Origin of the sequence: Rossellomorea sp. NPDC077527, assembly GCF_044542955.1 — a bacterium.
In the GTDB taxonomy this organism is placed as follows: domain Bacteria; phylum Bacillota; class Bacilli; order Bacillales; family Bacillaceae_B; genus Rossellomorea; species Rossellomorea aquimaris_E.
The window spans coordinates 229297-286341 of sequence record NZ_JBITVL010000004.1 but is presented as its reverse complement, the minus strand read 5'-3'; the positions used below and the strand labels follow the sequence as shown (position 1 = coordinate 286341).

The 57045-nt window shown below is 42.0% G+C and carries 66 protein-coding genes, 1 other RNA gene and 3 riboswitches (2 of these 70 cut by a window edge); of the genes, 59 read left to right on the top strand and 8 right to left on the bottom strand.

All coding sequences use genetic code 11. From position 1 onward, the window contains the following. Both ACIGG7_RS15870 and ACIGG7_RS15865 read left to right on the top strand, forming a co-directional pair. A protein-coding gene (locus ACIGG7_RS15870) for an MBL fold metallo-hydrolase (protein ID WP_224940667.1) crosses the window boundary here: on the top strand, positions 1-1108 show its 3' portion. The gene continues 20 nt to the left of window position 1, outside the view; 1108 of the gene's 1128 nt are visible here — the last part of the coding sequence; its start codon lies off the left edge, out of view; its stop codon occupies positions 1106-1108. A gap of 110 nt (positions 1109-1218) precedes the next feature. After that, on the top strand, positions 1219-1575 hold the full coding sequence (locus ACIGG7_RS15865) for a YidH family protein (protein ID WP_224940668.1): 357 nt from the start codon (positions 1219-1221) through the stop codon (positions 1573-1575). 46 nt (positions 1576-1621) lie between these two features. Here ACIGG7_RS15865 and ACIGG7_RS15860 read toward each other — a convergent pair whose 3' ends face one another. Beyond that, the gene (locus ACIGG7_RS15860; protein WP_224940669.1) at positions 1622-1882 is read right to left on the bottom strand and encodes a hypothetical protein; all 261 of its coding nucleotides are present in this window, start codon (positions 1880-1882) and stop codon (positions 1622-1624) included. A 165-nt stretch (positions 1883-2047) separates the two neighbouring features. On the opposite strand from ACIGG7_RS15860, the gene ACIGG7_RS15855 reads away from it, so the two are divergent. After that, a complete protein-coding gene (locus ACIGG7_RS15855) occupies positions 2048-2929 on the top strand; it encodes an NAD(P)-dependent oxidoreductase (RefSeq protein ID WP_397550240.1) in 882 nt (293 codons plus the stop codon). A 34-nt stretch (positions 2930-2963) separates the two neighbouring features. On the opposite strand, the gene ACIGG7_RS15850 is transcribed toward ACIGG7_RS15855, so the two are convergent. Further along, positions 2964-3569 carry a peroxiredoxin gene (locus tag ACIGG7_RS15850; RefSeq protein WP_397550239.1) on the bottom strand — a complete coding sequence of 202 codons (606 nt, stop codon included), beginning with the start codon at positions 3567-3569 and terminating at the stop codon, positions 2964-2966. Positions 3570-3719: 150 nt separating this feature from the next. Between ACIGG7_RS15850 and ACIGG7_RS15845 the strand changes: the two genes are divergently transcribed. Both ACIGG7_RS15845 and ACIGG7_RS15840 read left to right on the top strand, forming a co-directional pair. Further along, positions 3720-3860 carry a hypothetical protein gene (locus tag ACIGG7_RS15845; RefSeq protein WP_397550238.1) on the top strand — a complete coding sequence of 47 codons (141 nt, stop codon included), beginning with the start codon at positions 3720-3722 and terminating at the stop codon, positions 3858-3860. 64 nt (positions 3861-3924) lie between these two features. Beyond that, entirely contained in the window at positions 3925-4449 is a 525-nt protein-coding gene (locus ACIGG7_RS15840; protein ID WP_224940671.1) for a type 1 glutamine amidotransferase domain-containing protein, read from the top strand. Positions 4450-4511: 62 nt separating this feature from the next. Here the strand turns inward: ACIGG7_RS15840 and ACIGG7_RS15835 are convergent, their stop codons facing one another. Then, entirely contained in the window at positions 4512-4808 is a 297-nt protein-coding gene (locus ACIGG7_RS15835) for a phage holin family protein (RefSeq protein ID WP_224940672.1), read from the bottom strand. Positions 4809-5024: 216 nt separating this feature from the next. Here ACIGG7_RS15835 and ACIGG7_RS15830 point away from each other — a divergent pair, with 216 nt between their 5' ends. Together ACIGG7_RS15830 and ssrS are read left to right on the top strand one after the other, a co-directional pair. Further along, positions 5025-5462, top strand: coding sequence for a peptidylprolyl isomerase (locus ACIGG7_RS15830; protein WP_224940673.1), 438 nt, complete (start codon positions 5025-5027; stop codon positions 5460-5462). 95 nt (positions 5463-5557) lie between these two features. Then, a non-coding RNA gene (gene ssrS / locus ACIGG7_RS15825) (6S RNA) lies at positions 5558-5746 on the top strand. 193 nt (positions 5747-5939) lie between these two features. Here ssrS and ACIGG7_RS15820 read toward each other — a convergent pair. Further along, on the bottom strand, positions 5940-6590 hold the full coding sequence (locus ACIGG7_RS15820) for an MtnX-like HAD-IB family phosphatase (RefSeq protein ID WP_397550237.1): 651 nt from the start codon (positions 6588-6590) through the stop codon (positions 5940-5942). A gap of 137 nt (positions 6591-6727) precedes the next feature. Next, positions 6728-7024, bottom strand: a complete 297-nt coding sequence (locus tag ACIGG7_RS15815) for a DUF948 domain-containing protein (protein ID WP_224940675.1) — start codon at positions 7022-7024, stop codon at positions 6728-6730. A gap of 151 nt (positions 7025-7175) precedes the next feature. Between ACIGG7_RS15815 and ACIGG7_RS15810 the strand changes: the two genes are divergently transcribed. From ACIGG7_RS15810 to ACIGG7_RS15795, 4 genes are all read left to right on the top strand, one after another. After that, complete coding sequence (locus ACIGG7_RS15810) at positions 7176-7964, top strand: HAD family hydrolase (RefSeq protein WP_397550236.1); 789 nt, start codon at positions 7176-7178, stop codon at positions 7962-7964. 173 nt (positions 7965-8137) lie between these two features. Beyond that, positions 8138-8584 (top strand): SRPBCC family protein, encoded by a 447-nt coding sequence (locus ACIGG7_RS15805; RefSeq protein ID WP_397550235.1) that lies wholly within the window; start codon positions 8138-8140, stop codon positions 8582-8584. 159 nt (positions 8585-8743) lie between these two features. Continuing rightward, positions 8744-11326, top strand: coding sequence for a helicase-related protein (locus ACIGG7_RS15800; protein WP_397550234.1), 2583 nt, complete (start codon positions 8744-8746; stop codon positions 11324-11326). Positions 11327-11408: 82 nt separating this feature from the next. Further along, positions 11409-12128, top strand: a complete 720-nt coding sequence (locus ACIGG7_RS15795) for a DsbA family oxidoreductase (protein WP_397550233.1) — start codon at positions 11409-11411, stop codon at positions 12126-12128. A 57-nt stretch (positions 12129-12185) separates the two neighbouring features. Here ACIGG7_RS15795 and ACIGG7_RS15790 read toward each other — a convergent pair whose 3' ends face one another. Beyond that, positions 12186-13316, bottom strand: coding sequence for a CAP domain-containing protein (locus tag ACIGG7_RS15790; protein WP_397550232.1), 1131 nt, complete (start codon positions 13314-13316; stop codon positions 12186-12188). Between the two features lie 194 nt (positions 13317-13510). Between ACIGG7_RS15790 and speD the strand changes: the two genes are divergently transcribed. The 5 genes from speD (at position 13511) to ACIGG7_RS15765 (ending at position 17302) form a co-directional block, all read left to right on the top strand. Further along, entirely contained in the window at positions 13511-14323 is an 813-nt protein-coding gene (speD, locus tag ACIGG7_RS15785) for an adenosylmethionine decarboxylase (RefSeq protein ID WP_224940681.1), read from the top strand. A gap of 144 nt (positions 14324-14467) precedes the next feature. After that, positions 14468-15265 (top strand): TIGR00266 family protein, encoded by a 798-nt coding sequence (locus ACIGG7_RS15780; RefSeq protein ID WP_224940682.1) that lies wholly within the window; start codon positions 14468-14470, stop codon positions 15263-15265. A gap of 120 nt (positions 15266-15385) precedes the next feature. Beyond that, positions 15386-15685 carry a rhodanese-like domain-containing protein gene (locus tag ACIGG7_RS15775; protein WP_397550231.1) on the top strand — a complete coding sequence of 100 codons (300 nt, stop codon included), beginning with the start codon at positions 15386-15388 and terminating at the stop codon, positions 15683-15685. Positions 15686-15918: 233 nt separating this feature from the next. Beyond that, positions 15919-16671, top strand: a complete 753-nt coding sequence (locus tag ACIGG7_RS15770; RefSeq protein WP_397550366.1) for an exodeoxyribonuclease III — start codon at positions 15919-15921, stop codon at positions 16669-16671. Positions 16672-16714: 43 nt separating this feature from the next. After that, positions 16715-17302 (top strand): branched-chain amino acid aminotransferase, encoded by a 588-nt coding sequence (locus ACIGG7_RS15765; RefSeq protein WP_224940684.1) that lies wholly within the window; start codon positions 16715-16717, stop codon positions 17300-17302. Between the two features lie 426 nt (positions 17303-17728). Here the strand turns inward: ACIGG7_RS15765 and ACIGG7_RS15760 are convergent, their stop codons facing one another. Further along, positions 17729-18034, bottom strand: coding sequence for a hypothetical protein (locus ACIGG7_RS15760; protein ID WP_224940685.1), 306 nt, complete (start codon positions 18032-18034; stop codon positions 17729-17731). Between the two features lie 173 nt (positions 18035-18207). Between ACIGG7_RS15760 and ACIGG7_RS15755 the strand changes: the two genes are divergently transcribed. The 42 genes from ACIGG7_RS15755 (at position 18208) to ACIGG7_RS15550 (ending at position 55058) form a co-directional block, all read left to right on the top strand. Then, the gene (locus ACIGG7_RS15755; RefSeq protein ID WP_224940686.1) at positions 18208-18489 is read left to right on the top strand and encodes a DUF6509 family protein; all 282 of its coding nucleotides are present in this window, start codon (positions 18208-18210) and stop codon (positions 18487-18489) included. Positions 18490-18780: 291 nt separating this feature from the next. After that, a complete protein-coding gene (locus ACIGG7_RS15750; RefSeq protein ID WP_397550230.1) occupies positions 18781-18978 on the top strand; it encodes a hypothetical protein in 198 nt (65 codons plus the stop codon). Positions 18979-19116: 138 nt separating this feature from the next. Further along, positions 19117-20253, top strand: coding sequence for a sensor histidine kinase (locus tag ACIGG7_RS15745; protein ID WP_224941322.1), 1137 nt, complete (start codon positions 19117-19119; stop codon positions 20251-20253). Further along, complete coding sequence (locus tag ACIGG7_RS15740) at positions 20250-20849, top strand: response regulator transcription factor (RefSeq protein ID WP_224940688.1); 600 nt, start codon at positions 20250-20252, stop codon at positions 20847-20849. The genes ACIGG7_RS15745 and ACIGG7_RS15740 overlap by 4 nt, the downstream gene beginning before the upstream one ends. A 267-nt stretch (positions 20850-21116) precedes the next feature. After that, positions 21117-21224: riboswitch (TPP riboswitch) on the top strand. Between the two features lie 118 nt (positions 21225-21342). Next, positions 21343-22044 (top strand): thiaminase II, encoded by a 702-nt coding sequence (gene tenA, locus ACIGG7_RS15735; protein ID WP_224940689.1) that lies wholly within the window; start codon positions 21343-21345, stop codon positions 22042-22044. After that, the gene (locus ACIGG7_RS15730; RefSeq protein ID WP_397550229.1) at positions 22037-22615 is read left to right on the top strand and encodes an ECF transporter S component; all 579 of its coding nucleotides are present in this window, start codon (positions 22037-22039) and stop codon (positions 22613-22615) included. Before tenA ends, ACIGG7_RS15730 begins: the two co-directional genes overlap by 8 nt. A 12-nt stretch (positions 22616-22627) precedes the next feature. After that, a complete protein-coding gene (locus tag ACIGG7_RS15725) occupies positions 22628-24055 on the top strand; it encodes an ABC transporter ATP-binding protein (RefSeq protein WP_397550228.1) in 1428 nt (475 codons plus the stop codon). Next, positions 24052-24855 carry an energy-coupling factor transporter transmembrane component T family protein gene (locus ACIGG7_RS15720; RefSeq protein ID WP_397550227.1) on the top strand — a complete coding sequence of 268 codons (804 nt, stop codon included), beginning with the start codon at positions 24052-24054 and terminating at the stop codon, positions 24853-24855. Before ACIGG7_RS15725 ends, ACIGG7_RS15720 begins: the two co-directional genes overlap by 4 nt. Further along, positions 24845-25486 carry a thiamine phosphate synthase gene (locus ACIGG7_RS15715; protein ID WP_397550226.1) on the top strand — a complete coding sequence of 214 codons (642 nt, stop codon included), beginning with the start codon at positions 24845-24847 and terminating at the stop codon, positions 25484-25486. The genes ACIGG7_RS15720 and ACIGG7_RS15715 overlap by 11 nt, the downstream gene beginning before the upstream one ends. Continuing rightward, entirely contained in the window at positions 25470-26582 is a 1113-nt protein-coding gene (gene thiO / locus ACIGG7_RS15710; protein WP_397550225.1) for a glycine oxidase ThiO, read from the top strand. Before ACIGG7_RS15715 ends, thiO begins: the two co-directional genes overlap by 17 nt. Beyond that, entirely contained in the window at positions 26573-26776 is a 204-nt protein-coding gene (gene thiS, locus ACIGG7_RS15705; protein WP_397550224.1) for a sulfur carrier protein ThiS, read from the top strand. Before thiO ends, thiS begins: the two co-directional genes overlap by 10 nt. Before the next feature lies 1 nt (position 26777). Continuing rightward, positions 26778-27542, top strand: a complete 765-nt coding sequence (locus tag ACIGG7_RS15700) for a thiazole synthase (RefSeq protein ID WP_397550223.1) — start codon at positions 26778-26780, stop codon at positions 27540-27542. Positions 27543-27544: 2 nt separating this feature from the next. Further along, entirely contained in the window at positions 27545-28561 is a 1017-nt protein-coding gene (locus tag ACIGG7_RS15695) for a thiazole biosynthesis adenylyltransferase ThiF (protein ID WP_397550365.1), read from the top strand. Positions 28562-28579: 18 nt separating this feature from the next. Next, positions 28580-29383, top strand: coding sequence for a bifunctional hydroxymethylpyrimidine kinase/phosphomethylpyrimidine kinase (thiD, locus tag ACIGG7_RS15690; RefSeq protein ID WP_397550222.1), 804 nt, complete (start codon positions 28580-28582; stop codon positions 29381-29383). Continuing rightward, positions 29380-30021, top strand: a complete 642-nt coding sequence (gene thiE, locus ACIGG7_RS15685; RefSeq protein WP_397550221.1) for a thiamine phosphate synthase — start codon at positions 29380-29382, stop codon at positions 30019-30021. Before thiD ends, thiE begins: the two co-directional genes overlap by 4 nt. A 103-nt stretch (positions 30022-30124) precedes the next feature. After that, positions 30125-31510: an L-cystine transporter gene (locus tag ACIGG7_RS15680; protein WP_224940699.1), complete on the top strand. Its 1386-nt coding sequence runs from the start codon at positions 30125-30127 to the stop codon at positions 31508-31510. A gap of 176 nt (positions 31511-31686) precedes the next feature. Further along, on the top strand, positions 31687-32460 hold the full coding sequence (locus tag ACIGG7_RS15675) for an SDR family oxidoreductase (RefSeq protein WP_397550220.1): 774 nt from the start codon (positions 31687-31689) through the stop codon (positions 32458-32460). Positions 32461-32496: 36 nt separating this feature from the next. Next, the gene (locus ACIGG7_RS15670; RefSeq protein WP_397550219.1) at positions 32497-33726 is read left to right on the top strand and encodes an acyl-CoA dehydrogenase family protein; all 1230 of its coding nucleotides are present in this window, start codon (positions 32497-32499) and stop codon (positions 33724-33726) included. Positions 33727-33745: 19 nt separating this feature from the next. Next, positions 33746-34495, top strand: coding sequence for an SDR family NAD(P)-dependent oxidoreductase (locus ACIGG7_RS15665; RefSeq protein WP_224941324.1), 750 nt, complete (start codon positions 33746-33748; stop codon positions 34493-34495). 46 nt (positions 34496-34541) lie between these two features. Then, complete coding sequence (locus tag ACIGG7_RS15660) at positions 34542-36137, top strand: long-chain-fatty-acid--CoA ligase (RefSeq protein ID WP_397550218.1); 1596 nt, start codon at positions 34542-34544, stop codon at positions 36135-36137. Positions 36138-36171: 34 nt separating this feature from the next. Next, complete coding sequence (locus ACIGG7_RS15655) at positions 36172-36738, top strand: TetR/AcrR family transcriptional regulator (protein WP_397550217.1); 567 nt, start codon at positions 36172-36174, stop codon at positions 36736-36738. Between the two features lie 78 nt (positions 36739-36816). Next, positions 36817-37233: an acyl-CoA thioesterase gene (locus ACIGG7_RS15650; RefSeq protein ID WP_224940704.1), complete on the top strand. Its 417-nt coding sequence runs from the start codon at positions 36817-36819 to the stop codon at positions 37231-37233. Between the two features lie 17 nt (positions 37234-37250). After that, on the top strand, positions 37251-38327 hold the full coding sequence (locus ACIGG7_RS15645) for a phosphotransferase family protein (RefSeq protein ID WP_397550216.1): 1077 nt from the start codon (positions 37251-37253) through the stop codon (positions 38325-38327). Positions 38328-38338: 11 nt separating this feature from the next. Next, positions 38339-39118: an enoyl-CoA hydratase/isomerase family protein gene (locus ACIGG7_RS15640; RefSeq protein WP_397550364.1), complete on the top strand. Its 780-nt coding sequence runs from the start codon at positions 38339-38341 to the stop codon at positions 39116-39118. An 11-nt stretch (positions 39119-39129) separates the two neighbouring features. Next, positions 39130-40104 (top strand): quinone oxidoreductase family protein, encoded by a 975-nt coding sequence (locus ACIGG7_RS15635; protein ID WP_397550215.1) that lies wholly within the window; start codon positions 39130-39132, stop codon positions 40102-40104. A gap of 22 nt (positions 40105-40126) precedes the next feature. After that, entirely contained in the window at positions 40127-41302 is a 1176-nt protein-coding gene (locus tag ACIGG7_RS15630) for an acyl-CoA dehydrogenase family protein (protein WP_397550214.1), read from the top strand. Positions 41303-41323: 21 nt separating this feature from the next. Then, a complete protein-coding gene (gene fabG, locus ACIGG7_RS15625; protein WP_224940709.1) occupies positions 41324-42082 on the top strand; it encodes a 3-oxoacyl-ACP reductase FabG in 759 nt (252 codons plus the stop codon). 17 nt (positions 42083-42099) lie between these two features. Then, the gene (locus ACIGG7_RS15620) at positions 42100-42549 is read left to right on the top strand and encodes a MaoC family dehydratase N-terminal domain-containing protein (protein WP_397550213.1); all 450 of its coding nucleotides are present in this window, start codon (positions 42100-42102) and stop codon (positions 42547-42549) included. Next, the gene (locus ACIGG7_RS15615) at positions 42546-42953 is read left to right on the top strand and encodes a MaoC/PaaZ C-terminal domain-containing protein (RefSeq protein WP_224940711.1); all 408 of its coding nucleotides are present in this window, start codon (positions 42546-42548) and stop codon (positions 42951-42953) included. The genes ACIGG7_RS15620 and ACIGG7_RS15615 overlap by 4 nt, the downstream gene beginning before the upstream one ends. Before the next feature lie 191 nt (positions 42954-43144). Then, positions 43145-43250: riboswitch (SAM riboswitch) on the top strand. 122 nt (positions 43251-43372) lie between these two features. After that, complete coding sequence (locus ACIGG7_RS15610) at positions 43373-43492, top strand: YezD family protein (RefSeq protein ID WP_397550363.1); 120 nt, start codon at positions 43373-43375, stop codon at positions 43490-43492. Positions 43493-43594: 102 nt separating this feature from the next. Then, positions 43595-44293: a phosphoadenylyl-sulfate reductase gene (locus tag ACIGG7_RS15605; protein WP_224940713.1), complete on the top strand. Its 699-nt coding sequence runs from the start codon at positions 43595-43597 to the stop codon at positions 44291-44293. 57 nt (positions 44294-44350) lie between these two features. Next, a complete protein-coding gene (locus tag ACIGG7_RS15600) occupies positions 44351-45373 on the top strand; it encodes a sulfate permease (protein ID WP_224941325.1) in 1023 nt (340 codons plus the stop codon). Between the two features lie 43 nt (positions 45374-45416). Then, entirely contained in the window at positions 45417-46553 is a 1137-nt protein-coding gene (gene sat / locus ACIGG7_RS15595) for a sulfate adenylyltransferase (RefSeq protein WP_397550212.1), read from the top strand. Positions 46554-46575: 22 nt separating this feature from the next. Further along, complete coding sequence (gene cysC / locus ACIGG7_RS15590) at positions 46576-47178, top strand: adenylyl-sulfate kinase (protein ID WP_224940715.1); 603 nt, start codon at positions 46576-46578, stop codon at positions 47176-47178. Positions 47179-47190: 12 nt separating this feature from the next. Further along, a complete protein-coding gene (locus tag ACIGG7_RS15585; protein WP_397550211.1) occupies positions 47191-48801 on the top strand; it encodes a nitrite/sulfite reductase in 1611 nt (536 codons plus the stop codon). 11 nt (positions 48802-48812) lie between these two features. Continuing rightward, on the top strand, positions 48813-49037 hold the full coding sequence (locus ACIGG7_RS15580) for a DUF3906 family protein (RefSeq protein WP_224940717.1): 225 nt from the start codon (positions 48813-48815) through the stop codon (positions 49035-49037). Between the two features lie 11 nt (positions 49038-49048). Further along, on the top strand, positions 49049-49813 hold the full coding sequence (cobA, locus tag ACIGG7_RS15575; protein WP_224940718.1) for a uroporphyrinogen-III C-methyltransferase: 765 nt from the start codon (positions 49049-49051) through the stop codon (positions 49811-49813). Next, entirely contained in the window at positions 49814-50569 is a 756-nt protein-coding gene (locus ACIGG7_RS15570; protein ID WP_224940719.1) for a sirohydrochlorin chelatase, read from the top strand. Then, on the top strand, positions 50550-51101 hold the full coding sequence (locus ACIGG7_RS15565; RefSeq protein WP_224940720.1) for a precorrin-2 dehydrogenase/sirohydrochlorin ferrochelatase family protein: 552 nt from the start codon (positions 50550-50552) through the stop codon (positions 51099-51101). The genes ACIGG7_RS15570 and ACIGG7_RS15565 overlap by 20 nt, the downstream gene beginning before the upstream one ends. A 118-nt stretch (positions 51102-51219) precedes the next feature. Beyond that, a riboswitch (purine riboswitch) is annotated at positions 51220-51321 on the top strand. Between the two features lie 110 nt (positions 51322-51431). Continuing rightward, the gene (locus ACIGG7_RS15560; RefSeq protein ID WP_224940721.1) at positions 51432-52019 is read left to right on the top strand and encodes a xanthine phosphoribosyltransferase; all 588 of its coding nucleotides are present in this window, start codon (positions 51432-51434) and stop codon (positions 52017-52019) included. Continuing rightward, positions 52019-53323 carry a nucleobase:cation symporter-2 family protein gene (locus ACIGG7_RS15555; protein WP_397550210.1) on the top strand — a complete coding sequence of 435 codons (1305 nt, stop codon included), beginning with the start codon at positions 52019-52021 and terminating at the stop codon, positions 53321-53323. The genes ACIGG7_RS15560 and ACIGG7_RS15555 overlap by 1 nt, the downstream gene beginning before the upstream one ends. A gap of 172 nt (positions 53324-53495) precedes the next feature. Further along, entirely contained in the window at positions 53496-55058 is a 1563-nt protein-coding gene (locus tag ACIGG7_RS15550) for a fatty acid--CoA ligase (protein ID WP_397550209.1), read from the top strand. Positions 55059-55276: 218 nt separating this feature from the next. On the opposite strand, the gene ACIGG7_RS15545 is transcribed toward ACIGG7_RS15550, so the two are convergent. Continuing rightward, positions 55277-56065 carry a LysM peptidoglycan-binding domain-containing protein gene (locus tag ACIGG7_RS15545; protein WP_397550208.1) on the bottom strand — a complete coding sequence of 263 codons (789 nt, stop codon included), beginning with the start codon at positions 56063-56065 and terminating at the stop codon, positions 55277-55279. Positions 56066-56862: 797 nt separating this feature from the next. On the opposite strand from ACIGG7_RS15545, the gene ACIGG7_RS15540 reads away from it, so the two are divergent. Beyond that, on the top strand, positions 56863-57045 hold the 5' portion of the coding sequence (locus ACIGG7_RS15540) for a peptidoglycan D,D-transpeptidase FtsI family protein (protein WP_397550207.1). 1614 nt of this gene lie beyond the right edge of the window; the window shows 183 of its 1797 coding nt (coding positions 1-183); its start codon is at positions 56863-56865; its stop codon lies off the right edge, out of view.

Sequence of the window (57045 nt, the reverse complement as noted above, 5' to 3'; positions counted from 1 at the left end):
CTTAACAGCCAAGGAACTTACCAGAAAAATCATGGACGGGGAAAGGATGTTCATTCTTGACGTTCGTCCTAAAGAAGCCTTTGACGATTGGAAAGTGGAAGGTAAGAACGTCAAGATCCTGAACAAACCGTTTTCTGAGTTGAAAGACAATCTGGCATCTGTTCAATCCACTTTACCAAATGATGAAGCGATTTATGTCATTTGTGCAAAAGGGAATTCATCAGCAAAAACGGCCGAAATGCTTGCAGAGGCAGGAATGGAAAATATATATTCCGTCGAGGGCGGTATGCAGGCCTGGAGTGAGTACCTTGAACCCGTTAAGATCGGTGAACTGGCAGGTGGGGAAATATATCAGTTTGTACGAATCGGGAAAGGGTGTCTATCATACGCCATCGTCTCAAAAGGAGAGGTTGCATTCATCGATCCCAGCCGTTTAGTAGAGCCTTATAAAACATTCATGAAGGATCGAAATGTACAAGTGAAAGCTGTACTGGATTCCCACCTCCATGCAGATCACATTTCCGGTGGTCGTGCTCTAAGCAAGGAATATGATTCACCCTATTATTTACCTCCAAAAGATGCAGAAGAAGTTCAGTATACATTTAATGAACTGACTGATGATATGGAAATCGAGGTGGGTGATACGACGATTAAAGCTGTCTACTCGCCAGGTCATACGATCGGGAGCACGTCGTTCATCGTTGATCAGCATTATTTATTAACAGGGGACATTCTGTTTATTGATTCCATCGGAAGGCCGGATCTAGCGGGCAAAGCCGAGGACTGGGTAGGGGACTTAAGAGACACATTATATTCCAGGTACAAACATCTCGGGGATGATTTAATCGTTCTTCCTGCACATTTCATGACGATAGATGAAATGAATGAAGATGGCTCGATCTCCCACCGTTTAGGTGATCTCTATCAGAAGAATCACGGATTGAATATAGAAAATGAAGAGGAATTCAGACACACAGTCACTGAAAACCTTCCCCCACAACCAAATAGCTATGAGAAAATCCGTGAAACGAATATGGGTAAAATCAATCCTGAACAAGATGAAAAGCGTGAAATGGAAACAGGTCCCAACCGTTGTGCCGTACGTTAATGGGCTTTTAGACATTTTTTGACGAAGCATAAAAGGCAATGGGAAATGCAACATCCCAACATCGATTGGGATGTTTGCATGTACTGGAAGAATTAAGGATGTGTTCCGTTATGAAGGAAATAAATGAATCAAAATATATTCAGCAGCATCTGGCAAATGAGAGAACGTTCTTGGCGTGGATCCGTACAGCCATTGCCATCATCGGAATTGGATTTTTAACCACAAGCTTACACTTTAACTCCTTACAAGGGGACCCACTTCAAGATAAAATTGCCGCAGGAATAAGTGTAATTTCCATCTTCATTGGATTAGCCATCATTATTGGTTCCACCATTAATTACTACAGGACGAGGAGACATATCAATACACAAACATTTGTGTCTGCTGATGTGTTTATTAAAATGATGACAGTCGTGGCTACAATTGTACTCTTACTTGTGACTGTTTATTTTTTTTCGCTGAATTAAAAAAGCTGAACGCAATAGGAAAATAAATCCCTGCGTTCAGCTTTTATTAATTCTGTTTTTGTTCATTGTAGTATTGGACGGATGTCATGGCTCCTTCGCTCACCATGGAATTATCTTCTATATTGGAAGGGTCAGGATTCCCTCCTTTTTCGAGTGGGAGATCTTCTTTTTTCCTCTTTTTGAATTTTGTAACCAGTCCTTCCTTCATATTGTGAAGCTGGTTACGTTTTTCTTTCGATGATAATGCCCATCCTAGAGAGCCAGCGGTAACAGTTGCACCAACAAGTATTTTTTTGTTCAGTTTCATCTTCTTTTCCTCCAATCGAGTAGTTCGTTTTATCAGTATGTTCTCTATTTTCCCAACGCACATAAATTTAAACATTGGACATCATGAATGAATAATGAGTGGACAAGGACATCTTTCTAGTTGAAAATAAACATACATCAATATGTTTGAGAGAGGGATGATGAAATGAAGAATCTTACGAAACAAAATGTCATTGGATTTATCGGAACAGGGGTAATGGGGAAAAGTATGGCAGGTCATATTCTTGAAGCTGGTTTCCCATTAGTTGTCTATAATCGTACAAAAGAGAAGGCGTTAGATTTAATACATAATGGTGCAAAATGGGTTGACACACCCCAAGAGGTGGCAGAAGCTTCGGATGTGGTCATTACAATCGTAGGGTACCCTTCAGATGTAGAGGGATTATATCTTGGGGAAAATGGCATCCTGAAACACATGAAGCAGGGTTCCGTTGCTTTAGATATGACGACTTCTTCTCCAAAACTAGCAGCGGAGATTTTCAAAAAAGGAATGGATAAAGGAATTTCCATATTGGATGCTCCGGTTTCAGGCGGGGATATAGGGGCAAAAGAGGCAAGGCTTTCCATTATGGTGGGGGGAGAAGAGGAATCGTTCGAGTTAGCGAAACCACTCCTGGATCGTCTTGGTTCCAATGTGGTCTACCAAGGAAAAGCAGGTTCTGGTCAGCATACAAAGATGTGTAACCAGATTGCCATTGCATCGAATATGATGGGAGTTACTGAAGCCCTTCTTTATGCAAAAAAATCAGGTTTGAATCCAGAAAATGTCCTGAAGAGTATCACATCCGGGGCAGCAGGCAGCTGGTCCCTTAGTAATTTGGTTCCACGAATGATTGAAGAAGATTACGCCCCGGGCTTTTATATAAAGCATTTTATCAAGGATTTAAAGATCGCCCTTGATTCGGCAAAGGATATGGAACTTAGGACTCCAGGTCTTGAATTAGCTCTTTCATTATATGAGGAGTTGGCCATGAATGGAGAGGAAAATAGCGGCACTCAAGCTCTTATAAAATTATTAGAGCACTAATCTAAATAAACGTCCCTCATGCGGGGACGTTTATTTAGATCTTTCCGATAAATTGTGGATTTTTTTGTATTCCTGATTGGGTAGGAAGCCAATTGGCAGGTACTCCTGTGCCGGTCTTTCTGGCATATTGAATCCCTTCCAATACCCTTAAGATTTCAAATGCATTTCTACCGACTTCATTCGGGTAAAGCATTTTAGAAGATATGATTCCATCAGGATCAATGATGACGGTGGCACGAAACGTTGCGCCAGCCTGCTCATTCAATACACGATAGGCTTTACTTATTTGGTGGTTTCGGTCACTCACCAATGGAAATTGTACCTTTGATGCAGAAGGGGATACCTCCGTAAACACTTTGTGAGCGTAAACACTATCTGTACTTATCCCAAGCACCTCGGTCTGGAGCGCTTGAATTTTAGGGTAAATAGCAGCGACCGCTGCCAGTTCTGTCGGTCACACGAAAGTGAAATCACTGGAATAAAAAAATAAGATGACCCATTTTCCACGATATGTCTCCATGTTAACGGTCGTTATTTTCTTTTGTATATAATCGTATGCCTCAGCAATAAAGGGAGGGGCGGGGTCATTAGTTTGCGCACAAAATGGAAATGTCTGAGTTTCAGTACCCGGTTTATTCATTCACTCACCCCTTTTCGGAAAAGTACTATCAACATATGTCTTTGTACGATTAGATATGATTACGTGCATGGCCCCATTCAATTCATACTTCACGATAAAATGGGAATAATAGGGGGTGATTGTAAATTTTTCGAAGGAATGATGAGTCTCATGAAAAAAAAAATTATGAAGAATCTTTCCCAAGTGATATACACGTTTGGTTCAGCCATGACCTTAATTGCCTTCCTTGTAACTTATTTCCAAACGAAAACGATCATTAAAGCGATTAAGAAGTATAGCCCCTATAACTGAGTTTACTGTTTGCAATATCTTCTAGTAAGTTAGACAATGATAGTATTAGTGAGGAGGGATTCTGTTGAAATTAGTAGGTAAGAAAATCATTCAATTAGTCAGTACGGATTTCGAAGATCTGGAGTTATGGTACCCGGTCCTGCGATTAAGGGAAGAAGGAGCCACAGTACATATTGTCGGTGAGAATGCGAATGAGGAATATATCGGGAAATATGGGGTTCCGATTGTTTCTGAATATGCTTTTAAAGATATCGATCCGAAAGATTATGACGCCATACTGGTTCCGGGTGGCTGGTCTCCCGATAAACTTCGTCGTTATGAAGAAGTTATTGCTATGGTACAATCAATGGATGACAGAAAGAAACCGATCGGCCAAATCTGTCATGCCGGATGGGTATTGATATCAGCCAAGATCCTTCAAGGAGTAAAAGTCACCAGCACGCCTGGAATAAAGGATGATATGGAAAATGCAGGAGCTACCTGGATAAATGAGCCTGTCGTAACAGATGGCCACATCGTTTCCAGCCGCAGACCCCCAGATCTGCCCGACTATATGAGAGAATTCATTGAAGTGCTGACAAAAGAATGAACGATAAAAGGACTGGTCAAGGAAGCAGAGAGTAAGCCTTCCTTGACCAGTTTATCTTTTATCTATTTCTTTTTTTCTCTTTTATTCCGATCATTCACCCGGGCAAAAAACGTCTGTTTTACAGATTGATGTGTAGTAATGGCGGCACCGGTTGCGATGAAGCCGTTAGCGATTCCGTTAAAGTCAAACCCCAAGGTCCACCCGCTTGCAGCGACTCCCACCAATAATAAAATCCAAATAATCAACCAATCCTGAATATGTGGTGTTCTTTTCAATGCATAGCCGAGCACCCATAGTACAGGAACAAGTACTGTGACCTGTGGATCGATAGAAATCCCGCTTAATAAGTTTTCGATCATGTCATTCACTCCCTATAATGAAAAATGACTTCTATAAAGCTTATTCATGTATTGGGGGGATTCATGACAACCTGTACGGATAAGTTTTTTTAAAAGTGAAATGATGCTTGTAAAATCCGCAATGAAAATGAATGCAATTATACCCTTTAAAGTGACATACGAAAACTTCAATGATATTATATTGATTGACCTATAATAAAAAAGGAGCTGTTATAAATGGCGAAAAAAGGGTACATACAATTCCAGACAGGTGAGAAAATTGAATTCGATCTATTCCCAAATGAAGCACCTGGAACAGTAGCAAATTTTGAAAAATTAGCAAACGAAGGATTTTATAACGGTTTAAGCTTTCACCGTGTCATCCCTGGCTTCGTAAGTCAAGGCGGGTGCCCTAACGGAAATGGTATGGGTGGTCCAGGATACACCATCAAATGTGAAACAGAAGGGAATCCCCATAAGCATGAAGAAGGCTCATTATCCATGGCCCATGCAGGGAAAGATACAGGCGGCAGCCAATTCTTCATCGTACATGAACCACAACCTCACTTGAACGGAGTCCACACAGTCTTCGGAAAAGTGACTTCAGGCATCGATATCGCCAAATCAATGAAAAACGGCGACGTAATGGAGAAGGTAGAAGTACTCGACGCATAATGCAAGAGGGACGGACCTTTGACTGATAACAATTAATCGTCTAATTGAAGAAAAACAATAGTTGAAATAATGCATGTCATGTTGTATCATACTAATACAGGCTGCGTTGTACGTAATCATAACGAAGTTTTAACCTTTAAACTGTAATAGGGAGTTTTACATCGAAGTTGGAATGTCAAGCCTCCACGATTTGAGGACGACAGGAAACCTTCTGCAAACACCCACTTTGAGGAGTGGTGGTTTAAAACTTTCTTATATCATATTACGGCAATTGTGGCTCCTAACCTTAGTATCTCAAGTCAGTTCCCAATCGGGGGCTGGCTTTTTTATTTGCTGAAAAAATAAAAAACTGAATCCTAATAAAAGAATTCAGTCAGTATCATATGTAGCAAGGCCCCTCCCGTCCGTACATGGTTAAGTGTCCCGCAACAAGCGAATGTTCGGGAGAGGCAAATTAAGTTTATCATGCAAAACGATTTATTTCAATCTACCTTCCTCTGTCAGGTAACGGTCAATGCCATGAAAATCATCTACCCCAACAAATGGAGTTCCGCATTCCTTAAGAATACGTTGCAATGCTTTCATGGCAAATGTGACATCCGCCACTTTCGCAGCGTGACTATCGGGCTCGCTATCACCGGCAAAATAAATCGTCTCATACGTTTCCTTTAGTTCTGCAATGACTTTGGACTTGTCAATCCCATAACGCTCTGAATGATGAGGATGTTGTGGATCAATCGTCATATGTATATTTCTTTCTTTATAAAAACCTTCATTCGAAAACACTTTAACATTTCTGATTCCACGATGGTTCAGTATTTGGTGGATATAGTAATCCGTTCCCGCACTGAGAATATAGAAATCTCCTCCTTCTTCCTGGACTTTACGGATAAAGGAAGTAACATGATCATCTATTTCAATTGAAAGGATATCCTCGATGATTTGATGTTCATCTTGATGAATAGATGAAAAGACTGTCCGAAGGAAATCAATGTCCTTCATTTCACCGGCTTTCCACCTTTTAAACAACTTTTCTCCATCTTTAAAGTATTTTTCCAATACGAGATGATAAAAATCTTTCTTCGAGATGGTTCCATCAAAGTCTGAAACAAATGCCCATTTCTTCATTGCGTCTCCTCCACATTTCTAGTTTAGTCGATTGTAACATGATTGATGAAGAGGGAGAAACCGCATGGATTGTTCATAATATTATTATGTAAACAATAGGGATTTTTCTAACCCCTGTATTTAAACAGGGGGCTGTTTTACTTTTTTATACTCTTTACAAAATCTTTCAGTACTTCCGGTGTTCTTTTTACTTCCTGAATGGTGCCCGTGAACGTCGATTTTTTATAGTCAATATCCATTTGGATCTCAGACTGGGTTTCTTGAAGCTGAGTGGCTTCTGAAGAGATTTTATCCATTCTTGATTGAATGTTTATGACCGTTTGATTCATTTCATTCACGATGGGGCGGGTAGTTTTTATCGTTCTCCATAATGCTACTCCCAACATAACCAATCCGATGACAAATAATGCAATGCTTGCATACACAATCCACATCTAGAATTCACCTCATTATCATTTGTTTTAAGTTATATTCCCTAAATACTATAAAAATAACGCATCAAATATTTCTTCTATTGGTTTACTAATTCTATTATACCTAGTAATCTATATGATAAGTTTGATCACTGTTAAGGGAGAGATGAAATTGCTTAAAGCCATTATGTTTGATCTGGATGACACCCTATTATGGGACTCAAAAAGTATTTCAGAGGCGTTCAATGCAACCTGCCAATATGCTCAAGACAGAGTGGGAACAGACCCTCACAAATTAGAGTCAAGTGTGAGAGAAGCTGCTAGAGAGCTTTATGCAACATATGATACATATGAATTCACACAAAATATTGGTATCAATCCTTTTGAAGGGCTGTGGGGGGAATTCCTGGATGAACATGACGAACGTTTTCTTCAAATGAAGGAAATCGTTCCTACTTATCGTAAGATGGCTTGGACAAACGGATTGCAATCATTAGGCATTTCAGATCCTGAACTTGGTAAAGAGTTATCCGAGAAATTCCGCCTTGAAAGAAAACAAAGGCCATATGTATATGAAGATACCTTCCGTGTACTAAATGAAGTGAAAAAACATTATCAGCTTTTGTTATTAACCAACGGATCACCCCATCTACAGAATACAAAGCTTGATAAAACGCCGGAGCTTCTCCCTTACTTTGAGGAAATCATCATTTCAGGTGATGTTGGTAAAGGAAAACCGGATCCGGCGATGTTCCAGCATGCGTTGGATAGGCTTCAGCTTCAAAAAGAAGAGGTCGTCATGGTTGGGGATAATCTAAATACAGACATTCTGGGAGCATCCAAACTAGGTATCAAAACCGTCTGGATCAATCGTCGCGGGCAAATTCCTCAAACAGTTGTTCCAGATTATGAAATAAAAGAACTGTATGAAGTGATCGATATCGTTAAATACATAAGATAGTTGTCTAGGGGGCTTCGAACTGTCGAAGCCTCTTTATTTCTCGCTTTTAACAGTCATAATATCCTAACCCCATTCATACTATTCACGGAAGTATCCACTTTATCGTCTTCAGACAGGTGTTAAGGAGTTTGTGAATTACCGTAACCCCCTATGTGAATGAAGGAGGTACACTTATGGGAACAGGAATACATCAAGTACATGTCTGTGCTTCGCGATCAGATGTATGGTCGTTTATCCGAGATTTGAACGCTTGGGCTCCTTTGGTTCCAGGATACAAGGAGCATAGCATTATCTCTGACACTCAATCTACTTGGAAATTTATCGTTCATTACGGGATGCTGACCAAGAAGATTCATGTCCAGGTTCTAATTACAGAATGGACTGCTCCCTCTGAAGTGAAGTTCACGTTAGACGGGATCAATCAACGGTTTACGGGTAAAGGGTATTTTAATGCTGTAGAAGTGAATCCGGTCGTCACAGAAATGACGGGAAGCTTAACAATCCAATCAACAAGCCCGATGGCAAAACTCCTTCAATCCACATTCGATAAAATGGTAGTGGACCTTACGAGGGAATTAACGATAGCTGTTGGAGAGGCAATTGAAAGAGAAAGCTCATGAATGCAAGTCCTGTCGTTACATGAAGGGCTTGTATTCTTTTAAAGCCTGATTCTGTGATATAATGAATGCTTTATAAGTTGGATAATTGATAGTTAGAGAATAAATACATACACTAAAAAGAAAATAGAAGAAAACGTATAAACATAAAGGGGTCTTACCATGGAAAAGCTTCACCTTCTTCGAGAAGAGGCTATAGAAGAAACGAAACAAAAAATAAAGGAAGATATTACACATTTTTTGGAGGAACATGAGCATTGTCCTTCATTTCAAGACTACCTGGCAGAAAGAAGTGCATTTTTCCATCAAATTTGGCTGAATATTTGGCTGAATAAGGTAACGAATGATGTGCTTCGCAGCCATAAAAAAGCCTTTCTTCGAAAGAAAGGTTACGATATAGAAGGAACAGATAAAAAGTTGATCAATAAATTGTTCCGAAATGAAATTAGAGAGTATCTCCCTTTCCATATTTTAAATTGGTTAACGGAAACCCCACCAGTTGAAGAAGAGTGGAAGGAGCTTTATTTACGTGTACGTAACGAGTATCTTAAGAAAAACAAAGAAAAGAAGCAGGCAACTCTACAAAAAGAGACTCGAAAAGAGATCCTTTCTTACATAGATACTCAACTGAACAAGCTTGAACTTCATTGGTATGTCGAGCTGCGATATATTTTCGCTAAGAAATGTTTGAACGATCTTGAAACAAAGACGAAATATCAATCCATTGAACCGTATATGCTTGAGGAGAAATTGGAAGAAGAAGGCCAATTCACCTGTGATTCCTTCAAGACTGTCTCTGATTTTCTGAAAGAATTTACCGGTTCGATACACAAAAAGAATGAACACTGGGATGGTCATGGGTGGGAATATGAAACCTATTACTATCCATATGAGCGTTTTGTTTTCTACCATTCCGAGCTGGTAGTCTATCGATCTTTACTACAGCATATGCCTGAAGAATTAAGGATCAATTATGAGAATGTGTTCGGTCTGAAACTAACAGAAGAAAGGCTGAGCAGGATCAGCCATCATTTTCTCCTTACTTTAAAGTCGCGCTTTTTTAATATGATACAAGAGGAATATATTGAGGATTTGATACGGATATTGGAGTTTCCTTTTGATCCAGCGATTCATCTTTCATTGTTTGAAAAAGATCTCAAGAAGCAGGAGGAAAGGAAGGCTGCTGAATTAGCTGAATTAAAACGGCAGCAGGAAGAAGAAGAACGTGCATTGGAAGACATCTTTGGGAGGGAATACAGCCCCTCATTCAGGGGAGATATCAGATATATTCTTCATATTGGAGAAACGAATACAGGCAAGACCCACCATGCCATCAGCCGAATGAAAGAGGCAAAGAGCGGTATGTACCTCGCCCCACTTAGACTTCTTGCTTTAGAAGTGTTCGACACATTAAATTCAGCCGACGTCCCTTGTAATTTGAAAACAGGGGAAGAAGAAAAAGAAGTCCTTTATGCAAATCACGTTTCATCTACTGTAGAAATGTTTCATGAGAAAGATGAATATGATGTGATCGTGATTGACGAAGCACAAATGCTGGCTGATCAGGATAGAGGATTTGCGTGGTACCGGGCGATTACGAAATCTAGAGCGAAAGAGGTCCATATTATAGGAAGTGAAAACGTTCGGGAACTCCTAATGGAGCTGGTTGGTGATGGGAACGTGGAAATCCATACGTATAAGAGAGAGGTTCCGTTGCAGGTTGAATCGAAAGAGTTTCAATTGAAACATGCAAAAAAGGGAGACGCTGTAGTGTGTTTCTCGAGGAAAAAAGTACTGGATACGGCTTCAAGATTGCAAAATAACGGACATAAGGTCAGCATGATTTACGGCAGTATGCCTCCAGAAACAAGGAAGAGGCAGATGATGCAGTTCATTAAAGGTAAAACCAATATGATCGTTGCCACTGATGCAATTGGAATGGGGCTGAACTTACCGATACGCAGGATTGTATTCCTGGAAACAGATAAATTTGACGGAACGAGAAGGAGAAGGCTTACTTCTCAGGAAGTAAAGCAGATTGCCGGTCGAGCTGGTAGAAAAGGGATTTACAATGAAGGACGGGTTGCCTTTACTAAGGATATAAAAGTGATGAAACAGCTACTTGAACAACCTGATCAGTCTCTCAGAACGTTTGCCATTGCTCCTACGAGTGGTGTATTTGAACGCTTTCAGCGCTATTATCATGATATGGACACGTTCTTCTATTTATGGGACAAGTTCAGAAGTCCCTATGGAACGGAAAAGGCAACTCTATTTGAAGAAAGGGAGCTTTACGAATTAATCCGCGGAACAGACATCGAAGCAAAATTATTATTGAATGATTTATACGGATTTCTGCATTTGCCGTTCTCTAAGAAAGAGTCACAGTTAACGGAACAGTGGCTTGAATGTATGTTTGCGATAGTAAACGGAGAAGAATTACCAGAGCCACAGTTAAAGAATAAAAACCTGGAACAAAAAGAGGTCTCATATAAGGCTGTTGGTCTCCATCTCCTGTTTTTATATCGATTGGGCAGGCAGACAGAGGCATATTACTGGGAGAGGGTGAGGAGTGAAATTGCCGATGGTGTGCACGAGAGTCTCAGGACAGAGGTTACAAGTTTGACGCAAACGTGTAAACAATGCGGTAAGAAGCTTCCACCAAACTTCGGGTTCCCGATTTGTGATCGGTGTCATGCAGCCCGATTAAAGAGAAGGTCAAGGAGAAAACCACCAAAACATTAAATTTTGAGCAAATCTTAAGTAGAATGAAGGCTTATGTGGTAGTATCGATTGTGAATTGAAAATGATAATTGAGGTGGTCCGATTGAAGATTGAAGTATGGTCAGATTATGTGTGTCCATTTTGTTATATAGGGAAACGCCATTTAGAGGAAGCACTAGAGAAATTCCCTCAAAGGGATAAGGTGGAAATAGAGTTTAAAAGCTTTGAATTGGATCCGAGTGCTCCAGTTAACACAGAAAATAGTATACAGGAAATTCTTGCGAAAAAGTATGGAACGTCACTTGAACAAGCTCAAAATATGACGGATCGTATGAGTCAGCAAGCATTAACAGTAGGTCTCGACTTCCGTTTTGATACGAATATTCCAACCAATACCTTTGATGCTCATCGCTTGACGAAATATGCGAAAACAAAAGGGAAGGAAGCAGACTTGACTGAAATCCTGTTACATGCCCATTTTACCCTTTCCAAACATATTGGTGACAAGGGTACTCTTTCAGAATTAGCGAAACATGCAGGATTAGATGAAAAAGAAGCACTTGCGGTCCTGAACGGTGAAGATTTCTCACAAGAAGTTCGAATGGACGAGGATGAAGCAAGGCAAATTGGCGTACAAGGTGTTCCATTTTTTGTCATCAATCGTAAATATGCGATATCCGGTGCACAGCCAAGTGATGTTTTTCTAAATTCGATTCAAAAAGTGTGGGAAGAGGAAAACCAAACGTCCCCGCTCCAGCCTCTTGGAACGGAAGGTATGGCTTGTGATGAAAATGGATGTGAAGTTCCGAATTCCAAAGAGTAATTAATAAAACAATATGAAAACGATAAAAGCAAGCGGAGATGCTTCCGCTTGCTTTTTTTAATCACTGTAGAAGTTTTCTGTATAGTAAGGCTGTGATTTTTCGTTAAAGGCGACACCTATACCTAAGTGCTCGTAGTGTGGCTGAAGGATGTTCTCTCTATGCCCTTTGGAATTCATCAGTCCCTCGTGGGCAAAGATTGAACTTAATTGTCCGTATGCCAGGTTTTCTCCTGCAGTACGGAAAGCTACCTGATCTTCTTCCATACGGTCAAAAGGTGATTGTCCTTCTAGGTTCGTGTGACTGAAGTAATCCTGTTCCGCCATATCCAAGCTATGCTTCCGGGCGGTGTCTCTCACCTGACTATCCCATGATAGAACACTCAGCCCTTTTTCAACGCGACTGGCATTGGTAAGGTCGAATAACTGATATTCAAATCCTTCCTTTAATTTAGTACTTGCCTTTGTATAGAATTCTTTCTTATTTGCTTCCAACTTATCACTGATGATCTGAATGCCAGTGACCGTATCGTTTTCATGCTTGTCATAGAAAATGGTCACATAGTTTCCATCAACTTGGAATACTTCCTGTTCACCGTTATTTTGAAGCTGATACAATGTCAATCCTTTTCGGATATTCGTTAACGGTTTACCAAGTTCATTCTGTACCACTTCTTTGGAAACGCCCATTTTAATACCTGAATCGGAGGAGAGGAGATCCTGGTTTGTGAATAGGCCATTTACTTTATTGTTTTGGTCATATGAAACCATTAAGAAATTCCGGTAGTTTTCATGATAGGCATACCATGAAACACCGTATTCATTGATGGACTGTCTCTTTGCTTCACCGAGTTCTCCCTCGACACTTTCTTTGGAATCCCCGATTTCGATATTATAGATAGAGAACTTCTGCTCACTCGGCAATGTCAGGGTCGGCTTCTCGACAGGATCTTCATCTCTGGTGCCGGAAGGGCTCTCAAGATCCCGGAATGAATCATCAAGTTTTATAAGCAGAACGCTCACTTTATGATAAAGTTGATTAAAGGTTTCCTGCACCTGGGGATTGTTCTTCATTTCTTCAATTTTGGAGAGGACAGAATCAAATCCTGTCGCTTCCACTTTCTCTTCCCAAGCGGGTTTTGATATATAGGCAATCATGACGATCATGACTAAGATTAATAATCGTTTCAAATGCTAACACTCCATTCTACCTTCCATTGTATCCAAAATACTTAAGAAGTAAAAAGAGAAAGGCTTATTCACTTTGTTTTGTACCCATTCTATATCGTTTTCAATCCAAACTGCCTGTTTTAGTATGGTAGGGTCTGGGTAAGATAAGTGAATAGGGCATACTCACAAATTTTACATATAAGGGGAAATGCACAATGAAATTATCTCATGAAGAACGTATTCAACTCCATGAATTCAATAACTTAACAAAATCATTAAGTTTTAATATGTATGATATTTGCTATACAAAGACCCGGGAAGAACGGGAAGCATACATTGAATACATCGATGAACAGTATAACGCCGATCGATTGACGAAGATTCTCACACATGTATCGGATATTATCGGAGCTCATGTGTTGAATATTTCGAAGCAAGACTACGTTCCCCAAGGGGCAAGTGTGACAATCCTGGTATCGGAAGGACCGATCGTCGAAGTGCCGACGGAGCATTTTGATGAATCACCCGGTCCATTGCCTTCTACGGTGACGATGCATCTTGATAAAAGCCATATTACCGTGCATACCTACCCAGAGTATCATCCTCATGAAGGGATTTCTACATTCAGGGCCGATATTGATGTATCAACATGCGGAGAAATTTCCCCCTTAAAGGCGTTGAACTACTTGATCCACTCATTCGACACAGACATCATGACGATGGATTATCGGGTGAGGGGGTTTACAAGGGATATTAATGGAAAAAAACTATTCATTGATCACGATATCAACTCGATCCAGAATTACATTCCCGAAGAAATCAAGGATGAGTATGACATGATTGACGTGAATGTCTATCCTCAAAATATTTTTCACACAAAATGTAAGCTGAAGGAATTTGATTTAAACAACTATTTATTCGGTTATACAAAGGACAAACTTGAAGAAAATGAGGTCGACGAAATTACGGATAAAGTTAAGATGGAAATGGATGAAATCTTTTATGGTAAAAACATCCCCAGACCATAGGAAGGTCAAACCCCCTTTGTGCACCATTCTGCGAAGGGGTTTTTTGTTCGAAATCTTATTATTATGAAAATAGATGTTAAGAAGGAAATCTCCATCCTCTTGAAGAATAGGTAAATATACATGAGAATAGAGGAGGATTATGGAATGAATTCACATGAAATTGAATACAAATTGCACGGGGATGATATGCAGTTTGTCGAAATAGAATTAGATCCAGGTGAAAGTGCCGTAGCGGAAGCTGGTGGCATGATGATGATGGAAGATGGAATAGGAATGGAGACGATCTTTGGTGATGGATCTCAAGGCGGGGGTGCAGGAGGATTTCTTGGCAAGCTAGTTGGTGCCGGAAAGCGTATATTGACTGGCGAGAGTTTGTTCATGACCGTATTCACCAATGAGGGCATGGGTAAAAAGCATGTATCCTTTGCTGCTCCATATCCAGGAAAGATCATTCCGGTTGATTTAAGCGAATTAGGCGGTAAAGTGATTTGTCAAAAGGATGCTTTTCTTTGTGCGGCAAAGGGAGTATCTGTCGGAATTGACTTTCAAAAGAAATTAGGTACAGGCTTCTTTGGCGGGGAAGGCTTTATCATGCAGAAGCTAGAAGGAGACGGGTTGGCCTTTCTCCATGCAGGTGGAACCATCCACAGAAGAGAGCTTCAGCCAGGAGAAGTGTTACGAGTCGATACAGGTTGTTTAGTTGCCATGACGAAAGAAGTGGATTACAACATAGAATATGTCGGCAAAATTAAATCTGCTTTCTTAGGGGGAGAAGGATTGTTTTTTGCAACAGTCCGTGGTCCTGGTACAGTTTGGATCCAGTCACTTCCATTCAGTCGGTTAGCGGAAAGGATTTATGCCAACGCCCCAGGTGGAGGACGTTCCACGGGTGAAGGAAGTTTACTTGGTGGACTTGGTGACCTACTCAACGGTGACGATTGATAGATGTGTTAAAAGCACTTCCTGCAGCGGAAGTGCTTTTTTACATTGTGATTGACAAAATACCCTTATAGGTATATTATGTGTACATAAGCACTGAAAACAAATGAGGAGGTACAAGCTATGAAACACTTAACAGCTAAACAGGTTGAAGAATTATTGAATGACGAAAATCAATCTCTAAACATCATAGATGTACGTGAAGATGACGAAGTGGCAATGGGGATGATTCCTAGCGCGAAGCACATCTCATTAGGGCAAATAGAGAGTCGCATGAATGAATTAGAAAAGACAAAAGAGTATATCATGGTCTGCCGATCAGGGGGGAGAAGCGGAAAAGCCGCACAATTTCTTGAAGATCAAGGGTTTGATGTGATCAATATGACTGGTGGCATGATGTCTTGGGAAGGTCCGACAAACTAATCACTAAAGATCCTAAAAGGAAAAAATAATAGTAAATGGATTGATCATAATCCAATAAAAAACCATGCATCGCATGGTTTTTTATTGTGAGAAAACAACATTAAACAGATGATATTATATCGATATAATATAAGAAATCTCAGGTGTTATTTCAGTATAATAATAGACGGAAGTGGATTTTATGGTAGGATAATAAGAGGTGTTTTGAGAGTAAAGGAGATGAAAAAATGACTATGAAGCTGGTATCCTGGAATGTAAACGGAATTAGAGCATGTGTGAAAAAAGGGTTTTTAGATTATTTCCACCGTATGGATGCGGATATCTTTTGTCTTCAAGAAACGAAGCTTCAGGATGGTCAAATTTCACTGGACTTAAATGGGTATCATCAGTATTGGAACTATGCAATCCGAAAGGGATATTCAGGGACTGCGGTCTTCACGAAACGGGAGCCTCTGGCTGTCAGCTATGGTTTTAACGACGATGAAATAGAGGCTGAGGGAAGGATCATTACATGTGAATTTGAATCCTTTTATTTGGTGAATGTGTATACGCCCAATTCTAAAAGAGATCTTTCGAGGATCGAGGAACGCTTGGAGTGGGAGGATACTTTAAGAGCTTACCTCCTAGAATTGAATCTACATAAGCAGGTCATTCTATGCGGGGACCTAAACGTGGCGCATACTGAAATCGACCTGAAAAATGATAAGTCCAACCGAGGAAATTCGGGATTCACCGATGAAGAAAGGGGTAAAATGACATTGTTACTGCATGAAGGGTTCACCGACAGTTTTCGATATCTTTATCCCGACAAAGATGACGCCTTCAGTTGGTGGTCTTATATGAGTAATGTGCGTGAGCGAAATATCGGGTGGAGGATTGATTACTTTATTGTCTCCGAACAATTATCACGTTCTATAAAAAAAGCTGAAATTCACTCTGATATCCTCGGAAGCGACCATTGTCCTGTATACTTAGAGATAGAATAGTACAAACATGATAAAAAGAATGAATGTTTAAGGAGGGAAAAGAATGTTACAGAAAAGATTGAAACCATTCATTGAGGAAATAAAAGAATCTGAAGGTACTGTGCCTTTGTTTGATTTGGAGAAGGAATATGTGGTAAAGCAAGGGTTACTGGACGTTGATGAGATTACTTCTCCAGATAAAGATTCACGTTTTCAGGATGCGTATATCGAGCGTTGTGATAAAGAAACAGAAGAACTGATCAGTGAGGAAGCTGTTACATTTCTTGGACAACCCCTCAGCTACTTGAGAGAGCATAAAAAAGAATTCATTTACCTTGAATCCGAATGGTTCGAGGTGATTGGAGTGGAAGCCGTTTCGTTGGAAGTGGACGACGTATTCGGGACGTATGATGCAATGCTTGGATTAAGACTCCAAAAGAAGTATAGGAGTCAGATTGAGCGGTATTTGGAAGAGTCCCTTGAAGTTGAATCATCATTTGATTTGTTGTTTAATGGTGAAGATGGGTTGTGGGACTTGAATTTTACTTTGAATGAACTTCCGGAATTTAAAGAAGAGTATTCAATGCTGGAAGCTTATGAGCTTATCTATGAATTCCTGTTTAGGCTCATTCAAAACGTGGATGAGGCTTAATAAGGTAATCCTCCTGAATAATTGAATTCGAGGGGGATTTTATTTTTCCCTTGTTTGATTTGATCAGATCGTAGTCGAATAACTTTCCTTCATAGACCAAGTGGAAGAGGGGGTGTTTGATGATCTCATGTAACGAATCCCACAGAAGTATCCTATTTTACATATCCTTTTTAATCACAACTTGGTTTGAACATTTAGGGTACTATCAGGGCTAATCTTCAGCATCATTGGTTTTATAGGCAGCTGGACGATTTCGTATTAAAACAGGATCTTCAAATCGGTGATCAAGAAAAGATAGATACCTAAATCGTGTTGACAGCTTGGCCAATATCACCAACCTTAGTCCACATCATTCGTTACTACTTTGATTTTATATGGAGCGACAAAGAGGGACGGACCTTCAACAGGTCCGTCCCTCTTTGTTCTTCACCTTTTCTTTGTGCGCTTATTGATTTCTTCTGTCACGACATGAGCAAGGTCTTCGTTTCCGAAAAGGGAAAGGACGCCAAGTAATGTACTGTCTGGAATATCTTCTGATTCCTCTTTAGGTACGGTCAAGTCGATTCCGTGCTGCAGGGCAGGATTTTTTCCTTGCTGGGGATAGGCTCTTTGATAGAGCTCAGTAGGATCGAGATCATGATTCACACACCATTGTGCAAATACAAGGATCATCATATGCTCGTCCTTCTGATAATTTTGGATGATTTTTTCTTGCATTTCTTTAGAATTCACTAATATTCTCTCCTTAAACAATGATACTATCTGTATTATAACGAAGTTGGAGAAGGAAGCCTATTCATATCCTTTTTCACTGAGATAGAGTATACATTTTTAAATTGGGCGATTAAAGGTGTATAATAGAAAGATGAACGAAACATGTTTCAGATTGAAAGGAAGTTAGAACGATGAATATTACCAACCACCATGTTGAGGAATTAAAAGATCCAACTGGTATATTAAGTGGAGACCGTTATGAAGTGATGCTTGATGTCGAAGTGCCAGAGGATGATGACCTGTATTCAGAACAGGGTATTTACATAAAGGCCATTTTTGTTCGGGATGAGAATGGAGCGAGAATCGTACAATCCACGATCATTGAGAGAAACACTGAGACCATCATGGATTTTGAATTAGAAGAAGAAGAAGAAAGCCTCATTTTGCAATACTGCCAAGAACATATCGAATAAAATGATGCAGAGCATCCTCCCTTCCATTGGTTAATGAGTAGGGAGGATGCTTTTTTACCAGTTTCAATGATTCAGATCAATATGTTTGCATGGGTATTGGATGTAAAAAATGGAATGAGTAAATCGAAGAAAGAATGGTGTTAAAAGTATTTGGAGAAAGTGAAAAAACGATTCATCTATTTTAAAATTTATATGACATTTGTACTGTGTATCTCAATGATATCATTTGATATACTATTGATAATAATGTGCTAGCAGATGATATCATATTGATAGAAAGGAGTGCGAACCTTGTCAAATCAAGGAAGAATGCAACTTAATGTAAGGGTTGATAAAGAAACATCAGAGAAATTGGATGAAATTGTAGAATACTATCAGCAGAATACGAAAATTGGCAGAGTGTACAAAGGTGACGTCTTAACAGACATCATACACAAATCCTATGAGGTCATGGAGAAGCAAAAAAAAATTCAAAATCGGAAATACTAGCCATATATTTTGGTTGCTGCAAAGCAGCAAGAGTTAAACAGTTTATCATGAGCTATAAATGAAAATCCGGATTATTTATGTCATAATATAGGAGACATATTTAAAATATTGAAAGTAAAAGAGGTTTCCAGCATGCAAATGCCGAAGAAAATAATCAATATTCAAAGAGGTTCAGGGATCTCCCCCTACATATGGAGCATTATCAGCATCCTGCCCTTTTACTTTATTTTTCAATCTTCCTCTACGATTGAAATTGCGGTAGGGATTTTCTTGACCATTGCGTTTTTTATTTCATTACGTTTCGCCTTCATCTCTAAAGATTGGCCCGTTTATTTATGGACATCGATACTCATTGCGATCTCCATTACAATGACCATACAATTTAATTTTATATATTTTGCTTTTTACATAGCCTACTATAACGGAAATATTAAAAATCGCGTTGCTTTTTTGACACTTTACATTATCCATCTTGTGCTGACAACGGCTTCGATCAACTATAACTTTGTGTTGCAGGATGAATTGTTCCTATCTCAGTTTCCGTTCATTCTGATCATATGGATCAGCGTGATATTGCTGCCGTTCAATATTTATAACCGGAATAAACAAGTACAGCTTGAAGATCAGCTTGAAGATGCAAATAAGCGAATTTCGGATCTTGTCAAACAGGAAGAACGTCAAAGGATTGCCAGGGACCTCCACGATACGCTGGGTCAAAAACTTTCGTTGATTGGTTTGAAAAGTGACCTTGCGAGAAAATTGGTCTATAAAGATCCAGAACAGGCAAGAAATGAATTGCAAGATGTTCAACAAACGGCAAGAACCGCATTGAGTGAGGTCAGGACAATGGTCTCCCAGATGAGGGGAATCCGATTGAAGGATGAGATTGTCAGGATCAAACAGCTCTTAAAGGCAGCTGATATCGAATTCATCTTGTGTGAAGAAAGCAACCTTCCACAAGCATCTCTCTTTATGGAAAACATCTTAAGCATGTGCTTAAAAGAGGCAGTGACGAATGTAGTCAAACATAGTAAGGCTTCCTACTGTGAACTCCTTATTGAAGAATCGGATAAAGAGATGACCATCTTGGTGAAAGATGACGGTGTAGGGATCGGAAGTGATTACTCACAGTCAGGAGGAAGCGGTCTGATCGGAATGAGAGAGCGGTTGGAATTTGTGAATGGCAGTCTCGACATTGTTTCGGATGAAGGCACCACCTTGATTATGCGGGTGCCAAAAGTAATCAAGCAGACAGATAGGGAGGGAATGGAATGATTCGAATTGTGATTGCCGAAGATCAACGGATGCTGTTGGGCGCACTGGGTTCGCTTTTAAGTTTGGAAGATGATATGGAAGTGGTAGGAAAAGCGGGCAATGGAGAAGAAGCCATTGCCCTCGTCCACGAACTTAAACCTGATATATGCATTATGGATATTGAAATGCCCAAGAAGACCGGCCTTGAAGCAGCTGAGGAATTAAAGGGGGAAGATTGCAAGGTGATCATCCTTACTACTTTTGCAAGATCAGGTTATTTCCAGCGTGCGCTCAAAGGTGGAGTGAAAGGATATTTGTTGAAGGACAGTCCTAGTGAAGAACTGGCGAACTCGATCCGACTTGTGATGGATGGCAAGCGCATTTATGCACCTGAGCTAATGGATGATGTCTACAGTGAAGAGAACCCTCTTACAGACAGGGAAAAAGAAGTACTGGAGCTTGTTGCCGACGGGAAAAACACAAAGGAAATCGCCGATGAACTACAGCTTAAAACAGGAACTGTCAGGAATTATATCTCTACCATACTCGACAAGCTTGAAGTGAAAAATCGAATCGAAGCCATCACACAATCGAAAGAAAAAGGGTGGTTTAAATAATTCGAGGGACGGACCTTTTAACAAGGTTCGTCCCTTTATGGTCTAGCATGATATTGAATATTTATTCTATTCTAAAAAGAAGAGATAAAGGGACTGACGAATTTTTTTAGAAAAAAATATTTCATCAAAAATGAAAACTGCTAAATCTTTTGATGTCATTGCATCCAAGGGTCAATTTGTAACTGATAAAAAACTATGATTTGTGCTATTTGTGTTGACAACGAAATGAATCATGATACGATAACATCGAAAACAAAATTTCATAAGACGATCCACTAGGGGTGCCTTCTAAAAGGCTGAGATTAAAGTGTGACTTTAAGACCCTTTGAACCTGATCTGGTTGAGACCAGCGGAGGGAAGTGGTGTTTGAAGGTCACGGAGAATACGATTCTATCATTCTGATCTCAAGCCACTTTCTGTATGCGGTATGCATCATGGAAAGTGGCTTTTTTTGTTGCCCATTTCGGGTCGTCTGGAAAAGGAGTAGGAAATAATGTCATTTTCAACGGTGTTACGAAATGAAGTCAAGGAAATTTGGGACGCGAGCTTCCATCATCCCTTCGTCAAAGGGATCGGGGATGGAACGCTCCCCATCGAGAAGTTCAAGTACTACCTCTTGCAAGATGCCTATTATCTTTCACATTTCTCGAAGGTGCAGGCGCTCGGTGCGTCAAAAGCAATGGATCTACATACTACATCACGAATGGCATCGCACGCTGTAGGAACAAATGAAGCAGAGCTTTCACTTCATGAAAATTTCTCGAAACGATTAGGTATCACGGAGGAGGAAATACAGAATTTCAAACCGGCTCCCACAGCATATGCCTATACGTCGCATATGTATCGTTCTGCGAGATATGGAGGTCTTGCGGATATCTTGGCGGCGATTCTCCCATGCTACTGGCTCTATTACGAGATAGGGGAACGCTTGAAATCATGCACTCCGGAAGAGCCGGTTTATCAGGAATGGATTGAGGCATATGGAGGGGAATGGTTCAAAGAGTTAGTCGAAGAACAAATCAATCGTCTTGATGAATTGGCAGAAACAATGAGCGCATGTGATAAAGAAAGAATGAAAGAAAATTTCATTTTGAGCAGCATCTATGAGTTACAGTTTTGGGAAATGGCTTATACTCTTGAAAAATGGCCGTTTGCTCTGGATGCCGGAAAGAAAAGGGGTGAGCAGCATGTCTAAATTAAAACTGACGGATATTTTAGTAACAGTAGTCATTTCCATCATGTTTGGAGTTATTTATAAACTTTGGGGACCATTTTACAACTTAATGAAGCCAATCGGTTTACATGCGGATCAATTCATCTATGGAATGTGGTTCATGGCGGCCACAGTGGCATTCTTGATTATCCGAAAACCGGGAGTGGCCCTTTTAGCCGAAATCGCCGCTTCATCCGGGGAGTTTCTCATGGGTTCAGAATGGGGACTGGAGGTGCTTTTATTTGGAATCATTCAAGGGTTGATGGCAGAGTTGTTTTTCTTTATGACGAAATATAAACGCTATGATCTTTCGATTATATGTTTCGCGGCAGTTGGTTCTGCATGTGGTTCCATCTTTATGGACTACATGAAAGGATATATTGGAGATTTGGCCCTTTGGAATCTGTCCTTATTCATTGTTGCGAGATTACTTGGTTCGATTGTCATCGCCGGTGCAGGATCTTTTTATTTGGTTAGGGCCCTCGAGAAAACCGGAGTCACAAGTCTTGTAAGGCGTGCTGATCAAGAAGAGTACGATTCATTGCATCATTAAGAGGTGAACTTTATGCATGTTGAAAACCTTCGACTTAAAGTTCCCGGATCGGAAAAACGGATGTTTAATGATGTCAGTCTGTCAATCAATGAAGGGGAAAAAGTATTGCTATTGGGTCCATCAGGATGTGGTAAATCAACACTTCTTCATGTTTTATCCGGGGTGATCCCCCGGTCTGTGGATGTCCCTATGAGAGCTTCCAACATGGAGATAGCTGATTCATATGGATATGTATTTCAAGATCCCGACTCTCAATTTTGTATGCCCTTTGTAGATGAAGAATTGGCCTTTGTCTTGGAGAATTTACAAATCAAGAGAGAGGAGATGAAAGAGACCATTCGCAGGCTGTTATCGGAAGTGGGACTGGAGATGAAAGATCCCCATACGAAAATCTCAACATTATCAGGAGGTATGAAGCAAAAGTTGGCCATTGCCTCTGTTCTTGCTCTAGAACCCCATACTCTATTCCTGGATGAACCGACCTCACTGTTGGACGAGGAAAGCACAGCGTCTGTTTGGAAAACAATCAAAGAGATTTGTAAAGACAAAACCCTAGTGATTGTAGAGCATAAACTCGATCATGTTCTGGAAATTATAGATCGGATCATTCTATTCGATGCAGATGGAACCATTATGGCGGATGGAACGAAAGAATGGATCCTAAGCCGTTACAAAGAAACGTTGAGGTCTTTAGGTGTTTGGTATCCGGGCGCGTGGGAAGAATATCTGTCATCCCGATGCCAGAGGGAGATTCCTTCGTTTGGACCAGTGATTGCAAGTATGGAAAACTTTAAAGGCTATATTCAAAAAAAAGAGAAGATTCACCTGCCGCATGCTGCGATCCGGAAAGGAGAATGGATTGCCATTACAGGAAGGAATGGTGCAGGGAAATCAACATTACTTCACAGCTTAATGAAATTCATTCATACAAGCGGGACGTACGAACTAAATGGAATGCAGGTGAAGGGGAAAAAGGTTCCCAAAGATTGTGCGTTTGTTTTTCAAAATCCCGAATTACAGTTTGTCACACATTCCGTTTTTGACGAAGTAGCTTACAGTTTTCGGCTGAAGAAATTAGATGAAAAGTGTGTTGAGAAAGATGTGGAAAATTTACTCCAGCGATTCATGCTTGATCCATATAAGTTTCATCATCCATATACGCTATCCATGGGGCAAAAACGCAGATTAAGTGTTGCAGCTTCCATCGTTCCCAATAAGGAGATTCTATTATTGGATGAACCAACCTTCGGGCAGGACGCACAAAATACCTTCGCACTGATTGAAATGCTCCAAGAGTTACAGCGTGAAGGCGCAACCATTTTGATGGTGACTCATGATGATAAAATCATCCAACACTTTGCATCCAGGGTATGGACAATTGAAAAAGGACGATTGCTTCAAGATGTGGATGTAGAAGTAGCAAGGAGAAAAGCGCTGTGAATATGGAATTTGTTTATAAACATACCTGGCTCCATGACATAAACCCGAGCTTGAAATTGATCGTGATGATCGGACTTTTTGTATTTTTACTATTTGTTCATTACCTTAATTGTCTTATGTATTTGACATTGTTCGCTTTCCTCTTATTGTGGTCGTTCTCAGGATACTCAAGGAAATTAGTGCTGCTACTGGTCTTGCCATTTTTCCTTGTCTTTCTGTCTACTGCATCCTCAATGATTATGTTTGGGAAAGGAGAGACAACGTGGCTTACGTGGGGGTTGATCGAAGTGACGGAGGAAAGTTTTTACAGGGGGGTTCATATAGGATTGAGAGCATTTGTATTTGCTGTTTTAGGCCTCTTATTTGCTCTTACAACGAGACCTGTCCTGCTGTTTTATTCACTCATGCAACAATTACGCCTAAAGCCGAAGTATGCTTATAGTTTTATGGCCGGACTAAGGCTGATTCCCATCATGTTGGAAGAATTCAATACGATTGGAAATGCCTTGAAAGTCAGGGGGATTCGAGAACAAAAAGGAATGAAGCATCAAATTCATAAAATACAAGCTTACTCCATTCCCTTATTGGCGCAAAGTATCCGAAGGGCACACAGAATAGCGGTTGCAATGGAAACGAAAGGATTCGTTGGCGATGGGGAGAGGACCTATTTCTACAAAGTCGGCTTTTCGAAATTTGATGCGTATTTTATCGGGAGCATCATTCTCATGATTTTAGTAAGTTACTTCCTTTCTATTAGTCTACCAATTTTTCCGACGGGAGATGTTCGCTATGGAAATTGAAAAAAGAAGACGATTACATGTCATTTCCACTGGTCAGCAATCAAGGGAAGAATTGGTGAAAATCTCGAGAACCATTCACCCCTATATTGATATGCTTCATATTCGTGAAAGAAGCTGGACAGGAGCTGAGTTGATTGAAGCCGTTGTAGAATTAACGGCTGTGGGAGTGCCGTTAAGGAAACTGTGTATCAATGACCGTGCAGACATCGCTTGTATGAAACATGTAAGAGGGGTTCAACTTGGACATCATAGTGCTCCTGTTGGCTTAGTGAAGAAGGCTTTCCCATCTTTGAAAATCGGGTCATCGGTGCACAGTATGCAAGAAGCCCTTCTGGCATATGAACAAGGGGCAGATTTTCTCCTTTATGGAAATGTTTATGATACAACGTCGAAACCAGGGAAGAAAGGGAAAGGGATTGTAAATTTGGAAGAGATTGTTTTGAACATTCCCCTTCCCGTTATGGCCATCGGGGGTATTACACCCGGACGAGTAGATGACATTGTTAGAACCGGTGCAAAGGGTATCGCGGTCTTGTCAGGTATCTTCCTTTCTGAAGACCCTCTAGAAGCAGCCCGGGCTTACTATAAAGCAATCCATAAGGAGGTGAAACAGCTTGGCGAAACAATATGATGTGTTGATTGTAGGTGGAGGTGTGATCGGCTGCTCCATTGCGTATCAGCTTTCCAAAAGAGGAAAAAAAGTATTGGTGATGGAGAAGAATCGATTAGCATCCAAGGCCTCCAAAGCCGCAGCTGGAATGCTTGGAGTACATACTGAATTAACGGGGGGCAGTCCCCTCTATCGACTGGCGCAGAACAGCCGTAATTTGTACCCTGCCCTTGCACAGGAATTAAAAGAAGTAACCGGTATGGATATTGAGTATGTTGAAAATGGAATGATCAAACTTGCAAGGACAGAGGAAGAGGCACAGAATTTAGTAACTGTCGCCTCCCAAACGGAACAGGATGAACAGGTAGAATGGCTATCCCCTCTTAAGCTATCAGCCTTCGAGCCTCATCTTTCGAAGCAGGTGGCCGGTGGTTTATTCATTCCACGGGATGGAAACGTCTCGGCCCCGAAACTAACTGAAGCGTTGGGGATCGCTTCAGTCAGATTAGGGGCTGATGTCAAGGAGTATACGGATGTATATGATTTTATTGTTGAAGGAAGCAGGATAACGGGAGTTCAAACGTCTATCGGTTCCTATTCTGCATCTGAAATAATCGTTGCAGGCGGTGCTTGGAGTCAATCACTATTGGGGAAAATCGGTTTAACACTTCACTCTTTTCCAGTCAAAGGTGAATGCTTTTCGGTGAAATGTCCCCGGGAATTGGTGGAAAGGACCATTTTCACTGAGGGTTGCTACATTGTTCCGAAGGTGGGTGGACGATTACTAATAGGGGCTACAGAACACGCTAATACCTTTGATGAAAGCATTTCCGTTAGCGGAATGATGAGTTTAATGAAGAAAGCTACAGAAATTCTTCCAGACCTTATCCATACCGATTGGGAAAAAGCCTGGTCAGGGATACGGCCTCAAACACACGGAGGACTTCCAATGATCGGAAGGAGTGAAAGGTGGGAAGGGCTCTCCATTGCAACAGGCCACTACCGAAATGGCATTCTCCTTGCTCCCATCACCGGAGTCATGATGGCAGACCTATTGGAAGGCAAAGAGAATCCATTACTACATTCATACGTTGGGAGTTCTAGAAAATGGAATTAAGGATAAATGGACAGCAGGTGACAGTGCCTGACACAATCACTACGATAGAAGAACTTATACACCATTTCAAACTGAAGAATCGAACGATTATGGTTGAACAGAATCACACCATTTTAAGAAAAGAAGAACATGAAAAGGCAGCAGTTGAAAACGGAGATACTATTGAATTAGTCCAATTTGTAGGAGGCGGTTGACATGTTGAAAATCGGAAACTATACATTCCATTCCAGATTATTGTTAGGAACAGGGAAATATCCTGATTTTGATATTCAGAAGAAAGCGGTTGAGGTTTCTGGTGCAGAAATTCTTACGTTTACGGTCAGGAGAATGAATATATTCGAGCCCAGCCAACCCAACTTCTTAGAAAAACTCGACTTGGAGAGCTACTCATTATTACCGAATACGGCTGGCGCAAAAACAGCGGATGAAGCGGTGCGGCATGCACAGTTAGCCAGAGCGTCAGGACTTTGTGACATGATTAAGGTGGAAGTGATTGGGTGTGATAAAACATTGTTGCCCGATCCCGTGGAAACACTGAAGGCTACAGAAGAATTGATTAAAGAAGGATTCACGGTCCTCCCTTATACATCCGATGATGTGGTTCTTGCAAGGAAATTGGAAGAGTTGGGGGCGCATGCCATTATGCCCGGTGCATCACCAATCGGATCGGGACAGGGAATTGTTAACCCGGTAAATCTTCGCTTCATTATTGAGCAGGCAAATGTACCGGTCATCGTTGATGCCGGGATTGGATCACCTGCAGATGCTGCTTATGCTATGGAGCTGGGAGCAGATGCTGTGTTGTTGAACACGGCGGTGTCACAAGCGAAAGATCCAATTAAAATGGCCAATGCCATGAGACTTGCCATTGAGGGTGGCCGTTTTGGATATGAAGCCGGGAGAATTCCCCGAAAGCGCTATGCATCAGCAAGCAGTCCGATGGAGGGGATGAGTGTTTGAATGTGGAGAGATATTCCAGACAAATCTTGTTTTCGCCTATTGGAACAGAGGGCCAGGAAAGAATAAGGGGTAAACATGTGCTCATAATTGGAGCAGGAGCTTTGGGAACAGTGAACGCGGAAATCCTCGTTCGTGCCGGTATTGGAAAACTGACGATTGTGGACCGTGATTACGTCGAATGGAGCAATCTGCAACGACAGCAGCTCTACAATGAGCAAGATGCAAAAAGTCGCCTTCCAAAGGCGATAGCTGCCAAAAAAAGACTGGAAGAGATTAATTCAAATGTTGACATCGAAGCACATATTCTGGACGTCATGCCTGAAGAGTTATTGAACATGGCCATGGGTGTGGACCTGATCATCGATGCAACAGATAACTTTGATACGAGAATGATCATCAATGATGTATCTCAAAAACTTTCCATTCCCTGGATCTACGGAGCCTGCGTGGGGAGCTATGGAATTTCATTCACGATTCTTCCCAATGTCACACCGTGTATTTCATGTTTACTGGATGAAGTTCCTATTGGGGGCTTGACCTGTGACACAGCAGGAATTATCAGTCCTGCCGTCTCACAGGTGGTCGCCTATCAAACGACAGAGGCACTAAAGATTTTAGTGGAAGACTATGAAGCTCTTAGCCACAGGGTCTTCTCTTTCGATTTATGGAAAAATGAGCATACGTCTTTGGATGTGAGTAAGTTGAAGCGAGAAGAATGTCCTTCATGTGGTGTTCATAGAACATACCCAAGTCTTCGATATGAGAATCAAACCAAAACGGCCGTCCTATGTGGACGGGATTCTGTTCAAATCCGGCCAGCTTCAAGGCACTCTGTTAACCTCTTGGACATTTCAAGAACACTTGAGAGCCAAGGCAAGCAAGTGGAAAGGAATCCTTATTTGATTAGGTTCAAAGTAGATTCCCTCAGGGTCGTCTTATTCTATGATGGACGGGCGCTTGTCCATGGAACGAAAGAAATAAAGGAAGCAAAATCAGTTTATCACCGTTACTTTGGTTGAAAAAGGAGTGAATATAAAATGGTGAATAAAGCGTTGACGATTGCAGGATCGGATAGCGGTGGTGGCGCCGGTATACAAGCAGATTTAAAAACCTTTCATGCATGTCATGTCTATGGGATGTCTGCCATTACAGCCGTTACAGCTCAAAATACAAAAGGAGTACAGGGGGTATTTCCATTGTCGGTATCTGGAGTCATAGAACAATTGACTTCTGTAACTGAAGATTTACCACCGCAAGCGGTAAAAACCGGAATGTTAGTGAATGAAGAGATCATTGCATCTGTTGCGGATTTTGCCAGCTCCTCCGGCTGGGAAAAGCTTATAGTGGATCCTGTGATGATTGCGAAAGGCGGTGCTTCTTTATTAGAAGAAAAATCCATTCAAACATTGCTGAATCGTTTGATCCCGGTTGCTTACGTCATCACTCCCAATATACCTGAGGCAGAAGCTTTAACTGGGAGACAGATAGTGAATGTTGATGATTGTAGGAAAGCAGCGGTGGACCTATACGAGATGGGGGCAAAACATGTGGTCATTAAAGGTGGTCACCAGCCTCAATCTTTATATGCAACTGACATTCTTTATGACGGCAAAGGATTTTATGAGTTTACGAGTCCAAGAGTCTCTACACCCCATACGCATGGAACAGGCTGTACGTTCTCTGCAGTCATTACGGCAGAACTGGCAAAAGGGAACACCGTCTATGATTCAGTCCAGACTGCCAAGGAATTTATATCAGCCGCTATTACGCATTCACTCGGGATCGGGAGCGGGCACGGTCCAACGAACCACTGGGCTTACCATGAAGGTTTGAAAGTATGACTCTGAGAGACTCTTTAAAGCTATATTTTGTCATGGGCAGCCAAAATTGTGAAAGATCTCCTGTCCGCGTGTTGGAAGATGCTCTCTCAGGCGGGGTTACCATGTTTCAATTTCGTGAAAAGGGGATTCGTTGTCTGAAAGGGCATCCCAAGATGGAGCTGGCTCTTGAACTCCAACAATTGTGTCAAAAACACAGTGTTCCTTTTATCATCAATGATGATGTGGAGCTTGCATTGTCAATGAATGCAGATGGTGTACATATAGGGCAAGAAGACGAATCAGTCGAGGTAGTCCGTAAAAAAATGGGGGATAGATTACTTGGGGTATCTGCCCATAATGTGACAGAAGCCAAGCTCGCAGTAGAGTCAGGTGCGGATTATCTTGGGGTGGGTCCCATGTTTCATACAACAACAAAGAATGATTGTAGAAACGTTCAAGGGCCAAAGGTGATTGAATCAATGCGAGCGGAAGGAATTCTTCTCCCATTAGTCGGGATTGGAGGAATCCATCTCGGCAATATCCAAGACGTAATGGAAGCAGGCTCAGATGGTGTAGCGGTCATTTCAGCGATTTCAAAACAGCCAGAGCAAACCCACACTCTTTTTCAAGCGGTCCAGAATAGTTTGTTAAAATCATAGCTTTTATCGGACAAAGCAACATATCTTGCCCTCCCCTATCATACTATACAGTAGACCCCGGTCTAACTTGTATCATCATCAACGATAAGAGGGAGGGTTTTGAATGAATGTCTGGTTTGTTTTATTGAACATTTTGGTGTTTCTTGTTCTCATTGGTGTATTATTTCATATGCAAAGAAAAAATGTTTCGTTTTCAAAACGGGTGTTTGCCGCGCTCGGACTGGGGATTGTTTTCGGACTCGGTTTACAGTGGGTGTATGAGGCAGGCGATGAAAATGTAACCCAATCGATTGAATGGTTCAATATTGTTGGAACAGGTTATATAAAGCTTCTTCAAATGATTGTCATGCCTCTCGTGTTCGTGTCAATCGTATCAGCTTTCACAAAGCTGAAACAATCTTCTAATCTAGGAAAGATATCTGTATTGATTATCGGGTTGCTTGTAGGCACGACGGCTGTTGCTGCTGCAGTCGGAATTGCAACAACCGCAGCATTCGATTTGGAAGCCATCCAAATCGATCAAGGAAATGCCGAAGCGGCAAGGGGTGTTCAACTAGAGGAAAGGGCTGCGGCTTTAGAAGGTCAAAGCTACCCTCAAAAAATCCTGGAGCTCCTGCCTCAGAATCCTTTCCTTGATTTGACCGGAGAAAGAGCCACATCGACCATTGCTGTCGTGATATTTGCAGGATTTATCGGTATCGCCTATTTAGGGGTCAGACGGAAGGAACCTGATACGGCTGAATCTTTCAAAAAAATCGTGGATTCAATCTATGCGGTCGTGATGAGAATTGTGACCCTTGTATTAAGGCTGACGCCATTCGGAGTGCTTGCCATTATGGCAAAAACGGTGGCACTGAGTGATTTCGATGCCATTATGAAGCTGGGTGAATTTGTAGGAGCATCCTATATCGCATTGATCGTCATGTTCTTGATCCACTTAATCTTGCTGACACTTACTGGACTGAATCCGGTCACGTACGTGAAAAAAGTGCTTCCCGTATTGGCTTTTGCCTTTACCTCCAGGTCCAGTGCAGGGACACTGCCCCTTAACATACAAACTCAGAAGAATAAACTGGGTGTGTCAGAAGGGATCGCCAACTTCTCGGGATCTTTCGGTTTATCCATCGGGCAAAATGGGTGTGCCGGTGTATACCCGGCAATGCTTGCCGTCATGATCGCGCCAACGGTTGGAATCAACCCTTTTACCCCTTCATTTATTTTCACACTTATTGCTGTCGTGGCCATCAGTTCCTTCGGTGTCGCCGGAGTTGGTGGCGGTGCAACCTTTGCCGCTATCCTCGTTCTATCTGCCATGGATCTGCCGGTAGCGTTAGCGGGCCTTTTGATTTCGATAGAGCCTTTAATCGACATGGGGCGGACAGCCGTTAATGTGAGTGGTGCGATGACATCGGGTATCATAACGAGTAAGGTAACGGGAGAACTGGATACTGAAACCTATAATAAAGAAATGATTGAAGCGGAAGCTTAAAAATAGGGCTGGCTCATACTAGTATGAGCCAGTTTTTTGATAAGGAAAGGAAAATCACATCTTTTTTAAGTGGTTATGATTGAAAATTCAGACTATATTATTTACTATAGAATTAACATACCGACTGGTTAGTATCTTTGGTGTGGATTGAATGTATGGAATAAGGAGGCAGGAATATGAATGTAAAGGACTTGTTTGATTTATCAGGTAAGGTGGCACTGGTGACTGGAGGAGGAAGGGGTCTTGGAAAGCAGATCGCCACAGGATTTGCTGAAGCAGGGGCCAATGTTGTAGTCTGTTCAAGAAATGTAGATGCATGTGATGAAGTCAAAAAAGATTTAGAGGGTATGGGTGTTCAAGCTCTTTCTTTTCAATGTGATGTCACGAATCCGGAAGATGTCGAGAGGGTTGTGGATGAAACCAAAAAAGCATTTGGCCGAATAGACATCCTGGTGAATAACAGCGGAGCTTCATGGGGGGCGCCTGCAGAAGAAATGCCTCTTGAGGCATGGCATAAAGTCATGAATGTAAATGTGAATGGGACCTTCATTATGTCACAGGCCGTAGGAAAGTTGATGTTAGAGCAGCATGAAGGGAAAATCATCAACATCGCGTCTGTAGCTGGGCTGCAAGGTACGGACCCAAGGTATATGGATGCCATCGGATATAGTACAAGTAAAGCAGCGGTCATCAACTTCACGAAGGATCTTGCCGTGAAATGGGGATCTCGTGGCATCCATGTTAATGCGATTGCACCAGGCTTCTTTCCGACAAAAATGTCAAAGGGAATCCTCTCCCATGCCGGGGAAGCCATTTTAGAAGGTACGCCATTAAATCGATTCGGCAGCGAAGATGATTTAAAAGGAGCGGCTCTATTCTTGGCTGCCCGTGCATCTGATTTTGTTACGGGTTCGGTCCTTGTGGTGGATGGCGGCTCATCAGCCATGTAACAAGTAAGATTTATTCAATAAGGAAGGATGGATGTCATGGATTTCTCCTACTCTTCAAAAGTACAAGAATATCAAAATAAACTATCCCGGTTTATGGAAGATTACGTATACCCGAATGAATCACTATATGATGAACAGCTTAATAAGCAAGAAACACGCTGGAATGCCGTCCCGCCCATCATGGAGGAGTTAAAATCCGAAGCAAGGAAACAGGGGTTGTGGAATTTATTCCTTCCACAGAGTGACCTTGGCGCTGGACTGAACAATGTAGAGTACGCACCACTCTGTGAAATCATGGGGAGGTCCCTGATTGGACCGGAAGTGTTTAATTGCAGTGCCCCCGACACAGGGAATATGGAAGTGTTAGAGAGGTATGGGTCTTCTGCTCAAAAGGAGCGATACCTTATGCCGCTCCTGAACGGTGAAATTCGCTCATGCTTTTCCATGACCGAGCCTGATGTCGCTTCATCTGATGCAACAAACATTAAGTCAAGTATCGTACGGGATGGAGATGGATACATCATAAATGCCAGGAAATGGTGGTCTTCCGGTGCTGGAGATCCCCGATGCCAGTTTTCAATTTTGATGGGAAAAACAGACCCTGATGCAAATCGTCATGAACAGCAATCCATGATTATCGTACCTCTGGACGCGAAGGGTGTGAAAATCGAACGGATGCTACCTGTTTTCGGTTATGATCATGCTCCTCATGGTCATGGGGAAATCACCTTTACTGATGTGCGGGTGCCCCTTGAGAATATCATTTGGGCAGAAGGGAAAGGTTTTGCCATTGCCCAAGGTCGATTAGGTCCAGGCAGGATCCATCATTGCATGCGTCTAATCGGTGCAGCGGAAAGAGCGCTTGAAGATTTATGTAAGCGTGTTCAAGATAGAGAAGCGTTTGGTAAGACGCTCTCAAGTCAGGGGGTAGTCAGGGAATGGATCGCGGATTCACGGATTGAAATCGAACAGGCACGACTGCTGACCATGAAAGCCGCTTACATGATGGATACCGTTGGGAATAAACTAGCTAAACAGGAAATAGCAATGATAAAGGTTGTGGCTCCTTCGATGGCTTTACGGGTGATAGATCGCGCCATTCAGGCATTCGGGGCTGCAGGGATATCAGGAGATCATTCCATGGCTGCACAATGGGCGAATGCCCGTACATTACGTCTTGCCGACGGGCCCGATGAAGTACACCGTGCACAACTCGCAAAATTAGAACTGAAAAAATATCAAAAAGCCTCTCTGGTAGAGAGCTAAGAAGTGAGAGTGATTGAATATGAGGCTATCGGGAAGGGTTTCGATCATAACAGGAGGAGGCGGTGGAATTGGACGGGCGACAGCTCTAAGGTTTTCTGAGGAAGGGGCATCTGTGGTCGTGGCAGATTTGGATGAATCGAGTGGGGAAGAAACAGTAAGACTCATCAAGGAAAAAAATGGGCGTGCACTGTATGTAAGGACAAATGTAAGAGAAAGTGGAAGCATTCAAAAGCTCGTACATAATACGGTCGAGCAGTTTGGAAGTCTGGATATTCTCGTTAACAATGCCGGAATCGGACAGTCGGAAGTCAGAGGTGTCGATTTAGAAGAATCAGAATGGGATGATGTCCTTGATACCAACTTAAAAAGCATATTCCTGGGGATGAAATATGCTGTACCGGAATTGGTGAAAAAGGGTGGGGTCATCGTGAACGTTTCCAGTCTTCTCGGATTGAAGGGAAGAAAATACGTATCAGCCTATAATGCGGCAAAAGGCGGAGTGGTGTTGTTGACACAAAATGCCGCACTGGAGTACGGAAAAGATCGTATCCGGGTGAATGCTGTAGCTCCTGGTGTCATCGATACGAACATCATTGAGGGGTGGAAGAGGGATGAAAGGAAATGGTCGGTCATTTCTCAATCCAATGCCCTCAGGAGGATTGGAAACCCGGATGAAGTGGCATCTGCGATTTTGTTTCTGGCTTCGGATGAAGCATCATTTATCACGGGAGCCACATTATCAGTAGATGGTGGTGGATTAATCTATTAGACAAGACAAAGGTGTATGAATAATTTGAAATGAAAGGAATGATACTGTGACAACTAAATCCTGGCACGCTCATTACCCTGAATCGTTCGAGACTGATATCCCGGCAATTGATTTCTCAATACCAGATATGCTCCAACAAACTGCTTCCAAGTACCCTGCGCATCCTTGTATAAGCTTCTATCAAAAGCGCATGACGTATGGTGAACTTCAAGGTGCCGTTACATTGTTTTCTTCTTCCCTCCAGCAAATAGGGACAAAGAAAGGAGACCGGGTTGCCATCATGCTCCCTAACTGTCCACAATATGTCATTTCATATTATGGAATCCTTACCGTAGGTGGTATTGTCACACAGGTGAATCCGATGTCCGTTGAAAGGGAACTCATTCACTTACTAAATGACTCAGGGGCTGAGACAATCGTTGTATTAGACCGCTATTATCGAATCATAAAGTCCATTCAAAAAGAAACAAAGGTGAAAACGATCATCGTAGTCAGCTTCCAAAGTGAAACACCAGATAAGGACTACACGTTTGATGAATTCTTAAAGGATGGAGACGAAGGGCTTGCTCCTATATCCATACAGCCAGAAGATGTGGCAGTTCTTCAATATACGGGTGGAACGACCGGCGTGTCAAAGGGAGTGATGCTTACGCATAGCAACATTCTTTCAAATGTCATACAGAGTCAAAACTTTTTTAAAGATAGTATTAAAACAGGGGAAGAGAGAAGTCTGAGTGTGATTCCCTTCTTTCATGTATTTGGTATGAATTCATGCATGAATTTTTCCATCTATTCTGCGAATGAAATGATCCTGCTGCCGCGTTTCGAGCTCTCAGAAGTGTTAGAAACGATTAAGAAGGAGAAACCTACGCTATTTCCGGGTGTGCCGACCATGTATGTGGCGATTACCAACCACCCCTATGCAGAAGAATATGGAATTGATTCGATCAAGTTATGCAATAGCGGCAGTGCTCCCATGCCTGTGGAGCTATTAAACCAATTCGAGAAGAAAACAGGGGCAAAAATATTGGAAGGGTATGGTTTGTCCGAAGCGTCTCCGACGACCCATTGTAATCCCGCATTTGCAGAAAGAAAGCCTGGAACCGTCGGAATCGGCCTCCCATCTACAGATTATAAGGTAGTTGATTTGGCTACTGGTACGAAGGAAGTTCCTCCTGGTGATATAGGAGAACTAATCATCAAAGGCCCCCAAGTCATGAAGGGCTACTGGAACTTACCTGAAGAAACCTCCAATGCCCTTCGTGATGGATGGCTTTACACAGGAGACATTGCCCGGATGGATGAAGAAGGGTATGTATCGATAGTAGATCGCAAGAAAGACATGATCATTGCTTCAGGATATAACGTGTATCCCCGGGAAGTGGAAGAAGTCATCTATGAACATCCGTGCGTACAGGAAGCTGTCGTGATTGGGGTCCCGGATTCCTATCGGGGAGAAACCGTGAAAGCCGTGATCGTGTTAAAGTCGGGGGAAAAGGTGTCACAACAAGAATTGATCAGGTTTTGCCAAGAGAATATGTCTTCATTCAAAGTACCAAGGATCATCGAATTTCGGAATGAACTTCCAAAGACGAGTGTAGGGAAGATCTTAAGAAGGGCCCTCCGGGAAAGTGTGATATAATTCAGTTGATATTTGCAGATTGAGGGGACTTCATATGAAAGAAAAAATGACAGAACAAGCAGTGCGGTTATTTGATGAAAAAGGCTTTACCGTCACTTCCATTCAGGACATAGTCGAATCGATCGGAGTGACAAAAGGTACATTTTATTATTATTTCTCCAGTAAAGAAGAGCTTTTAAAGGAAATTCACCTTAGATATATAGATGGCTTATTGTCCAAACAGGAAAGAATACTGGAAGATGACAGCAAACGATTCCGTGAGAAACTTTTTGATATCATTCATCTTTCCATTGTGGACATCAAAGAGCAGGGAGCCAGTGCGAAAGTGTTTTTTAGGGAGATGAGACATCTTAGTAATGAGAGCCTGGACCAAATCGAACCAAAACGTGATATGTACCGCTACAACATTGAAAAGCTCTTGATAGAAGGAAGAAAGTCCGGAGATTTCCGAAACGACTTTGACGTTTCCGTTGTCGCTTTCGGTATACTCGGCATGATGAACTGGAGCTATCAATGGTATAAGCCGGGTGGGGAGAAAACGGATAAAGAAATAGCCGGTACGTTTGTCGATATGGTCTTAAAAGGAATTGAATCAGAATAAAGGGGGGAGCGGTTCAATCAATTCCTCTGCCTCCAACATACCGACTGGTTAGTATTTTTAAAGGAAGAAGGCGGATAAATGGAAACCATCAAGGTAAAAAGTAGATTTTGCGAGACAGATGCGCTGGGGCACATTAACAATACTACCTATTTTGTCTACTTAGAAGAAGCACGAATTCATTTCTTTCAAACAATCGGATTCGACATGGATGTAAAGGATTGGCGGTTTATTTTAGCTTCCACCAAATGTGATTTCGTATCTCAGGGTTATTTCAATCAAGAACTGGAGATTACCACCTATATCTCCAGGATCGGATCAAAAAGCTTTCAGTTAGAGCATGATATTTTGTGTGCGGATTCTCATCAATTGATTGCAAGAGGAAACGCGGTAATTGTTTACTTTGATTTCAAGGAACAGCAAAGTAAAGCAATCCCTGATTTATTAAAAACTCAGTTGAACACTCATTTTCGCTCTGAGAAAACTGAATATTCTTGAATTTAGGAGGGGCTAAGATGACTGAACAGGTAGAATATGAAACCGTTTCAGTTCGAAAAGGAGAAGAATTAAATGAGAGCCGATTAAAGGACTTCCTGCTTGAGCACTTTCCCTTTTTGCAACCAGAAGAATTGAGTATTAAGCAGTTTTCTGCAGGACACTCAAATCTTACGTATCTACTCTCGATGGGGAAATGGGAAGGGGTTTTGAGACGTCCCCCTTTAGGGCCGGTCGCACCGAAGGCACATGATATGAAAAGGGAATTCAGAATCCTTTCAGAAGTTCAACCTTTATTCGAGGCTACACCTATACCATATGTATTCTCTGATAATGAAGAGATTGTCGGAAGCCCATTCTTTATCATGGAACGGAAAAGGGGGGAAGTATTTGATACATCCTTCCCCCCTCATCTTGACGTGACACCTGAAATGTGCGGGAGAATCTCGAAAGAAATGGTTTCAAAATTGGTCGAGCTTCATTCCATTGATCATACAAAAACAACACTTCATGAAATCAGTAGACCCGAACATTTTATGGAGAGACAGGTTTACGGGTGGATCAATCGTTATGAACGGGCCAAAACAAGTGAGATTCGTGAAGTGAATCATCTGACACAGTGGTTAATCAAAAACGTTCCAGAAAATGCTGAATCGACAATCATTCATTATGACTTTAAATTAAACAATGCCATGTTTTCCAATGACCTGACTTCCATGCTGGGGTTATTTGATTGGGAGATGGCAACCGTCGGAGACCCCCTTGCAGATTTGGGCGTCGCCATGGGGTATTGGATCCAGCAAGATGATCCTGAATTGTTAAAATTCGGATTAGGTAAGCCTCCAGTGACAACGATGGACGGTTTTTATAGCAGAAGACAATTTATCGAAGAATATGCCAGAAAAAGCGGAAGGGACGTAAACCATATTCATTTCTATTTGTCTTTTGCCTACTTTAAACTCGCAGTTATTGTACAGCAAATCTATTACCGCTTTAAGATGGGGCAGACAAAAGATGCCCGTTTTTCTCGATTCGATCGGTTTGCCGAGTCTTTGATTACACTGGGTAATCAGGCTGCATTTAATTCCAAGGAATAAAAAAGGGGATGATTACGATGCAATCACTATTAGTTGAAAAGAATGATCGGGTGTTGAATCTAATCTTAAACAGACCAGACAGCTTAAACTCATTTGATGAGAGCATGCTGACTGGAATGATTGATGCGTTAGAAGAGGCTGAACAAAAACAGGAGATCAGGGCGATCGTGATCAGCGGAGCCGGGAGGTCATTTTCTGCCGGAGGAGACGTGAAAACGATGGGTAGTGCTTCATCAGCCCAAGTCTATGAACATATCGGAATACTAAATTCTTGTATAAAAGCCATTAAGAAGATAGAAAAGCCGGTCATTGCCGCCGTCCATGGTTTCGCCGCAGGAGCTGGATTTAATTTAGCTCTTGCATGCGATTTAATCATTGCATCTGAGAGTAGTCAATTTGCACTGAGTTTTTCTAAAGTAGGGCTCATTTCTGATGGAGGGGGCTCGTATTTTCTTCCACGGTTGATCGGTCCTCATCTTGCAAAGGAGTTCTTCTTTACAGGAGAACCTGTATCTGCACGGAGGATGTATGAATTAGGGGTGATCAATAGACTGGTACCGGCTGATCGATTAGAGGAAGAGACAAAGGAGTTGGCTACTAAACTAGCTACGGGGCCAAGCAAAGCCTACGGAATGATGAAAAAAATGATTGATCGTTCATACACTGCCACACTTGATGAAATATTGGAACAGGAAAGAATCACTCAAACGTTGATGATATCAACGGAAGATCATGTAGAAGGAGTTTCAGCGTTTAAAGAAAAAAGAACCCCATCCTTTTCGGGGAATTAGGAGGAGTACAGATGAAAGCGATCCAATTTAAGGAGTTCGGTGGTCCCGATGTTTTGAAGAATGTGGATATTGACATGCCTTCACCTGGGGGGAGAGAAGTATTGATCCAGGTGCATGCCTCTGCTGTCAATTATGCGGATACTGCCCGGCGCGAAGGACAATATGTGGTAAAGACCCCCCTTCCATACATTCCCGGAGCGGAAGTATCCGGTATTGTAACCGAAGTCGGAGAAGGTGTGACCAGGGTCAAAAAAGGAGACCGGGTTGTAGCGATGATGGATTCAGGAGGGTATGCAGAATATGCCCTGACAGATGAACGATCGATCATCCCCCTTCCATATGGCTTGGATTTCAAAGAAGCGGCCGCGATTCCTGTACAGGGGTTGAGTGCGTATCATATATTGAAAACACTTGGGAGATTACAGCACGGTGAGACCGTCCTCATTCATGCAGCTGCAGGTGGCGTTGGGCTCTTTGCCGTTCAACTCGCCAAACGATTCGGTGCCGGTAAAGTGATCGCCACTGCCAGCACAGAAGAAAAGCTTCTCCTTGCAGAAGAAATGGGGGCAGATGTATTAGTCAACTATACAGAGGATGATTGGGAGAAAAAAGTCTTGGATGCTACAAGCGGAAAAGGTGTGGATCTCGCATTAGAGATGGCAGGTGGTGATGTCTTTTATAAAACATTAAAGTGCCTCGCCTATTTCGGGAGAATGATCATTTACGGTGTAGCAAGCGGCGAGCAAAGTAGGTTCTATCCATCTTCATTAATGGCCAAGAATCAGTCGGTTACCGGTTTCTTTCTTCCTCCTTTGATGAGAGATTCCGAACTGACCCAGAAAACCCTTCACGAGATCTTTCATTATGTGGCGAATGGTGATGTAAAGGTCACAGTCGGTCACGTGTTTCCGCTTGAAGAAGCAGCTAAGGTTCATTCCCTCATGCAGGGAAGACAAACCGTTGGAAAAGTGATTCTGAAGCCATAAATTTTAAAAAGGGGGAAGAAAGATGAACTTACGCCTATCAGATGAACAAAGGATGATTCAAAAGACCATTCGTCGATTTGTAGAGAAAGAATTGATTCCTTTAGAAAATGAAGTGCTTCGAAATGAAAGGGAAGGCAAGCCCAGTCTCTCTCCAGAAAAAAGGAAAGAGCTGCAAATGAAGGCAAGGGACGCTGGATTCTGGGGAATCAACACTCCGGAAGAATACGGAGGGGCAGATCTCGGTCAAATGATGATGGCCATAGTCTATATGGAAATCTCCAAGACCTTTGTTCCATTCTCCTTTGGCGGTTATGCGGATAACATACTTTATTACGCCAACGAAGAACAGAAGAAAAACTACTTGATTCCAACCATTAATGGAGACAAGAAATCATGTTTTGCCATGACGGAACCTGGAGCGGGATCTGATACCCGTAATATCCGTACCACAGCAGTGAAAGACGGAAACGAATGGATATTAAATGGAGAGAAAACGTTCATTACGGGTGGAAACGAAGCAGATTTTGTCATGGTCATGGCCGTCACGGATAAAGAAAAACACCAGCTTACCGGGAGAGACGGGGTCACCTGCTTCATTGCCGATAGAAGTATGGGCTGGAAGTCCGAATATATCCATACGATGGGTGAATGGGGACCGGCGAGCCTTATTTTTGAAGATGTAAGGGTTCCTGAGGAGAACATCCTTGGTGAAATCGATAGAGGCTACGACCTGGGCTTGGAGTGGATCGGTTTTGCCCGCTGGATCGTAGGTGCCCAGGCGGTTGGAGCAGCAGAACGCCTTCTTCAAATGGCCATCAACTATTCGAAAGAAAGGGAAACCTTTGGAAAACCTATCGCCGACCGGCAGGCCATCCAATGGCAGATTGCAGATTCTGCCGTGGAAATTGAAGCGGCCCGCTGGCTCGTGTTAAATGCAGCCTACACGCTGGATCAAGGAGAAGACAATCGTCATGTGGCGTCCATGGCAAAACTCTATGGATCCAATATGGGAAATCGAGTTGTCGACCGTGTCCTGCAAATTCACGGGGGGATGGGCTACACAAGAGAGCTTCCTATTGAACGCTGGTATCGTGAAGCCAGGTTATGGCGAATTTATGATGGGACCGATGAAATCCAAAAGCTGATCATCTCAAGGAATTTATTAAAGGGACATGTGAAACTGGGGCAATTTGTATAATTTGATAAGGAGGCAATAGGAATGGGAAAACGATTCGCAGGTAAGGTGGCATTGGTGACTGGTGGTAGCAGAGGGATCGGCAGGGCGATTGCGGGATTACTGGCTGAAGAAGGAGCAAAGGTGGCCATCATCGATGTGAATGAAGAGGCGTTGAATGAAGCAAGTGAGATATTTAAACCTTATGAACTGTATACAAAAGTTGCAAATGTCGTAGAATCACAGGAAGTTGAACATGCGGTCAAAGAAGTGTATGAATCCTTTGGTTCCCTTGACATCGTCGTCAACAATGCAGGAGTTATCAGGGATAATCTACTATTTAAAATGACCGAGCCTGATTGGCAGACCGTCATGGATGTGCACTTGAAAGGCTCATTCAATGTAGCGAAGGCGGCGCAAGTGTACATGGTGAAACAAAAGTATGGACGGATCATCAATATATCCTCCACCTCTGCACTCGGAAACCGTGGACAGGCAAACTATGCTACAGCAAAAGCGGGTCTTCAAGGACTTACGAAAACTCTTGCCATTGAGCTCGGACCGTTTGGCATCACGACCAATGCGGTAGCACCAGGATTCATTGAAACTGATATGACGAAAGAGACGGCGAAACGAATCGGAATCACATTCGAGCAACTGGTAGAAGCAAGTCTTCAAGAAATCCCGGTAGGAAGAAGCGGGCAGCCAGAAGATATAGCGAATGCAGTGGCCTTCTTTGCAGATGAAAAATCTTCATTCGTCAATGGTCAGGTTCTTTACGTTGCAGGGGGACCGAAAGCCTAAAGAAAGAGGTGCAGGATATGTTTGAATCATTTATCGGAAAACGTTCGACTCCCATTGAAAATCAGGTAGAAAGAGGAGCGGTTCGTAAATTTGCTGAGGCCATAGGGGACCCTCATCCTCTGTATGTGGATGACGCTACCGGGAAACGCTCCAGGTATGAAGGGAACATCGCTCCTCCCACTTTTCCAAGAGTGTTGGGCTTTGGATCGGTCGAAGGCCTTCATTTACCAAACGTTGGTTTGATTCACGGTGAACAATCCTTTCATTATGTAAGGCCATTGAAGGTAGGGGAAAGCATCCAATGTTACACGGAAATTAAAGACTATTATGAACGGAAAGGGACAGACGGGGCTCTGGGTTTTCTGGTAATTGAAGACGTGGGTGTAGATTTGCACGGGGAGAGGATTTTCACTTCCCAAGCGATTGTCATTATTACAGAAGCAGTCAGAAAGAGGTTGAGTAAATGACTACACTACAATCAATTCATATAGGGGATACACTGCCTCCGGTTGAATTGGCACCGGTATCGAGAATTGACCTGATCAAATACGCAGGGGCTTCCGGGGATTATAACCCAATCCATACCATTGATGAGGAAGCCCTGAAACTTGGCCTTCCAGGAATCATCGCTCATGGTATGTGGACGATGGGCAATGTGTCAAAACTATTCACTCCTCATTATGAAGAAGGGTTTATCAAGGATTACACTGTACGCTTTAAAGGGATGGTCATGTTGAATGATATGATTACTTTACGAGCTAAAATGGTGGATAAAAAGGATAACTCACTCCATTTTACTGTTACTGCAACCAATCAAGTCGAGAAAACCGTGATTGAGGGTAAAGTCGTCTTTGAGTTATTGACTAGTTGAAGAGAAAATGATGTTCAAAATATACGACATATTGCTTTCTAAAAATAATGTTGTAAATCGAACTGGGGTCGAATAAACATAAAAAGAATGGAAATCTCAAGAAAATGAGCCTAAAGACATAAATCCGATCGAAAAACTCGGGTTGACTTCTTGGTGGATTGTGATATTATTTAGAATATTAAAATTAATAACTCTTATCCAGAGTGGTGGAGGGATCTGGCCCTGCGAAACCCAGCAACCTACGTTATGTAAGGTGCTAATTCCAGCAAAATGTGAAGCCATTTTGGAAGATAAGGTATTCTTACCTGAACAACTTTCCAAAACGGAAAGTTGTTTTTTTATTCACTCTTCATATGGGTATGGTGGAAGATTGGGGGAATCAAATGACAAAAGAAAAGAGCCATCAGGCACAGTTTGACATGGTAGCAGAGAAGATCCAGTCTATGCTTGAAACCATGAGCTATGGTTCAATCACGATTGTCGTTCAAGATGGGAAGGTCATTCAATTAGAGAAAAATGAGAAAGTCCGAATCAAATAAGCTGACTAGACAAACTAGAGGCGCATAACAAAGATAAGGGACACCCTTTATCTTGTTATCGCCTCTTTTTATTTGGATAAGCATCAGGAAAAGGGGTGTATCATGTTAACCTATCAGACTTGGAAACAGCCAAACTTGGATTTCGAAGTGGATACGGTCTACAAAGGGGCGTTAAATGTCCTGGAATGGACGTACAGCCACTATGGTGAAAAAGTGGTATATGCATGTAGTTTCGGGATTGAAGGCATTGTGCTCATCGATCTAATCTCCAAGGTACAACCGAAGGCATCCATTGTATTCCTCGATACGGGCGTACATTTTAAGGAAACGTATGAAACGATAGAAAAAGTGAAAGAGGCTTATCCGGATCTACACATTCAAATGCAAAAACCTGAGTTGACAATGGATGAACAGGCCAAAGAATATGGAGATAAATTGTGGGAGAAAAACCCGAATAAGTGTTGCCAAATCCGAAAACTTGACCCTTTGAAGGATGCTCTGTCCAAGGGGAATGCCTGGATATCGGGATTAAGAAGGGAACAATCCCCCACAAGGAGACATGTTGAATTCATCAATAAGGATGATAAATTTCAATCGATTAAAATTTGCCCTTTAATTCACTGGACATGGAAGGAGATTTGGCGATATGTCCATAAACATGATCTGACTTATAACACCCTTCACGATCAAGGGTATCCGAGTATAGGGTGCTTCCATTGCACAACTCCAGCCTATGATATAAATGATCTCCGCTCCGGAAGATGGAAAGGAAAAGGAAAAACAGAATGCGGCCTTCATTGAAATGGGTGACAATACTTGCTTGAAATCACAGCGCTTATCATTAGTTTGTTCTTTGCTATGAACATTGGTGCCAGTGGAGCGGCTGCATCAATGGGAGTCGCATATGGTGCAGGAGCGATAAATAATATCAGGACCGCATTATGGATATGTGCCGCAGGTGTCCTTAGCGGAGCGGTACTGGGTGGAGGAGAGGTTGTCAAGACAATCAGTTCAGGAATCATTCCTCAGAATCTGCTGTCGATCAAAATCGTCCTCATCATTTTGTTATCTGCGACGATTTCTCTATTTCTGGCAAATGTCATCGGAATTCCGTTATCGACGAGTGAAGTGACAGTGGGAGCAGTTGTGGGTGTTGGAGTAGCTTATCAGGTTCTTTATGTAAAATCACTGATTACAATCATGTCATTTTGGGTGATTGTCCCGGTTGTCGCGTTCGTTGTCACATGGCTTTTCGGCTTATGTTTAGTGGGACTTGAAAAACGGGGGTACCATTTAGAAAAAAGATGGCTTGCGTACCTGTTAATCATCTCAGGATTCTTTGAGGCTTTTTCTGCCGGAATGAACAATGTAGCAAACGCTGTTGGCCCTTTAGTGGGGGCCGGTTTGTTGTCCCCTTCACGAGGGATCTTAATTGGCGGATTATTCGTTGCACTGGGGGCTGTATTACTGGGAAAGAAAGTGGTCGAAACAAACGGAAAAAAGATTACGCAATACTCGAAAGCGGAAGGAATCGTTATTTCCTCCACAGGAGCGATCCTCGTAATGGTGAGCTCACTGTATGGATTGCCGATTCCCCTCACACAGGTCACTTCGTCTTCCATCATTGGCTTAGGCGTGGCTAAAAGCGGAAAGCAGATGCTGCAAAAAAAGATTGTTAAAAAAATAGTGAAAATCTGGGTGGTCTCTCCCTTGATTTCACTCAGTATTTCATACTTCTTAGTGAAGCTGGTTATCGATAGTGATTTGTACTCGATTGTAGTACCGATAAGTGTCATCATTGCCACGGTAGGAGCTTTGTCCCTCATGAGGGTGATTAATGAGGAAAGACGGTCTGTCCACGAAGACGGCGGGGGAATTTAATATTAATTCCGATTAAAACAATAAGTTAAGGAGGATATTTTGAATGAGTTTACAACCGCACGGAGGAGTTTTGGTTCAATCTTATTTACCTAAAGAACCATATAAAGATATTCAACAAGAAATCCCACTGGATGAAATCGCATTAAGTGATTTGGAGCTCATTGCAATAGGTGCCTATAGTCCAATCGAAGGGTTTTTGACAGAACGGGATTATCAGACCGTAGTGGAATCATTGCGACTTGAGAGCGGATGTGTATGGAGCATTCCAATCACCCTGCCCATAGAGGAAAATCAAGCAGGTCTCGTGGAGAAAGGGCAGAAGAGCAGGCTTGTATATAAAGGGGAAACATACGGACTCATTGATGTAGAGGATATATATGAACCTGATAAACATAAAGAAGCCCTTCTAGTATACGGAACGACCGATGAGGATCATCCTGGTGTAAAAAAATTATTCCAGCGTGGTGATGTCTATGTTGGAGGCAGGATTACATTAGTGAAAAGACTGTCTAAATCTTTCACTGAGTATACATTTGATCCAGCTGAAACACGACAATGGTTCAATGAAAAAGGGTGGAAAACGATTGTTGGTTTCCAGACAAGAAACCCCGTACACAGGGCTCATGAGTATATCCAGAAAACCGCTTTGGAAACGGTGGATGCCCTATTCTTGAATCCGTTAGTGGGTGAAACCAAAGCAGATGATATTTCAGCGAAAATCCGCATGGAAAGCTATGAAGTGTTATTAAAAAACTATTATCCGAAAGACCGGGTATTTCTCGGAGTCTTTCCCGCTGCCATGAGATATGCAGGTCCAAGGGAAGCCATTTTTCACGCGTTAGTACGAAAAAACTACGGGTGTACTCATTTTATTGTGGGGAGAGATCATGCTGGTGTTGGTGATTATTACGGCACATATGATGCACAAAAAATCTTTGATCAGTTTACCGAAGATGAAATAGGGATTATCCCTCTTCGCTTCGAACATAGCTTCTATTGCAAGAAATGTGAAGGAATGGCGACGACGAAGACATGTCCTCACGAGAAAGAACATCACGTCATTCTTTCCGGAACGAAAGTGAGAGGCATGCTGCGTAGCGGAGAGGTTCCCCCATCCACTTTCAGTCGTACCGAAGTAATAGATGTATTAATCAAGGGGCTGAAACAAGAATCAAAATAACGTCCCAGAGGAGGAAGATAGATTGAGTGATAAACAAGAAAATATCGTATGGCATGAATCAACAATCACTAAACAGGAAAGACGAAAACAGAATGGTCACCAAAGTTTCATTCTCTGGTTCACGGGATTATCTGCTTCAGGGAAATCAACCGTAGCGAATGCATTGGCTTCTTCCCTCTTTGAACAGGGAAAGCAGGTTTATGTTTTGGATGGGGATAACGTCCGGCACGGATTGAATAAAGATTTAGGCTTCAAAGAAGAAGACCGTAAAGAAAACATCAGGCGGATTGGGGAAGTGTCTAAACTATTCGTTGATAGCGGCCAAATTGTCCTGACGGCATTCATTTCACCGTACAGGAAAGATCGGGATCTAGTAAGAAGCTTGGTTGGACCGGAAGAGTTTATAGAAGTGTACGTACACTGTTCCTTGGAGGAATGTGAAAAGCGGGACCCAAAAGGATTGTATAAAAAAGCGAGAAACCATGAAATCCCTTCTTTCACGGGAATCAGTGCACCTTATGAAGAGCCGAAAGATCCTGAAATGGTCCTGGATACAGAAAAGTATTCAATTAAACAATGTGTAGAAAGTCTATTGACAGAATTAAAGCAAAAACAATTGATATAAGGAGAGAAAATCATGGCGTATAGCAAATCTTGGGAGTCAAACGAAAAGCTGAACAAAACAGAAAAATGGAAGCTTGAAAAAGACGGATTATCCATCTTTGATGATATTCCGTATTATGCCGAAAACGGGTTCTCTTCCATCCCTAAAGAAGAGTGGGATAAATTCAAATGGGCAGGACTTTATCTGCAAAGACCTAAGGAAGACGGCTACTTCATGATGAGGGTCAATGTTCCTTCTGGTATATTAACATACGATCAGGCAAGGGAACTTGCTTCCATTTGTAAAGAATACGGCAGGGATGTCTATGATATCACCACCCGTCAGGCTATCCAGTTCCACTGGCTGAAGATTGAACAAATCCCGGATATCTTCAAGCGTCTAGAGAAAGTCGGTCTCTCCTCTGCAGGAGCATGTGGGGATATTACACGTAACATCGTGGGAAATCCCCTGGCCGGAATCGATCCGGATGAACTTTTTGATACTAGGGCCGTTGTGAAGGAAGTGTATGATTTCTTCCAGCATAACGAAGATTTTTCAAATTTACCGAGAAAATATAAAGTCGCGATTTCTGCCAATATCAACAATGCTTCGAATGCAGAGATCAATTGTGTCTCCTTTGTTCCGGCGAAAAAACAGATAGATGGGAAAGAAGAAGCTGGGTTTCATGTGAAAGTCGGTGGTGGATTGTCTGCGAGGCCGTTTCTCGCACAGGAATTGGACGTATTCGTACTCCCGCATCAAGTGAAGGATGTGACGGTTGCCCTGACAACCATATTCCGCGATTATGGTTACCGAGAGAAACGCCATTTAGCCCGATTGAAATTTCTAATGGCCGACTGGGGGCCTGAGAAGTTCAAAGAGAAATTACTGGAGTATGTAGAGCTCCTGCCGGCAGGAATAGATGCTGTAAAAGGCTGGAATGCAGGGTATTTCTATGGAGTTCACCCTCAGAAACAAAAAGGACTCAATTATGTGGGACTGAATGTTCCGGTTGGCAGGCTGAATTCGGATGAAGTGTATGAGCTTGCAAGGATTTCCAAAAAATACGGGAACGGCGAACTCAGAAACTGTAATTCTCAGAATCTCATCATTCCGAATATACCAGATGAACATGTGGATGCTTTGCTTTCGGAGAAGATCTTTGAACGGATTTCAACGAGTCCCCTATCGTTTATTGGATATTCCGTCTCATGCACAGGAATCGAATATTGTAATCTTGCCCTTGTAGAGACGAAGGAGCGGATGAGACAAATCGCCAACGGGCTTGATCAGGAATTGACGCTGGACGTACCGGTACGGATCCATATGGTCGGATGCCCGAATTCATGCGGACAACGCCAAATTGCAGACATTGGTCTGCAGGGAATCAAAATGAGGACGAAAGATAAGAAAATGATCGAAGCATTTGAAATCTATGTAGGTGGAACCCTTCAAGATGGCGGTAAGTTGAATGAAAAGTTGAAAGGAAAAGTGGAAGCCTCCAATCTGGGGGAAGTTGTGAAGCAATTGTTGATTCATTTTAAACAAACCAAGCATGAGGGAGAAACGTTCTTTGACTACATCAACCGGGTCGGTACCACTCCTCTTCAGGAATCATTGGATCAACTGCTTCAGGAAGCGTAAGGAGGAGAAAGATGAATTTGTATCGATTTGAAGTCACTGCCCGAAATTTTGTCACGATTGTTGTCGTAGCAGCTGAATCGGATGAGAAAGCTTTTGACCTGGTTGAAATCGAACTAGAGAAGTATTTTTTGAAAAAGCCGGATGTCGTGGATATCTCACTTTATGAAAAAAAGAGAATCCGAGGAAATGGTGCAGGGTTTGTTCTGCACGAACAAGAAACGATCATCAAATCTTAAGGAGGAAGACAATGGGTAAGGTATATTTGGTCGGAGCGGGACCCGGAGATCCGGAACTAATCACGGTAAAAGCGTTGAAATCCATACAAAAAGCAGACGTCATTCTTTATGACCGCTTGGTGAATAAAGAACTTCTCTCCTATGCGAAACAAGGGGCTGACTTGATCTACTGCGGCAAACTGCCAAACTATCATACAATGAAGCAGGAAACGATCAATCACTTCCTGGTCCGCTATGCGTCCAGCGGGAAAGTGGTGGTGAGGTTAAAAGGCGGCGACCCGTTTGTTTTCGGAAGAGGTGGTGAAGAAGCGGAGGCGTGTGCGAAAAAAGGGATTCCTTTTGAAATCGTCCCGGGAATCACTTCAGGGATAGCAGCAGCAGCCTACGCCGGCATCCCGGTTACTCACAGGGATGCGAGTTCCAGCGTTGCCTTTGTAACAGGCCATAAACAAAACAATCAACTCGAGGATGAGAAATGGGAAAGCTTATCTAAGGGAATCGATACCCTTGCCATCTATATGGGAGTCAGCAACCTCCCTTATATTAAAGAAAAGCTCATTCAATATGGAAAGTCCAAGGATACCCCTGTGGCTCTTATTCATTGGGGAACGACCGAAGTGCAAAAAACCGTCACAGGGACGCTTGATACCATCATTGATAGAGTCAAAGAAGAAAAAATTGAAAATCCAAGCATGATTATCGTTGGAGAAGTGGTACGGTACCGTGAGAAAATTCAATGGTTCGAACAGAAAATGATCATGAGCGAGGCATTATAGATGAAACATGCGGTATTGTATGTGTGCCACGGCAGTCGTTTGGTGAAAGCCCGTGAAGAGGCCATTACGTTCATCAAGCGATGCCAGGAACATGTCGAGGCGGATATCCAGGAAATAAGTTTCCTAGAGCTTGCTTCTCCTTCCATAGAAGAAGGGTTCGGAGCATGCGTAGAAAAAGGAGCGACTCATGTAACCGTCGTACCACTTCTCCTACTGACGGCTGTTCATGCAAAAAAGGATATACCTGATGAAATACAAAAATGCAAAGGATTATATCCTGGCATCAGTGTGATTTACGGAAGTCCTATTGGTGTACACGAGAAAATGGCTGAAAGTGTCATTAAGAAAATAGCAGAAGCTGCACCGCTTCATACCACTACTTCTGCTATATTAATAGGAAGAGGAAGTTCCGATCCTGATGTCAGAAAGGATCTGGATGCTCTTGCTGGGATGGTTCATAGAAGAACACCGTTACGTGAGGTAAGAACGTGCTATTTAACGGCAGCTTCACCGAGCTTTACAGAGACTCTGGAGTCAGTGAAAAATACAGAGGAAAACGTCGTCTTTATTCCGTATTTATTATTCACCGGTTTGTTAATGAAGGGAATTGAAAAGGAAATCCGCAGAACGGATAATAATCATATCCACTTGGGTAACTATTTAGGATATGACCCGCTTGTTGAAGAAGCATTCCTGGACCGGGTAAATGAATCACTTTGGGCTAAAGGAGAATCTTATGATTCCAGTCATGATTGATGTGAAAGAAAAACAAGTAACGATTGTTGGCGGGGGGAAAGTGGCCTATCGTAAGCTTTCTGTATTTTTTGAGCAAGGGGCAAAGATTACAGTTATTAGTCCTGAGGTGGTCGATCCGATCAAAGAATTACATGAAGAGAAAAAAATCGTATGGATCAAGCGAAAGGTGTTGGCAGATGATTTAAAAAATGGCTTTATCGTCATCGCTGCAACGAATCAACGATCCGTGAACGAACAGGTGAAAACGCATTCTGAGGAAAACCAGTTAGTATGCGTAGTGGACGATGGTGATTGTGGAAACATTCAGATGGTCTCCTATAAGCAGAAAGGGAGATTAACCATTGCTGTATCAACCGGAGGATCGAGTCCATTCTTAGCAAAGAAACTTACGAATCAACTGTTTCAACCATTTGATGATTCTTATATCGAAAAGCTTGATCTAATCTCTACAAAGCGAAACGAAATCAAGGCATCAGGCTTATCGGATGAAGAGAAACGAAAGCTGTTGAAAGAACTTTCTGAACGGGTGTAAAGCACAGATGCTTTACACCCGTTTGGTTATATCACGAACAATGTTTGATAGTATGTGAATTAATGTTAGGGTTTGATCCTTTACAAATGAAAAAGTTCCCTATATACTATCCATTATCAAATCAATATTCGTTTTCGCTCATATAATAGCGGGGATATGGCCCGCGAGTTTCTACCGGATTACCGTAAATGATCCGACTATGGGTGAGCAATGAAGGTTCGTCTTTATAGACGCTCTTTTCCTAACCCAAAGGACATTGTCTCACTCTGATGTGAGAACAATGTCCTTTGGGTTTTTTTATCTTTACACAGCTAAGGGAGCGGATTAATCATGGACTTATTAAAAAACAAAATCAAAGCTGAAGGTGTCGTCCTGTCAGAAACAGTATTAAAGGTCGACTCATTCCTGAATCATCAAGTAGATCCGGAATTAATGGTGGAAATAGGGAAAGAATTTGCACAACGTTTCAAGGATCAAGGAATCACCAAGGTCCTGACCATTGAATCATCAGGGATTGCTCCCGGTGTCATGACCGCCCTTCAACTGGAAGTTCCGCTTGTCTTTGCACGAAAGAAGAAATCACTGACTTTATCAGAAGGCATTCTCAGTTCAAAAGTGTATTCATTCACAAAGAAGGAAGAAAATACGATTTCAATTTCGCACAAGTACATACAAAATGACGATCGTGTCTTATTGATAGATGATTTCTTGGCAAACGGGCAGGCAGCACTGGGTTTAATTGACTTAGTGAAACAGGCTGGAGCAGAGGTCGCTGGAATCGGGATTGTCATTGAAAAGGCTTTCCAAGATGGAGGGAAGCTAGTTCGTGAAACCGGCTATAGAGTTGAATCTTTAGCTGAAATTCAATCTCTAGAAAACGGACAAGTGCAATTTAAGCAAGAGGAGGCTAAGGTATAATGAAGAATCAGCCTCTTAAACTGGCTTCACTGGGTATTCAGCATGTTCTTGCCATGTATGCCGGAGCGGTCATCGTCCCGCTTATCGTAGGGGGAGCACTTGGACTCTCAGGAGAGAAGCTTACTTACCTCGTTTCCATAGATATCTTTATGTGTGGGATTGCTACCCTACTGCAGGTATGGAAGAATCGTTTCTTCGGAATTGGACTTCCTGTTGTACTAGGTTGTACATTTACGGCAGTGGGACCTATGATTGCGATTGGGGAGCAATATGGGATTTCGGCTATCTATGGTTCGATTCTCTTATCGGGCTTATTCGTTGTCGTCATCAGTAAGTATTTCGGCAAATTGGTCCGCTTTTTCCCCCCTGTTGTGACGGGTTCAGTCGTGACCATCATAGGGATTACCCTTATTCCCGTAGCCATGAACAATATGGCTGGTGGACAGGGAAGCGCTGATTTCGGTTCATTGGAAAATCTGTCTTTAGCGTTTGGTACTTTGTTATTTATATTATTATTATATAAATTCTTTACAGGGTTTGTACGTTCCGTTTCCATTTTACTTGGATTAATGGCAGGTACGGCCGTGGCATTCGGAATGGGAAAAGTAGATTTCAGTGCAGTTGGAGATGCTTCATGGTTTCATACAGCAAAACCTTTTTATTTCGGGATGCCGACCTTTGAAATCCCGGCGATCCTCACCATGATTCTTGTAGCGATGGTCAGCCTGGTGGAGTCAACGGGTGTGTACTTCGCCTTAGCAGATATAAGTGATAAAAAGATATCGGAAGAAGATTTGTCTCGAGGGTATCGTGCAGAAGGATTAGCCATTGTACTGGGTGGATTATTTAACGCTTTCCCATATACGGCCTATTCCCAAAACGTCGGATTGGTTCAGCTTTCAGGGGTGAAACGGAATAATGTGATTTTCGCAACGGGAGCATTCCTGGTCATTCTCGGTTTAGTACCGAAAATTGGCGCACTTACAACCGTAATTCCTGCATCCGTATTGGGTGGTGCGATGGTGGCCATGTTCGGTATGGTGGTTGCATATGGAATCAAGATGCTGAGTCAAGTGAATTTCGCTTCTCAGGAAAATCTATTGATTATCGCATGTTCTGTTGGAATGGGACTCGGGGTAACGGCTGTGCCGGAATTGTTCGCTCAGATGCCATCAAGCATCCGCATCTTAACGGATAATGGTATTGTCGCAGGTAGTTTAACGGCGATTGGGTTAAATATCTTTTTTAACGAATTATCTAAACGAAAATTGAATGCTGTGGTGAGGGAACAAAAAGCGTCATAGTCACTACTTTCTAGAACCGTCATCTCTACTTGATCAAGAGGTGACGGTTTTTTATTATGATTATATTTCTGAATTATCAGATATCTAAGGAGGGGAAATGTAAAACCGTCACGAACATTATAGGGTAAGGAAAGTATAAGTAAGGATATTTGTAATCATAAGGAGGAGAAACATGTACGCAACGACTGGATCTATTTTTGACCAAACGGTAGAAAAATTCCGCAATAAAGAGGCAATTGTAGAAGAAAAGACCGGGAAACGGTTAACATTTGGAGAATGGCGGGATGAAGTTCATCGTGTGGCCAATGCCCTCTTAGATGCAGGTGTGAAAAAGGGGGACCGGGTTTCTACGTATCTATTTAATACGCTGGAGCTCGCCAATGTGTATTTCGCATGTGGGAAAATCGGTGCTGTGATCAATCCGATTAATTTTCGATTAAAGGGACAGGAAATCCAATATATATTAAAGGATGCAAAACCCAAAGTCGTGATCGTTGAAGAATCCCTCATCAAACCGATTGAGGGGATATCACAAGACTTTCCTCAGACCCTTTTTTGGTATGTGGGAGAAGATATTCCTTCCTTTGCACAAAGTTATCATGAGACAGTGGGATCTTGTTCCCGGGATTTAGAACATATGACGGTAGAAGAGACGGACGTATATGCCATCATGTACACGAGCGGGACTACAGGCAGACCAAAGGGCGTCGTCCACCGGCATAGGGATATGGCGGAGCAGAGTCTGATTTGTACGTCGGTCATGGGGATTACGCCTAATGATATCGGACTTGTAACTGCACCCATGTTCCATTGTGCCGAACTTCATTGCTGTTTCCTTCCACGTGTTCAAGTGGGAGCAAAAAATATCATCGTCCACCAGTTCCAGCCACATATCGTTCTGGACGTTATACAACGTGAGAAAGTAACGACCCTTTTCGCAGCGCCGACCATGTGGAATATGCTTCTTCAACATGGGGTGGAGGAATACGATACATCTTCCCTTCGGATTGGACTATACGGGGCAGCTCCCATGGCTCCAGTGCTAGTCAGGACGTTACATGAAAAGATGAAGATCGACCTCATCCAGGCATATGGTCAGACGGAGATGGGGCCGGCGGTTACGTTCTTGCTTCAGGATGAGCAGTTGACGAAGACGGGTTCTGCAGGACGGGCGGCTTTTAATCATGAAATAAGGGTGGTAAGACCCAATGAAAACGGACCATCTGAGCCAGAGGATATCTGTAAACCAGGTGAAGTGGGTGAAATCATTGTAAGAGGTTCATGTACGATGCTTAAGTATTTCAACCGGGTGGAGGCCACAGAAAAAGCGTTGTATAAGGGCTGGTACCACTCCAGTGATTTAGGGTATCTGGACGAAGAGGGCTATCTCTATGTTGCTGACAGGGTGGATGATATGGTGATTTCAGGAGGGGAGAATGTGTATCCGAGGGAAGTCGAGGACGCGCTTCATGCCCACGAAGATGTGCTGGACGTTGCTGTACTCGGGCAACCGGATGAGAGATGGGGGGAGCAGGTCATTGCTGTAGTCGTATCGAATAATGCTTCTCTCACGTCAGAACACCTGGATCATTTTTTGAAGAGTGGTGATCTACTGGCAGATTACAAACGGCCACGGGAGTACCGGTTTGTTGAAGAACTCCCTAGAAATGCTAGCGGGAAAATTCAAAAGTTTCTGCTTAGGGAGAAAGGCGTTCAAAAAGAACAAAGGTTATAGTGTGACGGTATGTTATGTTTACTGATAATGGATACCTTATTATGGGAGAGTAGTTAAACTGACTGCTTTCATAGGCAGAGTATCCAGAAAAATGACTCTTCTAATGACGGGAATGTAATGGGTTAATGAATAGCCATCGGAATATCCGAAGGCTATTTTTTATGGTTATTTGCAATGTAGGAGAATGACGAATGGAGCAAGCCTATCACGAAATTCTTCTAGTTCGCTGATATCACAGCACCATTTTTATGTATAACGGTTACAATACGACCGGAATTATCTTGATAATAAGATGAGGTACCATATGGGACTTTCAATGTGAATGTTTTCCCATTTTCCTTAAATTCAACAGTGAATTTATCAGATGCCCCAATGATTTCAGCTTCCGTCACCTCGGCTTTTCCTGGAATAAATAAGTTTTGACCTATAAGTAACATATCCATTTTCAAATTATTTGATTTAGCCAAGACTTCTTGCTTTACTCCAAACCGGTGAGCCACACCCCATAAAGTGTCTCCTGGAACTACTGTATATAATTCTCCCACATTTGATTTGTTTTGTTCAACAGGAACCAAAAGAGTTTGTCCGATCTTAATTTGATCTGAATTCAGCTCGTTTAATTGTTTTAAATGAGAGATTGAAGTGTTATATCTTTTGGCTAATGAGTATAGTGTATCTCCTCGTTGGACTGAATATTGGTTTACATCTTGATTTTCTAGATGTGGCACCAGAAGTGTTTGGCCAGCATAAATTTTATCAGACGTTAATAAGTTTTTTTCTTTGATTTGATCGACTGTAACATCATATTTTTTTGCGAGACTATATAATGTATCATGCTTCTTCACTGTATATTCTGCACTGCAAGCCCTTGCAGCTCCATTTGTGAGCAAAAGCGCGGAAAGTGCCCCAATGGTAGGTGCAACGGTTAATTTTTTGTTTCTTTGTTTGAGGGCTTTCTTCTTTTCTGTAGCAATTCTTTCTCTCCTACTCATTTGAATGGTATCCAATTATTCCATCTCCTTTGTCCTAAATACTTTCGAACTAACTATATATTAGTCATTGAAGGGAGAGAAGGGTCTAATGTCAGCGTTACCAATACAATCCTTTGTACCCATTGTTTTCCTGTATTTATTAATTGTTAAATATTCAATATATTCACGAAACTGCGAACAATGTCGGATCATGGATATCGGTTCAGATGTCGGGTCATTAGTAGGAGTTTAGTGTTGGTTTGCACTATTTGAACATAAAGACACATAAGTTTGATGATCAAAAATCAAAACAATGTATTCACATTGGTAGAAGTTGATTGATATAAACCACACTGTATATAAGTCGTGTTCATTACCTGTTTTGCTTGCAAGAAAGCAATGTACATAAAGGATCAATGGTATTGTTCATCTCAAGAACATGATCATTCTTCCGCTTGGTTTCTCAAACGTCGGAATACCTTAACAATCGTTAATAGTGCTTTTAACTCAGTAAAAAGGATGGATTTAAAATATTTTATAAAGTGATAAGATATTTTGGGATTTGTAGAAAAATGTAGAATTTTGTCTAATATTATCCAATAAATAATATTCTACTCTTCACTCATCTCAAAAATCTTCTAAATCTGGATTCATATTTTGAAGATGAACATGCACTTTTTGGAAGAAATCTTTGCTAATAAATAGAGGTGATCGATTCAAAACATACCGGTTTTTCTATGAAGGGGGGCACACCAGTATGTGTATACAAAAAGATTAAGGAACGTATGTATGAACGATAATTTGAAATAACAAGAAGTTAAGGTTGTGAGTAAATGAATAAAAAACCGCCAAATATGAATCGGGCAGGTGCCTTTTTATTTTGCACATTTTCACTCCTATTTTTTATTGTATTTGTCCGTTTTCTTTATATACAAGTAAGCGGAGAAATAGAAGGGAAAAATTTAGCTGTAGAAGCCTCTGATAAATACCTACAGACTCATACTTTAAAAGCGAAT

Coding starts and splice junctions, on each gene's coding strand:
- ACIGG7_RS15865 (WP_224940668.1), top strand. CDS start 1,219: ATGAAGGAAATAAATGAATCAAAATATATTCAGCAGCATCTGGCAAAT.
- ACIGG7_RS15860 (WP_224940669.1), bottom strand. CDS start 1,882: ATGAAACTGAACAAAAAAATACTTGTTGGTGCAACTGTTACCGCTGGC.
- ACIGG7_RS15855 (WP_397550240.1), top strand. CDS start 2,048: ATGAAGAATCTTACGAAACAAAATGTCATTGGATTTATCGGAACAGGG.
- ACIGG7_RS15845 (WP_397550238.1), top strand. CDS start 3,720: ATGAAAAAAAAAATTATGAAGAATCTTTCCCAAGTGATATACACGTTT.
- ACIGG7_RS15835 (WP_224940672.1), bottom strand. CDS start 4,808: ATGATCGAAAACTTATTAAGCGGGATTTCTATCGATCCACAGGTCACA.
- ACIGG7_RS15830 (WP_224940673.1), top strand. CDS start 5,025: ATGGCGAAAAAAGGGTACATACAATTCCAGACAGGTGAGAAAATTGAA.
- ACIGG7_RS15820 (WP_397550237.1), bottom strand. CDS start 6,590: ATGAAGAAATGGGCATTTGTTTCAGACTTTGATGGAACCATCTCGAAG.
- ACIGG7_RS15815 (WP_224940675.1), bottom strand. CDS start 7,024: ATGTGGATTGTGTATGCAAGCATTGCATTATTTGTCATCGGATTGGTT.
- ACIGG7_RS15805 (WP_397550235.1), top strand. CDS start 8,138: ATGGGAACAGGAATACATCAAGTACATGTCTGTGCTTCGCGATCAGAT.
- ACIGG7_RS15800 (WP_397550234.1), top strand. CDS start 8,744: ATGGAAAAGCTTCACCTTCTTCGAGAAGAGGCTATAGAAGAAACGAAA.
- speD (WP_224940681.1), top strand. CDS start 13,511: ATGAAATTATCTCATGAAGAACGTATTCAACTCCATGAATTCAATAAC.
- ACIGG7_RS15780 (WP_224940682.1), top strand. CDS start 14,468: ATGAATTCACATGAAATTGAATACAAATTGCACGGGGATGATATGCAG.
- ACIGG7_RS15775 (WP_397550231.1), top strand. CDS start 15,386: ATGAAACACTTAACAGCTAAACAGGTTGAAGAATTATTGAATGACGAA.
- ACIGG7_RS15770 (WP_397550366.1), top strand. CDS start 15,919: ATGAAGCTGGTATCCTGGAATGTAAACGGAATTAGAGCATGTGTGAAA.
- ACIGG7_RS15765 (WP_224940684.1), top strand. CDS start 16,715: ATGTTACAGAAAAGATTGAAACCATTCATTGAGGAAATAAAAGAATCT.
- ACIGG7_RS15755 (WP_224940686.1), top strand. CDS start 18,208: ATGAATATTACCAACCACCATGTTGAGGAATTAAAAGATCCAACTGGT.
- ACIGG7_RS15745 (WP_224941322.1), top strand. CDS start 19,117: ATGCCGAAGAAAATAATCAATATTCAAAGAGGTTCAGGGATCTCCCCC.
- ACIGG7_RS15740 (WP_224940688.1), top strand. CDS start 20,250: ATGATTCGAATTGTGATTGCCGAAGATCAACGGATGCTGTTGGGCGCA.
- tenA (WP_224940689.1), top strand. CDS start 21,343: ATGTCATTTTCAACGGTGTTACGAAATGAAGTCAAGGAAATTTGGGAC.
- ACIGG7_RS15730 (WP_397550229.1), top strand. CDS start 22,037: ATGTCTAAATTAAAACTGACGGATATTTTAGTAACAGTAGTCATTTCC.
- ACIGG7_RS15725 (WP_397550228.1), top strand. CDS start 22,628: ATGCATGTTGAAAACCTTCGACTTAAAGTTCCCGGATCGGAAAAACGG.
- ACIGG7_RS15715 (WP_397550226.1), top strand. CDS start 24,845: ATGGAAATTGAAAAAAGAAGACGATTACATGTCATTTCCACTGGTCAG.
- thiS (WP_397550224.1), top strand. CDS start 26,573: ATGGAATTAAGGATAAATGGACAGCAGGTGACAGTGCCTGACACAATC.
- ACIGG7_RS15700 (WP_397550223.1), top strand. CDS start 26,778: ATGTTGAAAATCGGAAACTATACATTCCATTCCAGATTATTGTTAGGA.
- thiD (WP_397550222.1), top strand. CDS start 28,580: ATGGTGAATAAAGCGTTGACGATTGCAGGATCGGATAGCGGTGGTGGC.
- thiE (WP_397550221.1), top strand. CDS start 29,380: ATGACTCTGAGAGACTCTTTAAAGCTATATTTTGTCATGGGCAGCCAA.
- ACIGG7_RS15680 (WP_224940699.1), top strand. CDS start 30,125: ATGAATGTCTGGTTTGTTTTATTGAACATTTTGGTGTTTCTTGTTCTC.
- ACIGG7_RS15675 (WP_397550220.1), top strand. CDS start 31,687: ATGAATGTAAAGGACTTGTTTGATTTATCAGGTAAGGTGGCACTGGTG.
- ACIGG7_RS15670 (WP_397550219.1), top strand. CDS start 32,497: ATGGATTTCTCCTACTCTTCAAAAGTACAAGAATATCAAAATAAACTA.
- ACIGG7_RS15665 (WP_224941324.1), top strand. CDS start 33,746: ATGAGGCTATCGGGAAGGGTTTCGATCATAACAGGAGGAGGCGGTGGA.
- ACIGG7_RS15655 (WP_397550217.1), top strand. CDS start 36,172: ATGAAAGAAAAAATGACAGAACAAGCAGTGCGGTTATTTGATGAAAAA.
- ACIGG7_RS15650 (WP_224940704.1), top strand. CDS start 36,817: ATGGAAACCATCAAGGTAAAAAGTAGATTTTGCGAGACAGATGCGCTG.
- ACIGG7_RS15645 (WP_397550216.1), top strand. CDS start 37,251: ATGACTGAACAGGTAGAATATGAAACCGTTTCAGTTCGAAAAGGAGAA.
- ACIGG7_RS15635 (WP_397550215.1), top strand. CDS start 39,130: ATGAAAGCGATCCAATTTAAGGAGTTCGGTGGTCCCGATGTTTTGAAG.
- ACIGG7_RS15630 (WP_397550214.1), top strand. CDS start 40,127: ATGAACTTACGCCTATCAGATGAACAAAGGATGATTCAAAAGACCATT.
- fabG (WP_224940709.1), top strand. CDS start 41,324: ATGGGAAAACGATTCGCAGGTAAGGTGGCATTGGTGACTGGTGGTAGC.
- ACIGG7_RS15620 (WP_397550213.1), top strand. CDS start 42,100: ATGTTTGAATCATTTATCGGAAAACGTTCGACTCCCATTGAAAATCAG.
- ACIGG7_RS15615 (WP_224940711.1), top strand. CDS start 42,546: ATGACTACACTACAATCAATTCATATAGGGGATACACTGCCTCCGGTT.
- ACIGG7_RS15610 (WP_397550363.1), top strand. CDS start 43,373: ATGGTAGCAGAGAAGATCCAGTCTATGCTTGAAACCATGAGCTATGGT.
- ACIGG7_RS15605 (WP_224940713.1), top strand. CDS start 43,595: ATGTTAACCTATCAGACTTGGAAACAGCCAAACTTGGATTTCGAAGTG.
- ACIGG7_RS15600 (WP_224941325.1), top strand. CDS start 44,351: ATGAACATTGGTGCCAGTGGAGCGGCTGCATCAATGGGAGTCGCATAT.
- sat (WP_397550212.1), top strand. CDS start 45,417: ATGAGTTTACAACCGCACGGAGGAGTTTTGGTTCAATCTTATTTACCT.
- ACIGG7_RS15585 (WP_397550211.1), top strand. CDS start 47,191: ATGGCGTATAGCAAATCTTGGGAGTCAAACGAAAAGCTGAACAAAACA.
- ACIGG7_RS15580 (WP_224940717.1), top strand. CDS start 48,813: ATGAATTTGTATCGATTTGAAGTCACTGCCCGAAATTTTGTCACGATT.
- cobA (WP_224940718.1), top strand. CDS start 49,049: ATGGGTAAGGTATATTTGGTCGGAGCGGGACCCGGAGATCCGGAACTA.
- ACIGG7_RS15570 (WP_224940719.1), top strand. CDS start 49,814: ATGAAACATGCGGTATTGTATGTGTGCCACGGCAGTCGTTTGGTGAAA.
- ACIGG7_RS15565 (WP_224940720.1), top strand. CDS start 50,550: ATGATTCCAGTCATGATTGATGTGAAAGAAAAACAAGTAACGATTGTT.
- ACIGG7_RS15560 (WP_224940721.1), top strand. CDS start 51,432: ATGGACTTATTAAAAAACAAAATCAAAGCTGAAGGTGTCGTCCTGTCA.
- ACIGG7_RS15555 (WP_397550210.1), top strand. CDS start 52,019: ATGAAGAATCAGCCTCTTAAACTGGCTTCACTGGGTATTCAGCATGTT.
- ACIGG7_RS15550 (WP_397550209.1), top strand. CDS start 53,496: ATGTACGCAACGACTGGATCTATTTTTGACCAAACGGTAGAAAAATTC.